53 protein-coding genes (1 of these 53 running past the window's edge) are annotated in these 57,671 nt (G+C 52.1%); 36 read left to right on the top strand and 17 right to left on the bottom strand.

What is annotated here, in order from left to right:
• The 5 genes from mrcB to fhuB all read left to right on the top strand — a co-directional run.
• Window positions 1–2,031, top strand: the 3' portion of a protein-coding gene (gene mrcB, locus BGE37_RS12545) for a bifunctional glycosyl transferase/transpeptidase (protein ID WP_046081933.1). Its footprint begins 504 nt before the window's first position; only the last 2,031 of its 2,535 coding nucleotides appear in the window; the start codon falls outside the window, past its left edge; its stop codon occupies window positions 2,029–2,031.
• A 218-nt stretch (window positions 2,032–2,249) separates the two neighbouring features.
• Window positions 2,250–4,493 (top strand): ferrichrome porin FhuA, encoded by a 2,244-nt coding sequence (gene fhuA, locus BGE37_RS12540; RefSeq protein WP_000124407.1) that lies wholly within the window; start codon window positions 2,250–2,252, stop codon window positions 4,491–4,493.
• Window positions 4,494–4,543: 50 nt separating this feature from the next.
• A complete protein-coding gene (gene fhuC, locus BGE37_RS12535; protein WP_001158929.1) occupies window positions 4,544–5,341 on the top strand; it encodes a Fe3+-hydroxamate ABC transporter ATP-binding protein FhuC in 798 nt (265 codons plus the stop codon).
• A complete protein-coding gene (gene fhuD / locus BGE37_RS12530; protein WP_105288063.1) occupies window positions 5,341–6,231 on the top strand; it encodes a Fe(3+)-hydroxamate ABC transporter substrate-binding protein FhuD in 891 nt (296 codons plus the stop codon). Before fhuC ends, fhuD begins: the two co-directional genes overlap by 1 nt.
• Window positions 6,228–8,210, top strand: coding sequence for a Fe(3+)-hydroxamate ABC transporter permease FhuB (gene fhuB, locus BGE37_RS12525; RefSeq protein WP_105277303.1), 1,983 nt, complete (start codon window positions 6,228–6,230; stop codon window positions 8,208–8,210). Before fhuD ends, fhuB begins: the two co-directional genes overlap by 4 nt.
• Window positions 8,211–8,367: 157 nt before the next feature.
• On the opposite strand, the gene hemL is transcribed toward fhuB, so the two are convergent.
• Window positions 8,368–9,648: a glutamate-1-semialdehyde 2,1-aminomutase gene (hemL, locus tag BGE37_RS12520; protein WP_000045287.1), complete on the bottom strand. Its 1,281-nt coding sequence runs from the start codon at window positions 9,646–9,648 to the stop codon at window positions 8,368–8,370.
• Window positions 9,649–9,813: 165 nt separating this feature from the next.
• Here hemL and yadX point away from each other — a divergent pair, with 165 nt between their 5' ends.
• From yadX to erpA, 4 genes are read left to right on the top strand one after another with little or no spacing between them, the layout of a single operon-like run.
• A complete protein-coding gene (gene yadX, locus BGE37_RS25620) occupies window positions 9,814–9,861 on the top strand; it encodes a protein YadX (protein WP_211180485.1) in 48 nt (15 codons plus the stop codon).
• Between the two features lie 11 nt (window positions 9,862–9,872).
• Window positions 9,873–11,294, top strand: coding sequence for a H(+)/Cl(-) exchange transporter ClcA (gene clcA / locus BGE37_RS12515; RefSeq protein WP_088541428.1), 1,422 nt, complete (start codon window positions 9,873–9,875; stop codon window positions 11,292–11,294).
• Between the two features lie 23 nt (window positions 11,295–11,317).
• A complete protein-coding gene (yadW, locus tag BGE37_RS25170; RefSeq protein ID WP_120795373.1) occupies window positions 11,318–11,383 on the top strand; it encodes a small protein YadW in 66 nt (21 codons plus the stop codon).
• Window positions 11,376–11,720: an iron-sulfur cluster insertion protein ErpA gene (gene erpA / locus BGE37_RS12510; RefSeq protein ID WP_001295564.1), complete on the top strand. Its 345-nt coding sequence runs from the start codon at window positions 11,376–11,378 to the stop codon at window positions 11,718–11,720. Before yadW ends, erpA begins: the two co-directional genes overlap by 8 nt.
• A gap of 46 nt (window positions 11,721–11,766) precedes the next feature.
• On the opposite strand, the gene BGE37_RS12505 is transcribed toward erpA, so the two are convergent.
• Genes BGE37_RS12505 through mtnN form a run of 3 tightly spaced genes read right to left on the bottom strand, consistent with a single transcriptional unit; the run spans window position 11,767 to window position 13,919 of the window.
• Window positions 11,767–12,390 carry a TRIC cation channel family protein gene (locus tag BGE37_RS12505; protein WP_000964221.1) on the bottom strand — a complete coding sequence of 208 codons (624 nt, stop codon included), beginning with the start codon at window positions 12,388–12,390 and terminating at the stop codon, window positions 11,767–11,769.
• Between the two features lie 37 nt (window positions 12,391–12,427).
• Window positions 12,428–13,228: a vitamin B12 ABC transporter substrate-binding protein BtuF gene (gene btuF / locus BGE37_RS12500; protein ID WP_105288062.1), complete on the bottom strand. Its 801-nt coding sequence runs from the start codon at window positions 13,226–13,228 to the stop codon at window positions 12,428–12,430.
• Window positions 13,221–13,919 carry a 5'-methylthioadenosine/S-adenosylhomocysteine nucleosidase gene (mtnN, locus tag BGE37_RS12495; RefSeq protein ID WP_000689844.1) on the bottom strand — a complete coding sequence of 233 codons (699 nt, stop codon included), beginning with the start codon at window positions 13,917–13,919 and terminating at the stop codon, window positions 13,221–13,223. Before mtnN ends, btuF begins: the two co-directional genes overlap by 8 nt.
• 83 nt (window positions 13,920–14,002) lie before the next feature.
• On the opposite strand from mtnN, the gene dgt reads away from it, so the two are divergent.
• The 3 genes from dgt to cdaR all read left to right on the top strand — a co-directional run bounded on the left by dgt (window position 14,003) and on the right by cdaR (window position 18,386).
• Window positions 14,003–15,520: a dGTPase gene (gene dgt / locus BGE37_RS12490; protein WP_105288061.1), complete on the top strand. Its 1,518-nt coding sequence runs from the start codon at window positions 14,003–14,005 to the stop codon at window positions 15,518–15,520.
• A 129-nt stretch (window positions 15,521–15,649) separates the two neighbouring features.
• Window positions 15,650–17,074: a serine endoprotease DegP gene (gene degP, locus BGE37_RS12480; protein WP_000753942.1), complete on the top strand. Its 1,425-nt coding sequence runs from the start codon at window positions 15,650–15,652 to the stop codon at window positions 17,072–17,074.
• Window positions 17,075–17,228: 154 nt separating this feature from the next.
• Window positions 17,229–18,386, top strand: coding sequence for a DNA-binding transcriptional regulator CdaR (gene cdaR, locus BGE37_RS12475; protein WP_000929430.1), 1,158 nt, complete (start codon window positions 17,229–17,231; stop codon window positions 18,384–18,386).
• A gap of 53 nt (window positions 18,387–18,439) precedes the next feature.
• On the opposite strand, the gene BGE37_RS12470 is transcribed toward cdaR, so the two are convergent.
• From BGE37_RS12470 to map, 4 genes are all read right to left on the bottom strand, one after another.
• Window positions 18,440–18,826, bottom strand: coding sequence for a DUF3461 family protein (locus tag BGE37_RS12470; RefSeq protein WP_000272188.1), 387 nt, complete (start codon window positions 18,824–18,826; stop codon window positions 18,440–18,442).
• Window positions 18,827–19,138: 312 nt separating this feature from the next.
• Window positions 19,139–19,963: a 2,3,4,5-tetrahydropyridine-2,6-dicarboxylate N-succinyltransferase gene (gene dapD / locus BGE37_RS12465; RefSeq protein WP_001186656.1), complete on the bottom strand. Its 825-nt coding sequence runs from the start codon at window positions 19,961–19,963 to the stop codon at window positions 19,139–19,141.
• A 30-nt stretch (window positions 19,964–19,993) separates the two neighbouring features.
• Window positions 19,994–22,666, bottom strand: coding sequence for a bifunctional uridylyltransferase/uridylyl-removing protein GlnD (gene glnD, locus BGE37_RS12460; protein ID WP_105288060.1), 2,673 nt, complete (start codon window positions 22,664–22,666; stop codon window positions 19,994–19,996).
• 61 nt (window positions 22,667–22,727) lie between these two features.
• On the bottom strand, window positions 22,728–23,522 hold the full coding sequence (map, locus tag BGE37_RS12455; protein ID WP_001018200.1) for a type I methionyl aminopeptidase: 795 nt from the start codon (window positions 23,520–23,522) through the stop codon (window positions 22,728–22,730).
• 367 nt (window positions 23,523–23,889) lie between these two features.
• On the opposite strand from map, the gene rpsB reads away from it, so the two are divergent.
• The 20 genes from rpsB to tilS all read left to right on the top strand — a co-directional run bounded on the left by rpsB (window position 23,890) and on the right by tilS (window position 47,645).
• Window positions 23,890–24,615 (top strand): 30S ribosomal protein S2, encoded by a 726-nt coding sequence (gene rpsB, locus BGE37_RS12445; RefSeq protein WP_000246882.1) that lies wholly within the window; start codon window positions 23,890–23,892, stop codon window positions 24,613–24,615.
• A 258-nt stretch (window positions 24,616–24,873) separates the two neighbouring features.
• Complete coding sequence (gene tsf, locus BGE37_RS12435) at window positions 24,874–25,725, top strand: translation elongation factor Ts (protein ID WP_000818114.1); 852 nt, start codon at window positions 24,874–24,876, stop codon at window positions 25,723–25,725.
• Window positions 25,726–25,871: 146 nt separating this feature from the next.
• Window positions 25,872–26,597 (top strand): UMP kinase, encoded by a 726-nt coding sequence (gene pyrH, locus BGE37_RS12430; protein ID WP_000224573.1) that lies wholly within the window; start codon window positions 25,872–25,874, stop codon window positions 26,595–26,597.
• 291 nt (window positions 26,598–26,888) lie between these two features.
• Entirely contained in the window at window positions 26,889–27,446 is a 558-nt protein-coding gene (gene frr, locus BGE37_RS12425) for a ribosome recycling factor (RefSeq protein WP_000622418.1), read from the top strand.
• A gap of 91 nt (window positions 27,447–27,537) precedes the next feature.
• Window positions 27,538–28,734: a 1-deoxy-D-xylulose-5-phosphate reductoisomerase gene (gene ispC / locus BGE37_RS12420; protein WP_032183242.1), complete on the top strand. Its 1,197-nt coding sequence runs from the start codon at window positions 27,538–27,540 to the stop codon at window positions 28,732–28,734.
• Window positions 28,735–28,922: 188 nt separating this feature from the next.
• Entirely contained in the window at window positions 28,923–29,681 is a 759-nt protein-coding gene (gene ispU / locus BGE37_RS12415; protein WP_001517776.1) for a (2E,6E)-farnesyl-diphosphate-specific ditrans,polycis-undecaprenyl-diphosphate synthase, read from the top strand.
• Window positions 29,682–29,693: 12 nt separating this feature from the next.
• A complete protein-coding gene (gene cdsA, locus BGE37_RS12410; RefSeq protein WP_000922437.1) occupies window positions 29,694–30,551 on the top strand; it encodes a phosphatidate cytidylyltransferase in 858 nt (285 codons plus the stop codon).
• Between the two features lie 11 nt (window positions 30,552–30,562).
• Window positions 30,563–31,915 (top strand): sigma E protease regulator RseP, encoded by a 1,353-nt coding sequence (rseP, locus tag BGE37_RS12405; RefSeq protein ID WP_001295561.1) that lies wholly within the window; start codon window positions 30,563–30,565, stop codon window positions 31,913–31,915.
• 29 nt (window positions 31,916–31,944) lie between these two features.
• Window positions 31,945–34,377: an outer membrane protein assembly factor BamA gene (gene bamA / locus BGE37_RS12400; RefSeq protein WP_001240896.1), complete on the top strand. Its 2,433-nt coding sequence runs from the start codon at window positions 31,945–31,947 to the stop codon at window positions 34,375–34,377.
• 121 nt (window positions 34,378–34,498) lie between these two features.
• Window positions 34,499–34,984 (top strand): molecular chaperone Skp, encoded by a 486-nt coding sequence (skp, locus tag BGE37_RS12395; RefSeq protein WP_000758956.1) that lies wholly within the window; start codon window positions 34,499–34,501, stop codon window positions 34,982–34,984.
• Window positions 34,985–34,987: 3 nt separating this feature from the next.
• A complete protein-coding gene (gene lpxD / locus BGE37_RS12390; protein WP_001139282.1) occupies window positions 34,988–36,013 on the top strand; it encodes a UDP-3-O-(3-hydroxymyristoyl)glucosamine N-acyltransferase in 1,026 nt (341 codons plus the stop codon).
• 104 nt (window positions 36,014–36,117) lie between these two features.
• On the top strand, window positions 36,118–36,573 hold the full coding sequence (gene fabZ, locus BGE37_RS12385; protein WP_000210739.1) for a 3-hydroxyacyl-ACP dehydratase FabZ: 456 nt from the start codon (window positions 36,118–36,120) through the stop codon (window positions 36,571–36,573).
• Between the two features lie 3 nt (window positions 36,574–36,576).
• Window positions 36,577–37,365 carry an acyl-ACP--UDP-N-acetylglucosamine O-acyltransferase gene (gene lpxA / locus BGE37_RS12380; RefSeq protein WP_000565958.1) on the top strand — a complete coding sequence of 263 codons (789 nt, stop codon included), beginning with the start codon at window positions 36,577–36,579 and terminating at the stop codon, window positions 37,363–37,365.
• Complete coding sequence (gene lpxB, locus BGE37_RS12375) at window positions 37,365–38,513, top strand: lipid-A-disaccharide synthase (protein ID WP_032183243.1); 1,149 nt, start codon at window positions 37,365–37,367, stop codon at window positions 38,511–38,513. Before lpxA ends, lpxB begins: the two co-directional genes overlap by 1 nt.
• Entirely contained in the window at window positions 38,510–39,106 is a 597-nt protein-coding gene (rnhB, locus tag BGE37_RS12370; protein WP_000569424.1) for a ribonuclease HII, read from the top strand. Before lpxB ends, rnhB begins: the two co-directional genes overlap by 4 nt.
• A gap of 36 nt (window positions 39,107–39,142) precedes the next feature.
• The gene (dnaE, locus tag BGE37_RS12365; protein ID WP_001294736.1) at window positions 39,143–42,625 is read left to right on the top strand and encodes a DNA polymerase III subunit alpha; all 3,483 of its coding nucleotides are present in this window, start codon (window positions 39,143–39,145) and stop codon (window positions 42,623–42,625) included.
• Window positions 42,626–42,637: 12 nt separating this feature from the next.
• Entirely contained in the window at window positions 42,638–43,597 is a 960-nt protein-coding gene (accA, locus tag BGE37_RS12360) for an acetyl-CoA carboxylase carboxyl transferase subunit alpha (RefSeq protein WP_000055746.1), read from the top strand.
• Between the two features lie 97 nt (window positions 43,598–43,694).
• Entirely contained in the window at window positions 43,695–45,836 is a 2,142-nt protein-coding gene (gene ldcC, locus BGE37_RS12355) for a lysine decarboxylase LdcC (protein WP_105288059.1), read from the top strand.
• A gap of 56 nt (window positions 45,837–45,892) precedes the next feature.
• The gene (locus tag BGE37_RS12350) at window positions 45,893–46,282 is read left to right on the top strand and encodes a VOC family protein (protein WP_000901098.1); all 390 of its coding nucleotides are present in this window, start codon (window positions 45,893–45,895) and stop codon (window positions 46,280–46,282) included.
• Between the two features lie 64 nt (window positions 46,283–46,346).
• Window positions 46,347–47,645: a tRNA lysidine(34) synthetase TilS gene (gene tilS, locus BGE37_RS12345; RefSeq protein ID WP_105272016.1), complete on the top strand. Its 1,299-nt coding sequence runs from the start codon at window positions 46,347–46,349 to the stop codon at window positions 47,643–47,645.
• A 48-nt stretch (window positions 47,646–47,693) separates the two neighbouring features.
• Here the strand turns inward: tilS and rof are convergent, their stop codons facing one another.
• Both rof and BGE37_RS12335 read right to left on the bottom strand, forming a co-directional pair.
• Window positions 47,694–47,954, bottom strand: coding sequence for a Rho-binding antiterminator (gene rof / locus BGE37_RS12340; RefSeq protein ID WP_000062318.1), 261 nt, complete (start codon window positions 47,952–47,954; stop codon window positions 47,694–47,696).
• On the bottom strand, window positions 47,941–48,141 hold the full coding sequence (locus BGE37_RS12335; protein WP_000417058.1) for a YaeP family protein: 201 nt from the start codon (window positions 48,139–48,141) through the stop codon (window positions 47,941–47,943). Before BGE37_RS12335 ends, rof begins: the two co-directional genes overlap by 14 nt.
• Before the next feature lie 165 nt (window positions 48,142–48,306).
• Between BGE37_RS12335 and BGE37_RS12330 the strand changes: the two genes are divergently transcribed.
• From BGE37_RS12330 to nlpE, 3 genes are read left to right on the top strand one after another with little or no spacing between them, the layout of a single operon-like run.
• Window positions 48,307–48,852 (top strand): YaeQ family protein, encoded by a 546-nt coding sequence (locus tag BGE37_RS12330; RefSeq protein WP_001185281.1) that lies wholly within the window; start codon window positions 48,307–48,309, stop codon window positions 48,850–48,852.
• Complete coding sequence (arfB, locus tag BGE37_RS12325; protein WP_105288058.1) at window positions 48,849–49,271, top strand: alternative ribosome rescue aminoacyl-tRNA hydrolase ArfB; 423 nt, start codon at window positions 48,849–48,851, stop codon at window positions 49,269–49,271. The genes BGE37_RS12330 and arfB overlap by 4 nt, the downstream gene beginning before the upstream one ends.
• A 13-nt stretch (window positions 49,272–49,284) precedes the next feature.
• A complete protein-coding gene (gene nlpE, locus BGE37_RS12320; protein WP_000239168.1) occupies window positions 49,285–49,995 on the top strand; it encodes an envelope stress response activation lipoprotein NlpE in 711 nt (236 codons plus the stop codon).
• Between the two features lie 155 nt (window positions 49,996–50,150).
• On the opposite strand, the gene BGE37_RS12315 is transcribed toward nlpE, so the two are convergent.
• The 7 genes from BGE37_RS12315 to metN all read right to left on the bottom strand — a co-directional run bounded on the left by BGE37_RS12315 (window position 50,151) and on the right by metN (window position 56,615).
• A complete protein-coding gene (locus BGE37_RS12315) occupies window positions 50,151–50,975 on the bottom strand; it encodes a YaeF family permuted papain-like enzyme (RefSeq protein WP_032183250.1) in 825 nt (274 codons plus the stop codon).
• Between the two features lie 52 nt (window positions 50,976–51,027).
• A complete protein-coding gene (gene proS, locus BGE37_RS12310; protein WP_001260696.1) occupies window positions 51,028–52,746 on the bottom strand; it encodes a proline--tRNA ligase in 1,719 nt (572 codons plus the stop codon).
• A 110-nt stretch (window positions 52,747–52,856) separates the two neighbouring features.
• A complete protein-coding gene (gene tsaA, locus BGE37_RS12305) occupies window positions 52,857–53,564 on the bottom strand; it encodes a tRNA (N6-threonylcarbamoyladenosine(37)-N6)-methyltransferase TrmO (protein WP_024224770.1) in 708 nt (235 codons plus the stop codon).
• Window positions 53,561–53,965: an Rcs stress response system protein RcsF gene (gene rcsF, locus BGE37_RS12300; RefSeq protein WP_001202321.1), complete on the bottom strand. Its 405-nt coding sequence runs from the start codon at window positions 53,963–53,965 to the stop codon at window positions 53,561–53,563. Before rcsF ends, tsaA begins: the two co-directional genes overlap by 4 nt.
• Before the next feature lie 117 nt (window positions 53,966–54,082).
• Window positions 54,083–54,898, bottom strand: coding sequence for a methionine ABC transporter substrate-binding lipoprotein MetQ (metQ, locus tag BGE37_RS12295; RefSeq protein WP_000874226.1), 816 nt, complete (start codon window positions 54,896–54,898; stop codon window positions 54,083–54,085).
• Window positions 54,899–54,937: 39 nt separating this feature from the next.
• On the bottom strand, window positions 54,938–55,591 hold the full coding sequence (locus BGE37_RS12290) for a methionine ABC transporter permease MetI (RefSeq protein WP_001294600.1): 654 nt from the start codon (window positions 55,589–55,591) through the stop codon (window positions 54,938–54,940).
• Entirely contained in the window at window positions 55,584–56,615 is a 1,032-nt protein-coding gene (gene metN / locus BGE37_RS12285) for a methionine ABC transporter ATP-binding protein MetN (protein WP_000593994.1), read from the bottom strand. Before metN ends, BGE37_RS12290 begins: the two co-directional genes overlap by 8 nt.
• A gap of 187 nt (window positions 56,616–56,802) precedes the next feature.
• On the opposite strand from metN, the gene gmhB reads away from it, so the two are divergent.
• Window positions 56,803–57,375 carry a D-glycero-beta-D-manno-heptose 1,7-bisphosphate 7-phosphatase gene (gene gmhB / locus BGE37_RS12280; RefSeq protein ID WP_001140174.1) on the top strand — a complete coding sequence of 191 codons (573 nt, stop codon included), beginning with the start codon at window positions 56,803–56,805 and terminating at the stop codon, window positions 57,373–57,375.
• Window positions 57,376–57,671: the final 296 nt, after the last annotated feature.

Raw genomic sequence — 57,671 nt, 5'->3', positions numbered from 1 at the left:
GTGCGTGCACGTCTGACCTTTGATGGCGATCATCTGGCGACCATCGTCAATATGGAGAACAACCGTCAGTTCGGTTTCTTCCGTCTTGATCCGCGCCTGATCACCATGATCTCCTCACCAAACGGCGAGCAGCGTCTGTTTGTGCCGCGCAGTGGGTTCCCGGATTTGCTGGTGGATACGTTGTTGGCGACTGAAGACCGTCATTTCTACGAGCATGATGGGATCAGTCTCTACTCCATCGGACGAGCGGTGCTGGCAAACCTGACCGCCGGACGCACGGTGCAGGGAGCGAGTACGCTGACGCAACAGTTGGTGAAAAACCTGTTCCTCTCCAGCGAACGTTCTTACTGGCGTAAAGCTAACGAAGCCTACATGGCGCTGATTATGGATGCGCGTTACAGCAAAGACCGCATTCTTGAGCTGTATATGAACGAGGTGTATCTCGGTCAGAGCGGCGACAACGAAATCCGCGGTTTCCCGCTGGCGAGCCTGTACTACTTTGGTCGCCCGGTAGAAGAGCTGAGTCTCGACCAGCAGGCGCTGTTGGTTGGTATGGTGAAAGGGGCGTCGATCTATAACCCGTGGCGTAACCCGAAACTGGCGCTGGAGCGACGTAATCTGGTACTGCGTCTGCTGCAACAACAGCAGATTATTGATCAAGAGCTCTATGACATGTTGAGTGCACGTCCGCTGGGCGTTCAGCCGCGCGGTGGGGTAATCTCTCCACAGCCAGCCTTTATGCAGCTGGTGCGTCAGGAGTTGCAGGCAAAACTGGGCGATAAGGTAAAAGATCTCTCCGGCGTGAAGATCTTCACAACCTTTGACTCGGTGGCCCAGGACGCGGCAGAAAAAGCCGCCGTGGAAGGCATTCCGGCACTGAAGAAACAGCGTAAGTTGAGCGATCTTGAAACCGCGATTGTGGTCGTCGACCGCTTTAGTGGTGAAGTTCGTGCGATGGTCGGTGGTTCTGAGCCGCAGTTTGCGGGTTACAACCGTGCGATGCAGGCGCGTCGTTCGATTGGTTCTCTTGCAAAACCAGCGACTTATCTGACGGCCTTAAGCCAGCCGAAAATCTATCGCCTGAACACGTGGATTGCCGATGCGCCAATCGCGCTGCGTCAGCCGAATGGCCAGGTCTGGTCACCGCAGAACGATGACCGTCGTTATAGCGAAAGTGGCAGAGTGATGCTGGTGGATGCGTTGACACGTTCGATGAACGTGCCGACGGTGAATCTGGGGATGGCGCTGGGTCTGCCTGCGGTTACGGATACCTGGATTAAACTGGGCGTACCGAAAGATCAGCTGCATCCGGTTCCGGCAATGCTGCTGGGGGCGTTGAACTTAACGCCAATTGAAGTGGCGCAGGCGTTCCAGACCATCGCTAGTGGTGGTAACCGAGCACCGCTTTCTGCGCTGCGTTCGGTAATCGCGGAAGATGGCAAGGTACTGTATCAGAGCTTCCCGCAGGCGGAACGCGCTGTTCCGGCTCAGGCGGCGTATCTGACACTATGGACCATGCAGCAGGTAGTACAACGCGGTACGGGACGTCAGCTTGGGGCGAAATATCCAAATCTGCATCTGGCAGGGAAAACGGGTACTACCAACAACAACGTAGATACCTGGTTTGCGGGCATTGACGGCAGCACGGTGACCATCACCTGGGTAGGCCGTGATAACAACCAGCCGACCAAACTGTATGGAGCCAGCGGGGCAATGTCGATTTATCAGCGTTATCTGGCTAACCAGACGCCAACACCGCTGAATCTTGTTCCACCAGAAGATATTGCAGATATGGGCGTGGACTACGACGGCAACTTTGTTTGCAGCGGTGGCATGCGTGTCTTGCCGGTCTGGACCAGCGATCCGCAATCGCTGTGCCAGCAGAGTGAGATTCAGCAGCAACCGTCAGGCAATCCGTTTGATCAGTCTTCTCAGCCGCAGCAACAGCCGCAACAGCAACCTGCTCAGCAAGAGCAGAAAGACAGTGACGGCGTAGCAGGTTGGATCAAGGATATGTTTGGTAGTAATTAACGTCTAAGCTGACATACCGGATGGCGAGTCGCCATCCGGTAAAATAACATCCTACCCAAAGTATTAACCCTTTCTTTTCATCTGATTGTTTATTAACCCCTCAGGAATGCTCAGATTGCGTACCGCTTGCGAACCCGCCAGCGTTTCGAATATTATCTCATCTTTATAATAATCATTCTCGTTTACGTTATCATTCACTTTACATCAGAGATATACCAATGGCGCGTTCCAAAACTGCTCAGCCAAAACACTCACTGCGTAAAATCGCAGTTGTAGTAGCCACAGCGGTTAGCGGCATGTCTGTTTATGCACAGGCAGCGGTTGAACCGAAAGAAGACACTATCACCGTTACCGCTGCACCAGCGCCGCAAGAAAGCGCATGGGGGCCAGCTGCAACTATTGCGGCGCGACAGTCCGCTACCGGCACCAAAACCGATACACCGATTCAAAAAGTGCCGCAGTCAATTTCTGTTGTCACTGCCGAAGAAATGGCGCTGCATCAGCCTAAGTCAGTAAAAGAAGCGCTTAGCTATACGCCAGGCGTTTCGGTCGGTACGCGTGGTGCATCAAACACTTATGATCATTTGATTATTCGTGGTTTTGCAGCAGAAGGCCAAAGCCAGAATAACTATCTGAATGGTCTGAAGTTGCAAGGCAACTTCTATAACGATGCAGTTATTGACCCGTATATGCTGGAACGCGCTGAAATTATGCGTGGCCCTGTTTCTGTTCTTTACGGTAAAAGTAGCCCTGGCGGCCTGTTAAATATGGTCAGCAAGCGCCCAACCACCGAACCGCTGAAAGAAATCCAATTTAAAGCGGGCACAGACAGCCTGTTCCAGACCGGTTTCGACTTTAGCGATGCGCTGGATGATGACGGCGTTTACTCTTATCGTCTGACCGGACTGGCGCGCTCTGCCAATGCCCAGCAAAAGGGCGCGGAAGAGCAGCGTTATGCCATTGCGCCAGCGTTTACCTGGCGTCCGGATGATAAAACCAATTTCACCTTCCTTTCTTACTTCCAGAACGAGCCGGAAACCGGTTATTACGGCTGGCTGCCGAAAGAGGGAACCGTTGAGCCGCTGCCGAACGGTAAGCGTCTGCCGACAGATTTTAACGAAGGGGCGAAGAACAACACCTATTCTCGTAATGAGAAGATGGTGGGCTACAGCTTCGATCACGAATTTAACGACACCTTTACTGTGCGTCAGAACCTGCGCTTTGCTGAAAACAAAACCTCGCAAAACAGCGTTTATGGTTACGGCGTCTGCTCCGATCCGGCGAATGCTTACAGCAAACAGTGTGCCGCTTTAGCGCCAGCCGATAAAGGTCACTACCTGGCACGTAAATACGTCGTTGATGATGAGAAGCTGCAAAACTTCTCCGTTGATACCCAGTTGCAGAGCAAGTTTGCCACTGGCGATATCGACCACACTCTGCTGACCGGTGTCGACTTTATGCGTATGCGTAATGACATCAACGCCTGGTTTGGTTACGACGACTCCGTACCGCTGCTCGATCTGTACAATCCGGTGAATACCGATTTCGACTTCAATGCGAAAGATCCGGCAAACTCCGGCCCTTACCGCATTCTGAATAAGCAGAAACAAACGGGTGTTTATGTTCAGGATCAGGCGCAGTGGGATAAAGTGCTGGTCACCCTGGGCGGTCGTTATGACTGGGCGGATCAAGAGTCTCATAACCGCGTTGAAGGGACGACCGATAAACGTGATGACAAACAGTTTACCTGGCGTGGTGGTGTTAACTACCTGTTTGATAATGGTGTAACACCTTACTTCAGCTATAGCGAATCGTTTGAACCTTCTTCACAAGTTGGGAAGGATGGTAATATTTTTGCGCCGTCTAAAGGTAAGCAGTATGAGGTCGGCGTGAAATATGTACCGGAAGATCGCCCAATTGTGGTTACTGGTGCTGTGTATAATCTCACTAAAACCAACAACCTGATGGCGGACCCTGAGGGTTCCTTCTTCTCGGTTGAAGGTGGTGAAATCCGCGCGCGTGGCGTAGAAATCGAAGCGAAAGCGGCGCTGTCGGCGAGTGTTAACGTAGTTGGTTCTTATACTTACACCGATGCAGAATACACCACCGACACTACCTATAAAGGCAATACGCCTGCGCAGGTGCCAAAACATATGGCTTCGCTGTGGGCTGACTACACCTTCTTTGATGGTCCGCTTTCTGGCCTGACGCTGGGTACTGGTGGTCGTTATACTGGCTCCAGCTATGGTGATCCGGCTAACTCCTTTAAAGTGGGAAGTTATACGGTCGTGGATGCGTTAGTGCGTTATGATCTGGCGCGGGTCGGCATGGCTGGCTCCAACGTGGCGCTGCATGTCAACAACCTGTTCGATCGTGAATACGTCGCCAGCTGCTTTAATACCTATGGCTGCTTCTGGGGCGCAGAACGTCAGGTCGTTGCAACCGCAACCTTCCGTTTCTAATTTCTCTTTTGGGGCACGGATTTCCGTGCCCGTTTCACAAGTTGGCTGTTATGCAGGAATACACGAATCATTCCGATACCACTTTTGCACTGCGTAATATCTCCTTTCGTGTGCCCGGGCGCACGCTTTTGCATCCGCTGTCGTTAACCTTTCCTGCCGGGAAAGTGACCGGTCTGATTGGTCACAACGGCTCTGGTAAATCCACGCTGTTAAAAATGTTGGGCCGCCATCAGCCACCGTCAGAAGGGGAGATTCTTCTTGATGCCCAGCCGCTGGAAAGCTGGAGCAGCAAAGCGTTTGCTCGCAAAGTGGCTTATTTGCCGCAGCAGCTTCCTCCGGCAGAAGGGATGACGGTGCGTGAACTGGTGGCGATTGGTCGTTACCCGTGGCATGGCGCGCTGGGGCGCTTTGGCGCGGCAGATCGCGAAAAGGTCGAAGAGGCTATCTCGCTGGTTGGCTTAAAACCGCTGGCGCATCGGCTGGTCGATAGCCTCTCTGGCGGCGAACGTCAACGGGCGTGGATCGCCATGCTGGTGGCGCAGGATAGCCGTTGTCTGTTGCTCGACGAACCGACCTCGGCGCTGGATATCGCCCACCAGGTTGATGTGCTGGCGCTGGTGCATCGTTTAAGTCAGGAGCGTGGCCTGACGGTCATTGCCGTGCTGCACGATATCAATATGGCTGCGCGTTACTGTGATTATCTGGTCGCCCTGCGCGGCGGTGAAATGATTGCTCAGGGAACGCCTGCGGAAATTATGCGCGGCGAAACCCTCGAAATGATTTATGGCATCCCGATGGGTATTTTGCCGCATCCGGCGGGTGCTGCACCTGTGAGTTTTGTTTATTGATGAGCAGCTTACCTCTAATTACGCGCCGTCGACTGTTAACAGCGATGGCGCTTTCTCCGTTGTTATGGCAGATGAATACCGCCCGCGCGGCGGCTATTGATCCCAATCGTATTGTGGCGCTGGAGTGGTTGCCGGTGGAATTACTGCTGGCGCTCGGCATCGTACCTTACGGCGTGGCGGATACCATCAACTATCGCCTGTGGGTCAGCGAGCCACCATTGCCGGATTCAGTGATTGACGTTGGTTTGCGGACAGAACCTAACCTTGAACTGCTGACCGAAATGAAACCGTCGTTTATGGTCTGGTCGGCAGGGTATGGCCCTTCACCAGAAATGCTGGCACGCATTGCGCCTGGGCGCGGATTTAACTTCAGCGACGGCAAACAGCCGCTGGCGATGGCGCGTAAGTCACTGACGGAAATGGCAGATTTACTTAACCTGCAAAGCGCAGCGGAAACGCATTTAGCGCACTATGAAGACTTTATCCGCAGCATGAAACCCCGCTTTGTGAAGCGTGGTGCGCGCCCGTTATTGCTGACGACACTTATCGATCCGCGCCATATGCTGGTCTTCGGCCCGAACAGCCTGTTCCAGGAAATTCTCGATGAGTACGGCATCCCAAATGCCTGGCAAGGAGAAACCAACTTCTGGGGCAGTACTGCCGTCAGTATCGATCGTCTGGCAGCGTATAAGGACGTTGATGTGCTCTGTTTTGATCACGACAACAGCAGAGACATGGACGCACTAATGGCAACCCCGCTGTGGCAGGCCATGCCGTTTGTCCGTGCCGGACGCTTTCAGCGCGTCCCCGCAGTCTGGTTTTATGGTGCGACGCTCTCGGCAATGCATTTTGTGCGTATTCTGGATAATGCTATTGGAGGTAAAGCGTGAGTAAACGTATTGCGCTTTTCCCGGCGTTATTGCTGGCGCTGCTGGTGATTGCCGCAGCGATGCTAACCTGGATGAACTTCTCGCAGGCGCTGCCGCGTAGCCAGTGGGTGCAGGCCACCTGGTCGCCGGATATCGATGTCATCGAGCAGATGATTTTTCACTACAGCTTGCTGCCGCGTCTGGCGATTTCGCTGCTGGTGGGCGCGGGTCTGGGGCTGGTGGGCGTGCTATTTCAGCAAGTGCTGCGTAACCCGCTGGCGGAGCCGACGACGTTGGGCGTTGCTACAGGCGCGCAACTGGGGATTACCGTCACCACGCTCTGGGCGATCCCTGGTGCTATGGCGAGCCAGTTTGCTGCATTGGCGGGGGCTTGCGTTGTTGGCTTAATTGTCTTTGGCGTCGCGTGGGGGAAACGGCTTTCGCCGGTAACACTGATCCTCGCGGGGCTGGTGGTGAGCCTTTATTGTGGGGCAATTAATCAGCTACTGGTTATCTTCCATCACGACCAGCTGCAAAGCATGTTCCTGTGGAGTACCGGAACGCTGACGCAAACCGACTGGGGCGGCGTTGAGCGTTTATGGCCACAGCTGCTGGGCGGCGTGATGCTGACGTTACTGCTACTTCGTCCATTAACCCTGATGGGGCTTGATGATGGCGTGGCGCGTAATCTCGGGCTGGCCTTATCGCTCGCGCGTCTGGCGGCGCTGTCGCTGGCGATAGTCATCAGTGCTCTGTTGGTGAACGCGGTGGGGATTATCGGCTTTATCGGGTTGTTCGCGCCACTGCTGGCAAAAATGCTGGGGGCGCGGCGTCTGCTGCCAAGACTGCTGCTGGCGTCACTGATTGGTGCGCTGATCCTCTGGCTTTCCGATCAAATCATCCTCTGGCTGACTCGCGTGTGGATGGAAGTTTCTACCGGTTCGGTGACGGCGTTGATAGGTGCGCCGCTGTTACTGTGGCTGCTGCCGCGTTTACGCAGCATCAGTGCGCCGGATATGAAGGCCAACGATCGTGTCGCGACTGAACGCCAACATGTGCTGGCGTTTGCCCTTGCTGGCGGTGTGCTGCTGATAATTGCTGTGGTGGTGGCGCTGTCGTTTGGTCGTGATGCGCACGGCTGGACGTGGGCGAGCGGGGCGCTGCTCGATGATTTAATGCCCTGGCGCTGGCCGCGAATTATGGCGGCACTGTTTGCGGGCATCATGCTGGCAGTGGCGGGCTGTATTATTCAGCGGCTGACCGGAAACCCGATGGCAAGCCCCGAAGTGCTGGGGATTAGTTCAGGCGCGGCGTTTGGTGTGGTGTTGATGCTGTTTCTGGTGCCGGGTAATGCCTTTGGCTGGCTGTTACCCGCGGGCAGTCTCGGCGCGGCGGTGACGCTGTTGATCATTATGATCGCTGCCGGGCGCGGTGGATTTTCCCCACACCGCATGTTACTGGCGGGGATGGCCTTAAGTACTGCGTTCACCATGCTTTTGATGATGTTGCAGGCAAGTGGTGACCCGCGAATGGCGCAAGTGCTGACCTGGATTTCCGGTTCGACCTACAACGCGACCGAGGCGCAGGTCTGGCGCACCGGAATTGTGATGGTGATTTTGCTGGCGATTACCCCGCTGTGCCGCCGCTGGCTGACCATTTTACCGCTGGGAGGTGATACCGCACGAGCCGTGGGAATGGCGCTGACGCCGACGCGAATTGCGCTACTGCTGCTGGCGGCTTGCCTGACGGCGACCGCGACAATGACCATCGGGCCGTTGAGTTTTGTTGGCCTGATGGCACCGCATATCGCACGGATGATGGGCTTTCGACGGACGATGCCGCACATCGTGATTTCGGCGCTGGTAGGGGGATTGTTGCTGGTGTTCGCTGACTGGTGTGGGCGGATGGTGCTGTTTCCATTCCAGATCCCAGCGGGGCTGCTGTCGACCTTTATCGGCGCGCCGTATTTTATCTATTTGTTGAGAAAGCAGAGCCGTTAATTTTTCCATATAACGGCCCTTAACTCCTGGATGGATAAAGCTTTTACGCGGCAACGGATGCCCGATGCGACGCTGTGGCGTCTTATCGGGCCTACAAACGGTCCTGATCTGTAGGTCGGATAAGGCGTTTACGCCGCATCCGACAAACCATGCTGGATCACAACTTCGCAAACACCCGACGTGCAGCATCGATGGTGTTATTGATATCTTCCATGCTGTGCGCCACAGACATAAAGCCCGCTTCAAACGCTGACGGTGCCAGGTAAACACCTTCATCCAGCATCATATGGAAGAAACGCTTAAAGCGCTCGACGTCGCAGGCCATCACATCCTGATAGCACGTCACGGACTCGGCGTCGGTAAAGAAAATACCGAACATGCCGCCAACGTGGTTAACGACCAATGGAATTCCCGCTTCTTCTGCCGCTTCCAGCAGACCTTCTGCCAGACGTGTTGTCAGCTCATCCAGCGTCTCGTGAACGCCCGGCTGCGCGACTTCATTCAGACAGGCGAAACCGGCTGCCATCGCAATCGGGTTACCGGAAAGCGTACCCGCCTGATAGACCGGACCGGTTGGGGCCAGCGCATCCATCACATCACGACGACCCCCGAATGCGCCTACCGGCATTCCACCGCCGATGATTTTGCCCAGGCAGGTGAGGTCTGGCACCACGTCGTAATAATCCTGCGCGCCAGCCAGCGCCACGCGGAAACCGGTCATCACTTCATCGATGATCAGCAATGCGCCAAATTCGTCGCACAGTGCGCGCAGACCCGGTAGGAACTCTGGCAGCGGCGGAACACAGTTCATGTTGCCTGCTACTGGCTCGACAATAATACAGGCAATCTCTTGCGGGTATTGCTCAAACGCGGCGCGTACAGAGGCCAGATCGTTATAAGTACAGGTTAATGTATGTTTGGCGAAATCTGCCGGAACGCCCGGCGAGTTTGGCTGGCCTAAAGTGAGTGCGCCAGAACCGGCTTTTACCAGCAGACAGTCAGCGTGACCGTGGTAGCAACCTTCGAATTTAATGATTTTGTCGCGACCGGTAAAACCACGGGCCAGGCGGATGGCGCTCATCGTCGCTTCGGTGCCGGAGTTCACCATGCGCACCATATCCATCGTCGGCACCAGTTCGGTCACCAGTTGCGCCATTTTCACTTCCATTTCGGTCGGTGCGCCAAAGCTCAGACCACGTTCGGCGGCTTCAATCACGGCATTGCGGATCGCCGGATGGTTATGGCCCAGCACCATCGGCCCCCAGGAACCGACATAATCGATATAGGCTTTGCCATCAACATCGTACAGATAAGCGCCGTCCGCTTTTTCGATAAACAGTGGAGTGCCGCCCACGCCGGTAAAGGCGCGAACAGGGGAGTTCACACCGCCAGGGATCAGCTCGCGCGCTGCGCTGTATAGATTTTCAGACTTACTCATGGAGGGTTCCTGATTCGTAGAAAAAGTGAATGGCTGCTATTCTATTTTATTCATAACAAGTTAAATACTCGTCAAACGTCAGGTTGCTTCTGCTGGTGCAATCCTGATTTCGTAGAGTATAAAAGTTTTGTACATTTGAAACATTACGCTTTGCAAAGGATTTTCATGGAACGTGCGAGTAAAATGCCGTCATCTTATTTGTATGACCAATAAGTGATCATTGGATGAAAACTGATACTCCCTCTTTAGAAACACCACAGGCTGCGCGCCTGCGACGCAGACAACTGATTCGCCAACTTCTTGAGCGCGATAAAACCCCGTTAGCTATTTTGTTTATGGCTGCCGTCGTCGGCACGCTTGTCGGGCTGGCAGCGGTTGCTTTTGACAAAGGCGTCGCCTGGTTACAGAACCAACGCATGGGGGCGCTGGTCCATACGGCCGATAATTATCCGCTACTGTTAACCGTCGCTTTTCTCTGTTCGGCAGTGCTGGCGATGTTCGGCTACTTTTTGGTGCGCAAATACGCGCCGGAAGCCGGTGGCTCGGGGATCCCGGAAATTGAAGGGGCGTTGGAAGATCAACGTCCCGTTCGCTGGTGGCGTGTATTGCCGGTGAAATTCTTTGGCGGGCTTGGGACACTCGGCGGCGGCATGGTGTTGGGGCGTGAAGGGCCAACCGTGCAGATCGGCGGTAATATCGGTCGGATGGTGCTTGATATATTCCGCCTGAAAGGTGATGAAGCGCGCCATACGCTGCTGGCAACCGGTGCAGCAGCGGGTCTGGCTGCGGCCTTTAATGCGCCGCTGGCGGGTATTTTGTTTATTATCGAAGAGATGCGTCCGCAGTTTCGCTATACATTAATTTCGATTAAAGCGGTATTTATTGGCGTCATTATGTCGACCATTATGTACCGGATTTTTAATCATGAAGTTGCGCTGATTGACGTCGGTAAACTTTCTGACGCGCCGCTTAATACGCTATGGCTTTATCTGATCCTCGGTATTATTTTTGGCATTTTCGGCCCCATTTTTAATAAATGGGTGTTGGGGATGCAGGATTTACTGCACCGTGTGCACGGCGGCAATATTACTAAATGGGTGATAATGGGCGGTGCGATTGGCGGTCTGTGTGGATTGCTGGGGTTTGTGGCACCAGCAACTTCGGGCGGCGGTTTTAACCTGATTCCTATCGCCACGGCGGGGAACTTCAGCATGGGAATGCTGGTGTTTATCTTCGTCGCGCGAGTCATTACTACCTTACTTTGCTTCTCTTCCGGTGCGCCGGGCGGTATTTTTGCCCCTATGCTGGCGCTGGGTACTGTGCTGGGTACCGCTTTCGGAATGGTTGCCGTTGAGCTGTTTCCGCAATATCACCTTGAGGCGGGGACGTTTGCTATTGCCGGAATGGGGGCGTTACTGGCGGCTTCTATTCGCGCGCCGTTAACGGGGATCATTCTGGTTCTGGAGATGACCGATAACTATCAGCTCATTTTGCCAATGATTATTACCGGTCTTGGCGCAACACTATTAGCACAATTTACCGGTGGGAAACCGCTATACTCGGCGATTCTTGCACGCACGCTGGCGAAACAGGAAGCTGAGCAACTGGCGCGAAGCAAGGCCGCATCAGCCAGCGAGAATACTTGAACGAAATACCAGGGTATTAGATAATGGCGATTATTATTGGGTTAGAATTTGCCCAATTGCCGATGTCGTTTGGAGCAAAATATGAGTGATGACGTAGCACTGCCGCTGGAGTTTACCGACGCAGCAGCCAACAAAGTTAAAAGCCTGATCGCTGACGAAGATAACCCGAATCTGAAATTACGCGTGTATATCACCGGTGGCGGTTGCAGCGGCTTCCAGTATGGTTTCACCTTTGATGATCAGGTGAACGAAGGCGATATGACCATCGAAAAACAGGGCGTTGGCCTGGTGGTTGACCCGATGAGCCTGCAATATCTGGTCGGCGGTTCCGTTGACTATACCGAAGGTCTGGAAGGTTCTCGTTTCATCGTGACCAACCCGAACGCGAAAAGCACCTGCGGTTGCGGTTCTTCCTTCAGCATCTAATCTGTTGTTCATGTGCCGGATAAACTATCCGGCACATCTTCTCTCTTCAACGCCCATTCTCATCCAGCGCAAACGTCGGTAGCTTAAGATGCCAACGAATAGCCGCCAGCCGAATCAATAGCGTCACGACCATGCCCATCATACTGGCTGTTTCCAGTGGTACGGAAAATGTGTAATAAGCCGTAGCGTGGACAATACCGCCGATAATACAGGCCGTTGCGTAGATTTCTGTGCGTAAAATCATGGGGATTTCGCGGGCCAGTACATCACGAATGATCCCGCCGCCAACGCCAGTAATGACGCCCATACAAACCGCGATTAACGGACCGGCTTCCGCATTAAAGGCTTTATTCACGCCAATGCCGACAAACACCGCCAGACCAACGGCATCCAGCACCGGCAACATCCATTTCGGTAAGCGTCTTGGCTGGCGCACCAGCACGATCGTCAGCATGCTGGTCACCATTGCAACAACCAGATCGGTGGGATCTTTCACCCAAAAGACCGGGCCGTGATCCAGCGCCATGTCGCGAATTGTCCCGCCGCCTACTGCGGTAACCACGCCCAGTACCAGAACACCAAAAGGGTCCATACGCAATTTTCCGGCTAACAAAACGCCGGAGATGGCAAATACCGCTGTGCCGACTATATCCAGCCAATAGACGAGCATTGTTCAATCCCCACTGAGCACCTGAAAAGATCAGGCGCTAATCTACCTGTGAAAGCGCATTACAGAGCTGTTGTGCAGCGAGGATAATACGTGGGCTTGCACGTTCAAACCAGTCACTCGTGAGAGGAATAACGGGAATTTTGAGCTGTTCACCCCAGTATTGTTTGATTTTAGGAATTTGGTCCGGTCCGCCTGTAATGACAATCGCCTGTGGCGCGCGTGCTAACACCTGTTCGCGGCTAACTTGCGGCCAGGGAACCCGGCTGTCTTTAAAGATGTTTTCTCCGCCACAAACTTCGAGTACCTGGTTTTGAATCGACTCTTTTCCACTGGTAAATGGCGGATTAATGCCGAATTGCAGAAAAACACGTTTTTTAGGTTTATCAGCATATTGCGCTTTCAATTGTGCGTACTGGTCCAGCAGGGATTGTGCGGCTTGTTCGGCCTTGTCTGGTTGTGGACTCCAGGGGGCCAGTTGACGTAACGCATTGGCAATTTGTTCAATGCTTGTCGCATCGACCCACATCACTTTTATTCCCAGCGAAGCTAACTGGCCAACCTGCCGCTCGGCATTACCTCCACGCCAGGCAATCACCAGATCGGGTTTAAGGGCCACAATGCGTTCGAGATTCATCCCCTGCCAGGTTGAAACCTGCTCAATCTTTTGCGCTTGTGGAGGGTAGTCGGAATAACTGCTGACCCCAACCGGCGTGATCCCGGCGGCAAAAGCAAGTTCAGTGTTGGCGGGTGAAAGCGTGATGACGCGCGGTGCGGCGTTGAGCCACAGAGGGGCGAGAAAAGACAGGGCGACCAGCGCCCTGAACAGTGACTTAGCCATGTGCCAGTTTCTGCACCAGTGACTCAACCATCAGGCTGGACTGTTTAGCAGCAACAGCCAGGAACTCATCGAAGCTAAGATGAGACTGTTGATCGGCCACGTCGGAGATGGCGCGTACGACAACAAACGGGACGTTAAAATTGTGGCAGACATGAGCGATTGCCGTCGCTTCCATCTCTACAGCAATGGCCTGCGGGAAGTTGTGGCGGATTTTCGCCAGGCCAACAGAACCGTTGATGAAAGCGTCGCCGCTGACAATCAGGCCACGTACAGCGTTAAGATTCAGTTCGGCAATGCAGGCCTCAGCGGCAGCGATCAGTTTATCGTCAGCTTTGAAGCCAGCCGGGCAGCCAGGTAACTGACCGTATTCGTAACCAAATGCCGTGACATCCGCGTCGTGATAACGTGCTTCGTCCGAGACAACGATATCGCCCACTTTCAGCGTTGGCGCCAGGCCACCGGCAGAACCGGTGTTAATAATCACATCTGGCTTGCAGTGTTCCAACAGCAGAGTTGCACCCAGTGCCGCAGCGACTTTACCGATGCCCGATTTCAGAAGCGCAACTTCGGTTCCATTCAGTTGGCCGGTATAGATTTCGCAACCGCCCAGACTGATAGTTTGGCGGTTTTCGATTTTGTCACGCAGCAGCGTAACTTCTTCTTCCATTGCACCAATGATGCCGATTTTCATAGATTTACTCGCGATAAGCCCGATTTGAAGGCATAGTTTACCATGCGCTTACGGGGAAGCGTATTTCTCACGCGGGAGAGGACATGGCACAGATTGATTTCCGAAAAAAAATAAACTGGCATCGTCGTTACCGTTCACCACAGGGCGTTAAAACCGAACATGAGATCCTGCGAATCTTTGAGAGCGATCGCGGGCGTATTATCAACTCTCCGGCAATTCGTCGTCTGCAACAAAAGACCCAGGTTTTTCCGCTGGAGCGAAATGCCGCCGTGCGCACGCGTCTTACCCATTCAATGGAAGTCCAGCAGGTGGGGCGCTACATCGCCAAAGAAATTTTAAGCCGTCTGAAAGAGCTTAAATTACTGGAAGAGTATGGTCTGGATGAACTGACCGGCCCTTTTGAAAGTATTGTTGAGATGTCATGCCTGATGCACGATATCGGCAATCCGCCGTTTGGCCATTTTGGCGAAGCGGCGATAAATGACTGGTTTCGCCAGCGTTTGTATCCGGCTGATGCCGAAAGCCAGCCTCTGACTGACGATCGCTGCAGCGTGGCAGCACTACGTTTACGGGACGGGGAAGAACCGCTTAACGAGCTGCGGCGCAAAATACGTCAGGACTTATGTCATTTTGAGGGGAATGCACAAGGCATTCGTCTGGTGCATACATTGATGCGGATGAATCTCACCTGGGCACAGGTTGGCGGTATTTTAAAATATACTCGTCCGGCGTGGTGGCGTGGTGAAACGCCTGAGACACATCACTATTTAATGAAAAAGCCGGGTTATTATCTTTCTGAAGAAGCCTATATTGCCCGGTTGCGTAAAGAACTTAATTTGGCGCTTTACAGTCGTTTTCCATTAACGTGGATTATGGAAGCTGCCGACGACATCTCCTATTGTGTGGCAGATCTTGAAGATGCGGTAGAGAAAAGAATATTCAGCGTTGAGCAGCTTTATCATCATTTGCACGAAGCGTGGGGCCAGCATGAGAAAGGTTCGCTCTTTTCGCTGGTGGTTGAAAATGCCTGGGAAAAATCACGCTCAAATAGTTTAAGCCGCAGTACGGAAGATCAGTTTTTTATGTATTTACGGGTAAACACCCTAAATAAACTGGTACCCTACGCGGCACAACGATTTATTGATAATCTGCCTGCGATTTTCGCCGGAACGTTTAATCATGCATTATTGGAAGATGCCAGCGAATGCAGCGATCTTCTAAAGCTATATAAAAATGTCGCTGTAAAACATGTGTTTAGCCATCCAGATGTCGAGCAGCTTGAATTGCAGGGCTATCGGGTCATTAGCGGATTATTAGAGATTTATCGCCCTTTATTAAGCCTGTCGTTATCAGACTTTACTGAACTGGTAGAAAAAGAACGGGTGAAACGTTTCCCTATTGAATCGCGCTTATTCCACAAACTCTCGACGCGCCATCGGCTGGCCTATGTCGAGGCTGTCAGTAAATTACCGTCAGATTCTCCTGAGTTTCCGCTATGGGAATATTATTACCGTTGCCGCCTGCTGCAGGATTATATCAGCGGTATGACCGACCTCTATGCCTGGGATGAATACCGACGTCTGATGGCCGTAGAACAATAACCAGGCTTTTGTAAAGACGAACAATAAATTTTTACCTTTTGCAGAAACTTTAGTTCGGAACTTCGCGCTATAAAACGAATCTGAAGAACACAGCAATTTTGCGTTATCTGTTAATCGAGACTGAAATACATGAAAAAAACCACATTAGCACTGAGTGCACTGGCTCTGAGTTTAGGTTTGGCGTTATCTCCGCTCTCTGCAACGGCGGCTGAGACTTCTTCAGCAACGACAGCCCAGCAGATGCCAAGCCTTGCACCGATGCTCGAAAAGGTGATGCCTTCAGTGGTCAGCATTAACGTAGAAGGTAGCACAACCGTTAATACGCCGCGTATGCCGCGTAATTTCCAGCAGTTCTTCGGTGATGATTCTCCGTTCTGCCAGGAAGGTTCTCCGTTCCAGAGCTCTCCGTTCTGCCAGGGGGGCCAGGGCGGTAATGGCGGCGGCCAGCAACAGAAATTCATGGCGCTGGGTTCCGGCGTCATCATTGATGCCGATAAAGGCTATGTCGTCACCAACAACCACGTTGTTGATAACGCGACGGTGATTAAAGTCCAGCTGAGCGATGGTCGTAAGTTCGACGCGAAGATGGTTGGCAAAGATCCGCGCTCTGATATCGCGCTGATCCAGATCCAGAACCCGAAAAATCTGACCGCAATTAAGATGGCGGATTCTGATGCACTGCGCGTGGGTGATTACACCGTAGCAATTGGTAACCCGTTTGGTCTGGGTGAGACGGTAACTTCCGGGATTGTCTCTGCGCTGGGGCGTAGCGGTCTGAATGCCGAAAACTATGAAAACTTCATCCAGACCGATGCTGCGATCAACCGTGGTAACTCCGGTGGTGCGCTGGTTAACCTGAACGGCGAACTGATCGGTATCAACACCGCGATCCTCGCACCGGACGGCGGCAACATCGGTATCGGTTTTGCTATCCCGAGTAACATGGTGAAAAACCTGACCTCGCAGATGGTGGAATACGGCCAGGTGAAACGCGGTGAGCTGGGTATTATGGGGACTGAGCTGAACTCCGATCTGGCGAAAGCGATGAAAGTTGACGCCCAGCGCGGTGCTTTCGTAAGCCAGGTTCTGCCGAATTCTTCCGCCGCGAAAGCGGGCATTAAAGCGGGTGATGTGATCACCTCACTGAACGGTAAGCCAATCAGCAGCTTTGCCGCACTGCGTGCTCAGGTGGGCACTATGCCGGTAGGCAGCAAACTGACCCTGGGCTTACTGCGCGACGGGAAGCAGGTTAACGTGAACCTGGAACTGCAGCAGAGCAGCCAGAATCAGGTTGATTCCAGCACCATCTTCAACGGCATTGAAGGCGCTGAGATGAGCAACAAAGGCAAAGATCAGGGCGTGGTGGTGAACAACGTGAAAACGGGCACTCCAGCTGCGCAGATCGGCCTGAAGAAAGGTGATGTGATTATTGGTGCGAACCAGCAGGCAGTGAAAAACATCGCTGAACTGCGTAAAGTTCTCGACAGCAAACCGTCTGTGCTGGCACTGAATATTCAGCGCGGCGACAGCACCATCTATCTGTTAATGCAGTAATCTTCCTCAACCCCTTCCTGAAAACGGGAAGGGGTTCTCCTTACAATCTGTGAACTTCACCACAACTCCATACATCTTCCTCATCCTTTGGGCATTTGCACAATGCCGTACGTTACGTACTTCCTTATGCTAAGCCGTGCATAACGGAGGACTTATGGCTGGCTGGCATCTTGATACCAAAATGGCGCAGGATATCGTGGCGCGCACCATGCGCATCATTGATACCAATATTAACGTAATGGATGCCCGCGGGCGTATTATCGGCAGCGGCGATCGTGAGCGTATTGGTGAATTGCACGAAGGTGCATTGCTGGTACTTTCACAGGGACGAGTCGTCGATATCGATGACGCGGTGGCACGTCATCTGCACGGTGTGCGGCAGGGGATTAATCTACCATTACGGCTGGAAGGTGAAATTGTCGGCGTAATCGGCCTGACTGGTGAACCAGAGAATCTGCGTAAATATGGCGAACTGGTCTGCATGACGGCTGAAATGATGCTGGAACAGTCGCGGTTGATGCATCTGTTGGCGCAGGATAGCCGTTTGCGGGAAGAGTTGGTGATGAACCTGATTCAGGCGGAGGAGAATACTCCCGCACTCACTGAATGGGCGCAACGGTTGGGGATCGATCTCAATCAACCGCGAGTGGTGGCTATTGTTGAGGTCGATAGCGGTCAACTTGGCGTGGATAGCGCAATGGCGGAGTTACAGCAACTGCAAAACGCGCTGACTACGCCCGAGCGTAATAATCTGGTGGCGATTGTTTCACTGACCGAAATGGTGGTGTTGAAACCGGCGTTGAATTCGTTTGGGCGCTGGGATGCAGAAGATCATCGTAAGCGAGTTGAACAACTGATTGCCCGCATGAAAGAGTATGGTCAGCTACGTTTTCGCGTTTCGCTGGGTAACTATTTTACCGGACCAGGCAGTATTGCCCGCTCTTATCGTACGGCGAAAACGACGATGGTGGTGGGTAAACAGCGGATGCCCGAAAGTCGCTGCTATTTTTATCAGGATTTGATGTTGCCTGTGTTGCTAGACAGTTTGCGTGGCGACTGGCAGGCCAACGAACTGGCGCGACCGCTGGCGCGGCTGAAAGCGATGGACAATAACGGCTTGCTGCGGCGAACGCTGGCGGCGTGGTTTCGCCACAATGTGCAACCGCTGGCAACGTCAAAGGCGTTGTTTATTCATCGTAATACTCTTGAGTATCGGCTTAATCGTATATCGGAACTGACCGGGCTTGATTTGGGCAATTTTGATGACAGGTTGCTGCTGTATGTGGCGCTGCAACTAGATGAAGAGCGGTAGGTCGATTACAAAATTACAGCCGGGTGAGACTTTACCCGGCCCACAGAATGACATTATTTACGCGTCAGTTTTTCCAGATCGGCTTCAATCTCGCTGATTTTGTTAGTGACGACTGATTCCAGGTGACGTAAATCGTCGAGGATCTTACGCTTAAGATCGACCTCGCTGCGGTCACGCTGGCAGATTTGATCAAGTTCATCAATGATATACCGCAGGTTCGGGCTGATTTCCTGTACTTCTTTATAACCTTGACCCACACCATCAGCGACGACCGTTTTGCGCTGACGTGGATATTTAAATTTCACGCTCTTGGCGAAAAACTCGCCTTTGTCTTTCTGGAAATAGATTTTCAGAATATCGTTGTTGGCTTCCTGCCGGAGGCTGTAACGATCAATTTCTTCAGGATTGGTAATACCCAGACTTTTCAGATTGTCGTACATAGCGTTACCTCAAAATGAGTCAGTAAATTGTGCTTATTTTAGCATTTGGCCTGGCCCGCCCGGCTCGACTGTGATCGCAGAAAGCCTTTTTCTTCCAGACTTCTATCATGGCGTAAAAATCAAAAAATTACCTGCTTTATTCTGGCGATATTCCATGGGATGGATTAGCACATTTATCTTTGTTTTGCGAATTACATGACAGTCCGAAACAAGATGAAAAAGTATTTAAAAAAGGGGAAGAAGAATGAGTAGGACGAATTATTCTGAACCAGAAAGCAATCGGGCAGCGTCGTGCTGCCCGTGTACATACTTTTAGTCAATGGTACGCAGCAGTTCGTTAATACCAACTTTGCCGCGAGTTTTCGCGTCAACTTTCTTAACGATAACCGCACAGTAGAGGCTGTATTTGCCATCTTTCGACGGCAGATTACCTGACACAACCACAGACCCCGCCGGAACGCGACCGTAGTGGATTTCGCCGGTTTCACGGTCGTAAATACGGGTGCTCTGACCAATGTATACGCCCATAGAGATGACGGAACCTTCTTCGACAATCACCCCTTCAACCACTTCAGAGCGTGCGCCGATGAAGCAGTTATCTTCAATAATGGTCGGGTTAGCCTGCAGCGGCTCCAGCACGCCGCCGATACCCACGCCACCGGAAAGGTGGACGTTTTTACCAATCTGCGCACAGGAACCGACGGTCGCCCAGGTATCAACCATGGTGCCTTCATCAACATATGCGCCGATGTTGACGTAAGACGGCATCAGCACGGTGTTACGGGCAATGAACGCGCCCTGACGCACTGCCGCTGGTGGCACGACGCGGAAGCCTTCTTTCTGGAAACGTGCTTCATCGTAGTTAGCGAATTTCATCGGCACTTTGTCGAAGTAGCGGCTTTCTGCCCCTTCGATCACCTGATTATCATTAATACGGAAAGAGAGCAGCACCGCTTTTTTCAACCACTGATGCGTCACCCACTGACCGTCAATTTTTTCCGCTACACGCAGTGCGCCGGAATCCAGCAGGGCGATCACCTGATTTACCGCTTCGCGGGTAACGGTGTCTGCATTGGCTGGCGTGATCTCGGCACGGCGTTCAAAAGCGGTTTCAATAATGTTCTGTAACTGCTGCATTGTTAAACTCTTTTCATATCAGTAAACACATCACCCTTTATCGTTTGGATTGAGGGCCTCTGTCAACCGCTGATGCACTTCCTGCTGCAACTCGTTATTAAGCGCACGCCGGTCAGCGGTGGCAATTATGAATAAATCTTCTACTCGCTCGCCAATGGTTGTAATTCGGGCGCCATGAAGCGAAATTCCCAGATCGGCAAAAATTTTCCCGACTCGCGCCAGCAAGCCAGGTTGGTCGAGGGCAATCAATTCGAGGAATGATTTTCGGTCGGTATGGGTCGGCAAAAACGTCACTTCGGTTTCAACAGTAAAATGGCGCAATTTGGCGGGTTGGCGACGTGGCTGCGGTGGCTGCCAGCTCCTTTGTGTCAGCACCTGTTCCAGACCAAACCGAATAACCTCATGGCGATCTGCGGACAGCGGGCTGCCATCGGGTTCCAGCACGATGAAGGTATCCATTGCCATACCGTCACGAGTGGTGAAAATTTGTGCGTCGTGAACGCTTAAATTGCGGCGGTCTAACTCGGCACACACGGCGGCAAACAGATATGGGCGGTCCGGGCTCCAGATAAAAATCTCCGTGCCACCACGCGTAGCCTGCGGGCTAAGCAAGACCAGCGGTTTGCTTAAATCATGCTGTAATAAATGGCGCGCATGCCAGGCCAGTTGATTTGGGCTATGGCGGACAAAATAGTTAGCGCGACAGCGTGACCAGATATGGTGCAGTGCCTCTTCGTCAATATTGTCCATACGCAGTAGCGCCAGCGCCTGTAGCTGGTGATGGCGAACGCGTTCGCGCATATCCGGCGTGTTTTGCATTCCGCGCCGTAGCTGCTTTTCGGTGGCAAAGTAGAGCTCACGCAACAGACTTTGCTTCCAGCTGTTCCACAGTGTTTCGTTGGTGGCGCAAATGTCTGCCACTGTCAGGCATACCAGATAACGCAGACGATTTTCTGTTTGCACTTCTTCGGCAAACTGCTTGATGACTTCCGGGTCCTGAATATCGCGGCGCTGAGCTGTCACCGACATCAGCAAGTGCTGACGAACCAGCCAGGCCACCAGCTGTGTTTCGCGTGAGTTCAGCCCGTGGAGTTCGGCAAAATGCACTACATCCTGAGCACCGAGAATGGAGTGGTCGCCGCCGCGTCCTTTGGCGATATCGTGAAACAGCGCGGCGATGAAAATCAGCTCAGTTGACGGCAGGCGCGGCCAGACGTCCACACACAACGGATGGCGCTGTCGCGTTTCTTCACTGGCAAAACTCTCCAGTTTCAACATCACGCGGATAGTATGTTCATCCACCGTGTAGGCGTGGAACAGGTCAAACTGCATCTGCCCGACGATATGCGACCATTGCGGCATATACGCGCCGAGCACGCTATGGCGATGCATTGGCAATAGTCCGCGTCGCACTGCTCCGGGGTGGCGTAGAATGCTCAAAAACAGTTTTCGCGCTTCCGGAATATTGCACAGTGGTTGTTGCAGATGGCGACGGGCGTGGCGCAACTGGCGCAGCGTGGTGGAGTAAATGCCGGTGATCGCACTGTTGCGCACCATGGTGTAGAACATACGCAAGATGGCTTCCGGCTGGCGCATAAACAGTGTTTCATCGCGCAGGTCGATTAGCGTACCGCGTAGCTGAAACTCATCGTCGATTGGACGTGGTTTTTCGTCGGCGGGCAGGGCGAGGATGGCTTCATCGAACAGTTGCAGCAACATCTGGTTGAGTTCGCTGACACGGCGCGTAACGCGGAAGTAATCCTTCATCATCTGCTCGACGGGTTCGTTACCTTCGCCACTGTAATTCAGACGCTGGGCGACGCTAAGTTGGCGATCGAATAACAGGCGATTATCGTAACGACTGACGACCAGATGCAGGGCAAAGCGAATGCGCCACAATATATGCAGGCATTCGTTTAATTCCGCTCGCTCCGCAGAGGTTAAGAAGCCAAACCCTACCATTTCATCCAGCGATGTTGCGCCAAAATGACGGCGGGCCACCCATTGCAGAGTGTGGATATCGCGCAAGCCGCCGGGGCTACTTTTGATGTCTGGTTCAAGGTTGTAGCTGGTGCCGTGGTAACGCTGATGGCGCTGGTTCTGTTCTTCAACTTTCGCCGCGTAGAACTTGTCGGAAGGCCAGAATCCTTCGCTAAAAATATGTTTTTGCAGTTCGAGGAACAGCGCAACATCGCCAATTAATAAGCGGGATTCGATTAAATTGGTGGCGACGGTTAAATCCGATAACCCTTCCAGCATGCACTCTTCAAGCGTGCGCACGCTATGACCCACTTCCAGCTTTACATCCCAGAGCAGCGTTAACAGCTCGCCCACTTTTTGCGCCTGATCGTCCGGGAGCTTTTTACGGCTTAAAATCAGTAAATCGACGTCAGAAAGTGGATGCAGCTCGCCACGACCGTAGCCACCGACGGCGACCAATGCCAGGTCGGCAATCTGGCTGAATCCCGCTTCAATCCATAACCGTTGCAGGAGCTGGTCGATAAACTCGGTACGCGCCTCAATCAACTGTTCTGCAGAGATCCCATTGTCAAAGGCATCACCCAGCCAACGCTGGAAAGTATCAATATGGGCTTTTATCCCACAAACGGTTAATTCATCACGGGGCCAGGCGCATGGATTTTGCGGTTGACCAGGCAGGGTGGGGAGAGCGGTGTTTGCATACTGTTCTGGAAGGGTATTCATTGTGCGCCACCCATAAGATTAAATTATCGTATTAAAAAAGCCGGCATTCGCCGGCTTCATCTTATTCTTCGTGCGAGATTATCGCCGGGATGGTGTCATCCTTGCGTAGCGTCAGAATTTCGCAGCCGTTATCGGTCACCACAATAGTATGCTCATATTGTGCAGACAAGCTGCGATCTTTGGTTTTTACCGTCCAGCCATCTTTCATGGTGCGGATCTCTTTTTTGCCCGCGTTGACCATTGGCTCGATGGTGAAGGTCATCCCCGGTTTCAGCACGACGTTGGTTTCACGGGAGTCATAGTGCAGCACCTGCGGTTCTTCGTGGAAGCCGCGACCAATACCGTGTCCGCAATATTCACGAACGACGGAGAAGCCTTCTGCTTCGACAAATTTCTGAATCGCCGCACCGATTTCGCGCAGATTAATGCCCGGTTTTACCATGCGCAGCGCCAGGTAAAGACTCTCTTGCGTTACGCGGCACAGACGTTCGCCCATGATGGTTGGCTTACCGACGATAAACATTTTTGAGGTATCGCCGTGGAAACCATCTTTGATTACAGTGACGTCGATGTTAACGATATCGCCATCTTTCAGCAGCTTGGCGTCGTCAGGGATACCGTGGCATACCACTTCATTAATAGAGATACACACGGATTTCGGATAGCCGTGATAGCCGAGGCAGGCAGAAACCGCGTGTTGTTCATTAACAATGTAATCATTACAGATGCGATCCAGCTCGCCGGTGCTGACGCCCGGTTTAACATACGGTTCGATCATTTCCAGCACTTCGGCAGCCAGTCGGCCAGCGACGCGCATTTTTTCGATATCTTCTGGGGTCTTGATTGAGATAGCCATTAATTCTGTCCATCAGCGTCGGTGATACCGACAATATATATGTAAGTGTCGTCAATGGTATCACACCCGGGCAAATTGAGAATCATTCTGAATTTCGCCAAACGTGCCACTGAACGTTTTCTATAATAGAAAATTCATCGTCTGATGCTGTACACAGCGCCAACAATTATTGGTGTCCACGACGTATTTGTGGTATAAAGCGCGCCGGACTTCCGATCCATTTCGTATACACAGACTGGACGGAAGCGACAATCTCACTTTGTGTAACAACACACACGTATCGGCACATATTCCGGGGTGCCCTTTAGGGTCGGTAATATGGGATACGTGGAGGCATAACCCCAACTTTTATATAGAGGTTTTAATCATGGCAACTGTTTCCATGCGCGACATGCTCAAGGCTGGTGTTCACTTCGGTCACCAGACCCGTTACTGGAACCCGAAAATGAAGCCGTTCATCTTCGGTGCGCGTAACAAAGTTCACATCATCAACCTTGAGAAAACTGTACCGATGTTCAACGAAGCTCTGGCTGAACTGAACAAGATTGCTTCTCGCAAAGGTAAAATCCTTTTCGTTGGTACTAAACGCGCTGCAAGCGAAGCGGTGAAAGACGCTGCTCTGAGCTGCGACCAGTTCTTCGTGAACCATCGCTGGCTGGGCGGTATGCTGACTAACTGGAAAACCGTTCGTCAGTCCATCAAACGTCTGAAAGACCTGGAAACTCAGTCTCAGGACGGTACTTTCGACAAGCTGACCAAGAAAGAAGCGCTGATGCGCACTCGTGAGCTGGAGAAACTGGAAAACAGCCTGGGCGGTATCAAAGACATGGGCGGTCTGCCGGACGCTCTGTTTGTAATCGATGCTGACCACGAACACATTGCTATCAAAGAAGCAAACAACCTGGGTATTCCGGTATTTGCTATCGTTGATACCAACTCTGATCCGGACGGTGTTGACTTCGTTATCCCGGGTAACGACGACGCAATCCGTGCTGTGACCCTGTACCTGGGCGCTGTTGCTGCAACCGTACGTGAAGGCCGTTCTCAGGATCTGGCTTCCCAGGCGGAAGAAAGCTTCGTAGAAGCTGAGTAATAAGGCTTGATAACTCCCCCAAAATAGTTCGAGTTGCAGAAAGGCGGCAAGCTCGAGAATTCCCGGGAGCTTACATCAGTAAGTGACCGGGATGAGCGAGCGAAGACAACGCATCTGCGGCGCGAAATATGAAGGGGGGAGAGCCCTTATAGACCAGGTAGTACACGTTTGGTTAGGGGGCCTGCATATGGCCCCCTTTTTCACTTTTATATCTGTGCGGTTTAACGCCGGGCAGATCACATCTCCGAGGATTTTAGAATGGCTGAAATTACCGCATCCCTGGTAAAAGAGCTGCGTGAGCGTACTGGCGCAGGCATGATGGATTGCAAAAAAGCACTGACTGAAGCTAACGGCGACATCGAGCTGGCAATCGAAAACATGCGTAAGTCCGGTGCTATCAAAGCAGCGAAAAAAGCAGGCAACGTTGCTGCTGACGGCGTGATCAAAACCAAAATCGACGGCAACTACGGCATCATTCTGGAAGTTAACTGCCAGACTGACTTCGTTGCAAAAGACGCTGGTTTCCAGGCGTTCGCAGACAAAGTTCTGGACGCAGCTGTTGCTGGCAAAATCACTGACGTTGAAGTTCTGAAAGCACAGTTCGAAGAAGAACGTGTTGCGCTGGTAGCGAAAATCGGTGAAAACATCAACATTCGCCGCGTTGCTGCGCTGGAAGGCGACGTTCTGGGTTCTTATCAGCACGGTGCGCGTATCGGCGTTCTGGTTGCTGCTAAAGGCGCTGACGAAGAGCTGGTTAAACACATCGCTATGCACGTTGCTGCAAGCAAACCAGAATTCATCAAACCGGAAGACGTTTCCGCTGAAGTGGTAGAGAAAGAATACCAGGTTCAGCTGGATATCGCGATGCAGTCTGGTAAGCCGAAAGAAATCGCAGAGAAAATGGTTGAAGGCCGCATGAAGAAATTCACCGGCGAAGTTTCTCTGACCGGTCAGCCGTTCGTTATGGAACCAAGCAAAACTGTTGGTCAGCTGCTGAAAGAGCATAACGCTGAAGTGACTGGCTTCATCCGCTTCGAAGTAGGTGAAGGCATCGAGAAAGTTGAGACTGACTTTGCAGCAGAAGTTGCTGCGATGTCCAAGCAGTCTTAATTATCGAAAAGGAGCCGCCTGAGGGCGGCTTCTTTTTGCGCCCATCTTGTAAATTCAGCTAACCCTTATGGGGCTGCGCTGAAAAGCGACGTACAATGTCGCCGGTATTAATTCATTTCAATCGTTGACAGTCTCAGGAAAGAAACATGGCTACCAATGCAAAACCCGTCTATAAACGCATTCTGCTTAAGTTGAGTGGCGAAGCTCTGCAGGGCACGGAAGGCTTCGGTATTGATGCAAGCATACTGGATCGCATGGCTCAGGAAATCAAAGAACTGGTTGAACTGGGTATTCAGGTTGGTGTGGTGATTGGTGGGGGTAACCTGTTCCGTGGCGCTGGTCTGGCGAAAGCGGGTATGAACCGCGTTGTGGGCGACCACATGGGGATGCTGGCGACCGTAATGAACGGCCTGGCAATGCGTGATGCACTGCACCGCGCCTATGTGAACGCTCGTCTGATGTCCGCTATTCCATTGAATGGCGTGTGCGACAGCTACAGCTGGGCAGAAGCGATTAGCCTGTTGCGCAACAATCGTGTGGTGATCCTCTCCGCCGGTACAGGTAACCCGTTCTTTACCACCGACTCTGCAGCTTGCCTGCGTGGTATCGAAATTGAAGCCGATGTGGTGCTGAAAGCAACCAAAGTTGACGGCGTGTTTACTGCTGATCCGGCGAAAGATCCAACCGCAACGATGTACGAGCAACTGACTTACAGCGAAGTGCTGGAAAAAGAGCTGAAAGTCATGGACCTGGCGGCCTTCACGCTGGCTCGTGACCATAAATTACCGATTCGTGTTTTCAATATGAACAAACCGGGTGCGCTGCGCCGTGTGGTAATGGGTGAAAAAGAAGGGACTTTAATCACGGAATAATTCCCGTGATGGATAAATAAGGGTAAGATTCCGCGTAAGTATCGCGGGGGCGTAAGTCTGGTTATAAGGCGTTATTGTTGCAGGCAGTTTGGTCACGGCCAGCGCGCAGCAACCGGAGCGTACACAAGTACGTGAGGATGGCGAGCACTGCCCGGGGCCAAAATGGCAAATAAAATAGCCTAATAATCCAGACGATTACCCGTAATATGTTTAATCAGGGCTATACTTAGCACACTTCCACTGTGTGTGACTGTCTGGTCTGACTGAGACAAGTTTTCAAGGATTCGTAACGTGATTAGCGATATCAGAAAAGATGCTGAAGTACGCATGGATAAATGCGTAGAAGCGTTCAAAACCCAAATCAGCAAAATACGCACGGGTCGTGCTTCTCCCAGCCTGCTGGATGGCATTGTCGTGGAATATTACGGCACGCCGACGCCGCTGCGTCAGCTGGCAAGCGTAACGGTAGAAGATTCCCGTACTCTGAAAATCAACGTGTTTGATCGTTCAATGTCTCCGGCCGTTGAAAAAGCGATTATGGCGTCCGATCTTGGCCTGAACCCGAACTCTGCGGGTAGCGACATCCGTGTTCCGCTGCCGCCGCTGACGGAAGAACGTCGTAAAGATCTGACCAAAATCGTTCGTGGTGAAGCAGAACAAGCGCGTGTTGCAGTACGTAACGTGCGTCGTGACGCGAACGACAAAGTGAAAGCACTGTTGAAAGATAAAGAGATCAGCGAAGACGACGATCGCCGTTCTCAGGACGATGTACAGAAACTGACTGATGCTGCAATCAAGAAAATTGAAGCGGCGCTGGCAGACAAAGAAGCAGAACTGATGCAGTTCTGATTTCTTGAACGACAAAAACGCCGCTCAGTAGATCCTTGCGGATCGGCTGGCGGCGTTTTGCTTTTTATTCTGTCTCAACTCTGGATGTTTCATGAAGCAACTCACCATTCTGGGCTCGACCGGCTCGATTGGTTGCAGCACGCTGGACGTGGTGCGCCATAATCCCGAACACTTCCGCGTAGTTGCGCTGGTGGCAGGCAAAAATGTCACTCGCATGGTAGAGCAGTGCCTGGAATTCTCTCCCCGCTATGCCGTAATGGACGATGAAGCGAGTGCGAAACTTCTTAAAACGATGCTACAGCAACAGGGTAGCCGCACCGAAGTCTTAAGTGGGCAACAAGCCGCTTGCGATATGGCAGCGCTTGAGGATGTTGATCAGGTGATGGCAGCCATTGTTGGCGCAGCTGGCCTGTTACCTACGCTTGCTGCGATCCGCGCGGGTAAAACCATTTTGCTGGCCAATAAAGAATCACTGGTCACTTGCGGACGTCTGTTTATGGACGCCGTAAAGCAGAGCAAAGCGCAATTGTTACCAGTCGATAGCGAACATAACGCCATTTTTCAGAGTTTACCGCAACCTATCCAGCATAATCTGGGATACGCTGACCTTGAGCAAAATGGCGTGGTGTCCATTTTGCTTACCGGGTCTGGTGGCCCTTTCCGTGAGACGCCATTGCGCGATTTGGCAACAATGACGCCGGATCAAGCCTGCCGTCATCCGAACTGGTCGATGGGGCGTAAAATTTCTGTCGATTCGGCTACCATGATGAACAAAGGTCTGGAATACATTGAAGCGCGTTGGTTGTTTAACGCCAGTGCCAGCCAGATGGAAGTGCTGATTCATCCGCAGTCAGTGATTCACTCAATGGTGCGTTATCAGGACGGCAGTGTTCTGGCGCAGTTGGGTGAACCGGATATGCGTACGCCAATTGCCCACACCATGGCCTGGCCGAATCGCGTGAACTCTGGTGTGAAGCCGCTCGATTTTTGCAAACTCAGTGCGTTGACATTTGCCGCACCGGATTATGATCGCTATCCATGCCTTAAACTGGCAATGGACGCGTTCGAACAAGGCCAGGCTGCGACGACTGCATTGAATGCCGCAAACGAAATCACCGTTGCAGCCTTTCTTGCGCAACAAATCCGCTTTACGGATATCGCCGCGTTGAATTTATCCGTACTGGAAAAAATGGATATGCGCGAACCACAATGCGTGGACGATGTGTTATCTGTTGATACGAACGCGCGTGAAGTCGCCAGAAAAGAGGTGACGCGTCTCGCAAGCTGAGGATAATCCGGCTACAGAGAGTCGTGCTATTTGTTAGCGTAGGGCTTCAGTGATATAGTCTGCGCCATCTGACCATAAGTAGTTGGCTTTATAAGGTCAGGTATGCCGTGGTTTTACACGGCTTTTTTTTGTATAGGCTTCAGTATTCCTGAGTACCGTAAACCCTGTCAGGGAATAAGAAACGCGTGATGTTGTCTGCTACTCAACCACTTAGCGAAAAATTGCCAGTACATGGCTGTCGTCATGTTGCGATCATTATGGACGGCAATGGTCGCTGGGCAAAAAAGCAAGGGAAGATTCGTGCCTTTGGGCATAAAGCCGGGGCAAAATCCGTCCGCCGGGCTGTCTCTTTTGCGGCCAACAACGGTATTGAGGCGTTAACGCTGTATGCCTTTAGTAGTGAAAACTGGAACCGACCAGCGCAGGAAGTCAGTGCGTTAATGGAACTGTTTGTGTGGGCGCTTGATAGCGAAGTAAAGAGTCTGCACCGACATAACGTGCGTCTGCGTATTATTGGCGATACCAGTCGCTTTAACTCGCGTTTGCAAGAACGTATTCGTAAATCGGAAGCGCTAACAGCCGGAAATACCGGTCTAACGCTGAATATTGCGGCGAACTACGGTGGACGTTGGGATATAGTCCAGGGAGTCAGGCAACTGGCTGAAAAGGTGCAGCAAGGAAACCTGCAACCAGATCAGATAGATGAAGAGATGCTAAACCAGCATGTCTGTATGCATGAACTGGCCCCTGTAGATTTAGTAATTAGGACTGGGGGGGAGCATCGCATTAGTAACTTTTTGCTTTGGCAAATTGCCTATGCCGAACTTTACTTTACAGATGTTCTCTGGCCCGATTTCGATGAACAAGACTTTGAAGGGGCGTTAAATGCCTTTGCTAATCGAGAGCGTCGTTTCGGCGGCACCGAGCCCGGTGATGAAACAGCCTGATGGGGGTCGCTTTTGCTGAAGTATCGCCTGATATCTGCTTTTGTGTTAATACCCGTCGTCATCGCGGCGTTGTTTCTGTTGCCGCCGGTGGGGTTCGCCATTGTAACGCTGGTGGTCTGCATGCTGGCAGCGTGGGAATGGGGACAGCTTAGCGGTTTTACCACTCGCTCGCAGCGAGTATGGTTGGCGGTGTTATGTGGGTTATTGTTGGCGCTGATGCTTTTTCTGTTGCCGGAATATCACCGAAATATTCATCAACCGCTGGTTGAAATCTCACTTTGGGCTTCGCTGGGTTGGTGGATTGTCGCGCTATTGCTGGTGCTGTTTTACCCAGGTTCCGCAGCAATCTGGCGTAACTCTAAAACATTGCGCATTATTTTTGGCGTGCTAACCATTGTTCCCTTCTTCTGGGGCATGCTGGCGTTACGGGCCTGGCACTACGACGAGAATCATTACAGTGGCGCAATATGGCTGCTCTATGTCATGATCCTGGTATGGGGCGCTGACTCTGGCGCATATATGTTTGGCAAATTGTTTGGTAAACATAAGCTGGCACCGAAGGTTTCTCCGGGTAAAACCTGGCAAGGCTTTATCGGTGGACTCGCAACTGCAGCGGTAATCTCATGGGGTTATGGCATGTGGGCGAATCTCGACGTCGCTCCCGTCACCTTACTCATTTGCTCTATTGTCGCAGCGTTAGCCTCAGTGCTCGGCGATCTGACCGAGAGTATGTTTAAGCGTGAAGCAGGAATTAAGGACAGCGGTCATTTAATTCCAGGACACGGTGGTATTTTAGATCGTATTGATAGTCTGACGGCTGCGGTACCGGTCTTTGCTTGCTTGTTGTTACTGGTATTCAGGACGCTTTAACGGAAGGTAATATGCTGAGTTTTCTCTGGGATTTGGCTTCGTTCATCGTTGCACTGGGTGTACTTATCACCGTGCATGAATTTGGTCATTTCTGGGTTGCCCGGCGTTGTGGTGTTCGCGTTGAGCGTTTCTCAATAGGTTTTGGCAAGGCGCTCTGGCGCCGAACTGATAAGCTAGGCACCGAATATGTCATCGCCCTGATCCCGTTGGGCGGTTATGTCAAAATGCTGGATGAGCGCGCAGAACCGGTTGTTCCGGAACTCCGCCACCATGCCTTCAATAATAAATCTGTCGGCCAACGTGCGGCGATTATTGCCGCAGGTCCGGTTGCAAACTTCATTTTTGCTATCTTTGCCTACTGGCTGGTTTTTATTATTGGTGTACCTGGCGTACGTCCGGTGGTTGGCGAAATAGCAGCCAATTCGATAGCTGCGGAAGCACAAATTGCACCAGGTACGGAACTAAAAGCCGTAGATGGTATCGAAACGCCTGATTGGGATGCCGTGCGTTTGCAGTTGGTCGATAAAATTGGCGATGAAAGCACCACCATTACGGTGGCGCCATTTGGCAGCGACCAACGACGGGATGTAAAGCTCGATTTACGTCATTGGGCGTTTGAGCCTGATAAAGAAGATCCGGTATCTTCGCTGGGGATTCGTCCTCGTGGCCCGCAAATTGAACCTGTACTGGAAAATGTGCAGCCAAACTCGGCCGCAAGCAAGGCAGGTTTGCAAGCAGGCGACAGGATCGTTAAAGTCGATGGTCAGCCCTTAACGCAGTGGGTGACCTTTGTGATGCTTGTCCGGGATAACCCGGGTAAATCCTTAGCGTTAGAAATCGAAAGACAGGGGAGTCCCTTGTCTTTGACATTAATCCCGGAGAGTAAACCGGGTAATGGTAAGGCGATTGGTTTTGTCGGTATTGAGCCGAAAGTCATTCCTTTGCCAGATGAGTATAAAGTTGTACGCCAGTATGGGCCGTTCAACGCCATCGTCGAAGCCACGGACAAAACGTGGCAGCTGATGAAGCTGACGGTCAGTATGCTGGGAAAATTGATCACCGGTGATGTGAAACTGAACAACCTCAGTGGGCCGATCTCTATCGCCAAGGGGGCTGGGATGACAGCGGAACTCGGGGTTGTTTATTACCTGCCGTTTCTTGCGCTTATTAGCGTGAACTTAGGGATAATTAACCTGTTTCCGTTGCCCGTACTTGACGGGGGGCATCTGCTGTTCCTTGCGATCGAAAAGATCAAGGGCGGACCGGTATCCGAGCGGGTTCAAGACTTTTGTTATCGCATTGGCTCGATTCTGCTGGTGCTGTTAATGGGGCTTGCACTTTTCAATGATTTCTCTCGGTTATGAGAGTTAGTTAGGAAGAACGCATAATAACGATGGCGATGAAAAAGTTGCTCATAGCGTCGCTGCTGTTTAGCAGCGCCACCGTATACGGTGCTGAAGGGTTCGTAGTGAAAGATATTCATTTCGAAGGCCTTCAGCGTGTCGCCGTTGGTGCGGCCCTCCTCAGTATGCCGGTGCGCACAGGCGACACGGTTAATGATGAAGATATCAGTAATACCATTCGCGCTCTGTTTGCTACCGGCAACTTTGAGGATGTTCGCGTCCTTCGTGATGGTGATACCCTTCTGGTTCAGGTAAAAGAACGTCCGACCATTGCCAGCATTACTTTCTCCGGTAACAAATCGGTGAAAGATGACATGCTGAAGCAAAACCTCGAGGCTTCTGGCGTGCGTGTGGGCGAATCCCTCGATCGCACCACCATTGCCGATATCGAGAAAGGTCTGGAAGACTTCTACTACAGCGTCGGTAAATATAGCGCCAGCGTTAAAGCTGTCGTGACCCCGCTGCCGCGCAACCGTGTTGACCTCAAACTGGTGTTCCAGGAAGGTGTATCAGCTGAAATCCAGCAAATTAACATTGTTGGTAACCATGCTTTCACCACCGACGAACTGATCTCTCATTTCCAACTGCGTGACGAAGTGCCGTGGTGGAACGTGGTAGGCGATCGTAAATACCAGAAACAGAAACTGGCAGGCGACCTTGAAACCCTGCGCAGCTACTATCTGGATCGCGGTTATGCTCGTTTCAACATTGACTCTACCCAGGTCAGTCTGACGCCAGATAAAAAAGGTATTTACGTCACGGTGAACATCACCGAAGGCGATCAATACAAGCTTTCTGGCGTTGAAGTGAGCGGTAACCTTGCCGGGCACTCCGCTGAAATTGAGCAGTTGACTAAGATCGAGCCGGGTGAGCTGTATAACGGCACCAAAGTGACCAAAATGGAAGATGACATTAAAAAGCTTCTCGGTCGCTACGGTTATGCCTATCCGCGCGTACAGTCGATGCCTGAAATTAACGATGCTGACAAAACCGTTAAATTACGCGTGAACGTTGATGCGGGTAACCGTTTCTACGTGCGTAAGATCCGTTTTGAAGGTAACGATACCTCGAAAGATGCCGTCCTGCGTCGCGAAATGCGTCAGATGGAAGGTGCATGGCTGGGGAGCGATCTGGTCGATCAGGGTAAGGAGCGTCTGAATCGTCTGGGCTTCTTTGAAACTGTCGATACCGATACCCAACGTGTTCCGGGTAGCCCGGACCAGGTTGATGTAGTCTACAAGGTGAAAGAACGTAACACCGGTAGCTTCAACTTCGGGATTGGTTACGGTACTGAAAGTGGCGTGAGCTTCCAGGCTGGTGTGCAACAGGATAACTGGTTAGGTACGGGTTATGCTGTTGGTATCAACGGGACCAAAAACGATTACCAGACCTATGCTGAACTGTCGGTAACCAACCCGTACTTCACCGTAGATGGCGTAAGCCTCGGTGGTCGTCTCTTCTATAATGACTTCCAGGCAGATGACGCCGACCTGTCCGACTATACCAACAAGAGTTATGGTACAGACGTGACGTTGGGCTTCCCGATCAACGAATATAACTCGCTGCGTGCAGGTCTGGGTTATGTACATAACTCCCTGTCCAACATGCAGCCTCAGGTTGCGATGTGGCGTTATCTGTACTCTATGGGTGAACATCCGAGTACCTCTGATCAGGATAACAGCTTCAAAACGGACGACTTCACGTTCAACTATGGTTGGACCTATAACAAGCTTGATCGTGGTTACTTCCCGACAGATGGTTCACGTGTCAACCTGACCGGTAAAGTGACCATTCCGGGATCGGATAACGAATACTACAAAGTGACGTTAGACACGGCGACTTATGTGCCGATCGATGACGATCACAAATGGGTTGTTCTGGGTCGTACCCGCTGGGGTTATGGTGATGGTTTAGGCGGCAAAGAGATGCCGTTCTACGAGAACTTCTATGCCGGTGGTTCCAGCACCGTGCGTGGCTTCCAGTCCAATACCATTGGTCCGAAAGCAGTTTACTTCCCGCATCAGGCCAGTAATTATGATCCGGACTATGATTACGAATGTGCGACTCAGGACGGCGCGAAAGACCTGTGTAAATCGGATGATGCTGTAGGCGGTAACGCTATGGCGGTTGCCAGCCTCGAGTTCATCACCCCGACGCCGTTCATTAGCGACAAGTATGCTAACTCGGTTCGTACTTCCTTCTTCTGGGATATGGGTACCGTTTGGGATACAAACTGGGATTCCAGCCAATATTCTGGATATCCGGACTATAGTGATCCAAGCAATATCCGTATGTCTGCGGGTATCGCATTACAATGGATGTCCCCATTGGGGCCGTTGGTGTTCTCCTACGCCCAGCCGTTCAAAAAGTACGATGGAGACAAGGCAGAACAGTTCCAGTTTAACATCGGTAAAACCTGGTAAGTGTTCTCCACAAAGGAATGTAGTGGTAGTGTAGCGATGACTTTAGGCGATCAATATAAGATCGCCGGGCCACGCAAAGAACTGCACCCTCCGGTGCAAATGGGATGGTAAGGAGTTTATTGTGAAAAAGTGGTTATTAGCTGCAGGTCTCGGTTTAGCACTGGCAACTTCTGCTCAGGCGGCTGACAAAATTGCAATCGTCAATATGGGCAGCCTGTTCCAGCAGGTAGCGCAGAAAACCGGTGTTTCTAACACGCTGGAAAATGAGTTCAAAGGCCGTGCCAGCGAACTGCAGCGTATGGAAACCGATCTGCAGGCTAAAATGAAAAAGCTGCAGTCCATGAAAGCGGGCAGCGATCGTACCAAACTGGAAAAAGACGTGATGGCTCAGCGCCAGACTTTTGCTCAGAAAGCGCAGGCTTTTGAGCAGGATCGCGCTCGTCGTTCCAACGAAGAACGCGGCAAACTGGTTACTCGTATCCAGACTGCTGTGAAATCCGTTGCCAACAGCCAGGATATCGATCTGGTTGTTGATGCAAACGCCGTTGCTTACAACAGCAGCGATGTAAAAGACATCACTGCTGACGTACTGAAACAGGTTAAATAAGTAATGCCTTCAATTCGACTGGCTGATTTAGCGCAGCAGTTGGATGCAGAACTACACGGTGATGGCGATATCGTCATCACCGGCGTTGCGTCCATGCAATCTGCACAAACAGGTCACATCACGTTCATGGTTAACCCAAAATACCGTGAGCATTTAGGCTTGTGCCAGGCGTCCGCGGTTGTCATGACCCAGGACGATCTTCCTTTCGCGAAAAGTGCCGCGCTGGTAGTGAAGAACCCCTACCTGACTTACGCGCGCATGGCGCAAATTTTAGATACCACGCCGCAGCCCGCGCAGAACATTGCACCCAGTGCGGTGATCGACGCGACGGCGAAGCTGGGTAACAACGTATCGATTGGCGCTAACGCGGTGATTGAGTCCGGCGTTGAACTGGGCGATAACGTGATTATCGGTGCCGGTTGCTTCGTAGGTAAAAACAGCAAAATAGGTGCAGGTTCGCGTCTCTGGGCGAACGTAACCATTTACCATGAGATCCAGATCGGTCAGAATTGCCTGATCCAGTCCGGAACAGTGGTAGGCGCAGACGGCTTTGGTTATGCCAACGATCGGGGTAACTGGGTGAAGATCCCGCAGATTGGTCGCGTAATTATTGGCGATCGCGTGGAGATCGGCGCATGTACTACCATCGATCGCGGCGCGCTGGATGACACTGTTATTGGCAATGGTGTGATCATTGATAACCAGTGCCAGATTGCACATAACGTCGTGATTGGCGACAATACGGCGGTTGCCGGTGGCGTCATTATGGCGGGAAGCCTGAAAATTGGTCGTTACTGCATGATCGGCGGAGCCAGCGTAATCAACGGGCATATGGAAATATGCGACAAAGTGACGGTTACGGGCATGGGTATGGTGATGCGTCCCATCACTGAACCAGGCGTCTATTCCTCAGGCATTCCGCTGCAACCCAACAAAGTCTGGCGCAAAACCGCTGCACTGGTGATGAACATTGATGACATGAGCAAGCGTTTGAAATCGCTTGAGCGCAAGGTTAATCAACAAGACTAACGTTCCATCTTTTGTTCGCCAAACTTTACGGCCTGTCTCATTCTTACGATTGCGGCAGGCCGTGTTATTATTGTCGTTTCTTATATTTTGACAGGAAGAGTATCTTGACTACTAACACTCATACTCTGCAGATTGAAGAGATTTTAGAACTTCTGCCGCACCGTTTCCCGTTCTTACTGGTGGATCGCGTGCTGGATTTTGAAGAAGGTCGTTTTCTGCGCGCAGTAAAAAATGTCTCTGTCAATGAGCCATTCTTCCAGGGCCATTTTCCTGGAAAACCGATTTTCCCGGGTGTGCTTATTCTGGAAGCAATGGCACAGGCAACAGGTATTCTGGCGTTTAAGAGCGTAGGAAAACTGGAACCGGGCGAGCTGTACTACTTCGCCGGTATTGACGAAGCGCGCTTCAAGCGCCCGGTCGTGCCAGGCGATCAAATGATCATGGAAGTCACTTTCGAAAAAACGCGCCGCGGCCTGACCCGTTTTAAAGGGGTTGCTCTGGTCGACGGTAAAGTAGTTTGCGAAGCAACGATGATGTGTGCTCGTAGCCGGGAGGCCTGATACGTGATTGATAAATCCGCCTTTGTGCATCCAACCGCCATTGTGGAAGAGGGCGCATCGATTGCCGCCAATGCTCACATTGGTCCTTTTTGTATCGTTGGACCCCATGTCGAAATTGGTGAGGGTACCGTACTGAAATCTCACGTTGTCGTGAATGGTCATACTAAAATTGGCCGCGACAATGAGATTTATCAGTTCGCCTCCATCGGCGAAGTCAACCAGGATCTTAAATATGCTGGCGAACCGACCCGTGTGGAAATCGGCGATCGTAACCGCATTCGCGAAAGCGTCACCATTCATCGTGGCACAGTCCAGGGCGGTGGATTGACGAAGGTGGGCAGCGACAACTTACTGATGATCAACGCGCACATTGCGCACGATTGTACGGTAGGTAACCGCTGCATCCTCGCCAACAACGCAACGCTGGCGGGTCATGTATCGGTAGACGACTTCGCGATCATCGGCGGCATGACCGCAGTCCATCAGTTCTGCATCATTGGTGCGCACGTGATGGTTGGCGGCTGTTCCGGTGTGGCGCAGGACGTCCCTCCTTATGTCATTGCGCAGGGTAACCACGCAACGCCGTTCGGTGTCAACATCGAAGGGCTGAAGCGCCGCGGATTCAGCCGTGAGGCGATTACCGCTATCCGCAATGCGTATAAGCTGATTTATCGCAGCGGTAAAACGCTCGATGAAGTGAAACCGGAAATTGCCGAACTGGCGGAAACATATCCGGAAGTAAAAGCCTTTACCGATTTCTTTGCACGCTCAACGCGCGGTCTGATTCGTTAATGACTGAACAGCGTCCATTAACGATTGCCCTGGTCGCCGGAGAAACCTCCGGCGATATCCTGGGGGCCGGTTTAATCCGTGCTCTGAAAGAACGTGTGCCCAACGCTCGCTTTGTTGGCGTTGCCGGGCCACGAATGCAGGCCGAAGGCTGCGAAGCCTGGTACGAAATGGAAGAGTTGGCGGTGATGGGCATTGTTGAAGTGCTCGGTCGTCTGCGTCGCTTACTGCATATTCGTGCCGATCTGACAAAGCGTTTTGGCGAACTGAAGCCAGATGTTTTTGTCGGCATTGATGCACCTGACTTCAATATTACCCTCGAAGGTAATCTTAAAAAGCAGGGTATCAAAACCATTCATTACGTCAGTCCGTCCGTCTGGGCGTGGCGACAGAAACGCGTTTTCAAAATAGGCAGAGCCACCGATCTGGTGCTCGCATTTCTGCCTTTCGAAAAAGCGTTTTATGACAAATACAACGTGCCGTGCCGTTTTATCGGTCACACCATGGCTGATGCCATGCCGTTAGATCCAGATAAAAACGCCGCGCGTGATGTGCTGGGGATCCCTCACGATGCTCACTGTCTTGCGTTGCTGCCGGGAAGCCGTGGTGCGGAAGTGGAGATGCTGAGTGCCGATTTCCTGAAAACGGCCCAGCTTTTGCGTCAGACATATCCCGATCTCGAGATCGTGGTGCCGCTGGTGAATGCCAAACGCCGCGAGCAGTTTGAGCGTATCAAAGCTGAAGTCGCACCGGACCTTGCTGTTCATCTGCTGGATGGAATGGGCCGTGAGGCGATGGTCGCCAGTGATGCGGCGCTACTGGCGTCGGGTACGGCAGCCCTGGAGTGCATGCTGGCGAAATGCCCGATGGTGGTGGGATATCGCATGAAGCCTTTTACCTTCTGGCTGGCGAAGAGGCTGGTGAAAACCGAGTATGTCTCGCTACCAAATTTGCTGGCGGGCAGAGAGTTAGTCAAAGAGTTATTGCAGGAAGAGTGTGAGCCGCAAAAACTGGCTGCGGCGCTGTTACCGCTGTTGGCGAATGGGAAAACCAGTCACGCGATGCACGATACCTTCCGTGAACTGCATCAGCAGATCCGCTGCAATGCCGATGAGCAGGCGGCACAAGCCGTTCTGGAGTTAGCACAATGATCGAATTTGTTTATCCGCACACGCAGCTGGTTGCGGGTGTGGATGAAGTCGGACGCGGGCCGTTGGTTGGCGCGGTGGTTACCGCTGCTGTAATCCTTGACCCGGCGCGCCCGATTGCCGGGCTGAATGATTCCAAAAAGCTGAGCGAAAAACGCCGTCTGGCGCTCTGTGAAGAGATCAAAGAGAAAGCGTTAAGCTGGAGTCTGGGCCGCGCGGAACCCCACGAAATCGACGAACTGAACATTCTTCATGCGACCATGCTGGCGATGCAGCGCGCCGTCGCGGGGCTGCATATTGCGCCAGAATATGTGTTGATTGATGGTAACCGCTGCCCAAAATTACCGATGCCTTCGATGGCAGTGGTGAAAGGCGATAGCCGCGTACCGGAAATCAGTGCTGCGTCTATCCTGGCGAAAGTGACGCGCGACGCTGAAATGGCGGCGCTGGATATTGTTTTCCCGCAATATGGTTTTGCCCAGCACAAAGGGTATCCAACCGCTTTTCATCTGGAAAAACTGGCTGAATATGGCGCGACTGAACATCATCGTCGCAGCTTTGGGCCTGTCAAACGCGCACTGGGACTTGCGTCCTGATTCTTGTGTCGAGATTAAGTAAACCGGAATCTGAAGATGTCTGAACCACGTTTCGTACACCTGCGGGTGCACAGCGACTACTCGATGATCGATGGCCTGGCCAAAACCGCGCCGCTGGTAAAAAAGGCGGCGGCGTTGGGTATGCCAGCACTGGCGATCACCGATTTCACCAACCTTTGCGGTCTGGTGAAGTTCTACGGAGCGGGACATGGCGCAGGGATTAAGCCCATCGTCGGGGCAGATTTTAATGTCCAGTGCGACCTGCTGGGTGATGAGTTAACCCACCTGACGGTGCTGGCGGCGAACAATATCGGCTATCAGAATCTGACGTTGCTGATCTCAAAAGCGTATCAGCGCGGGTACGGTGCCGCCGGGCCGATCATCGATCGCGACTGGCTTATCGAATTAAACGAAGGGCTGATCCTCCTTTCCGGCGGGCGCATGGGCGACGTCGGGCGCAGTCTTTTGCGTGGTAACAGCGCGCTGGTAGATGAGTGCGTTGCGTTTTATGAAGAGCACTTCCCGGATCGCTATTTTCTCGAGCTGATCCGAACCGGCAGGCCGGACGAAGAAAGTTATCTGCACGCGGCAGTGGAACTGGCGGAAGCGCGCGGTTTGCCCGTCGTGGCGACCAATGACGTGCGCTTTATCGACAGCAGTGACTTTGACGCGCACGAAATCCGCGTCGCGATCCATGACGGCTTTACTCTCGACGATCCCAAACGCCCGCGTAATTATTCGCCGCAGCAATATATGCGCAGCGAAGAGGAGATGTGCGAGCTGTTTGCCGACATCCCCGAAGCCCTTGCCAACACTGTTGAGATCGCCAAACGCTGTAACGTGACAGTGCGTCTCGGTGAATACTTCCTGCCGCAGTTCCCGACCGGGGACATGAGCACCGAAGATTATCTGGTCAAGCGTGCAAAAGAAGGCCTGGAAGAGCGTCTGGCGTTTTTATTCCCTGACGAGGAAGAACGTCTTAAGCGTCGCCCGGAGTATGACGAGCGTCTGGATACTGAACTTCAGGTTATCAACCAGATGGGTTTCCCGGGTTACTTCCTCATCGTTATGGAATTTATCCAGTGGTCGAAGGATAACGGCGTACCGGTAGGGCCTGGCCGTGGTTCTGGTGCAGGGTCACTGGTGGCTTACGCGTTAAAAATCACCGACCTCGATCCGTTGGAATTTGACCTGCTGTTCGAACGTTTCCTTAACCCGGAACGTGTCTCCATGCCTGACTTCGACGTTGACTTCTGTATGGAAAAACGCGACCAGGTTATCGAACACGTGGCAGATATGTACGGCCGTGATGCGGTATCGCAGATCATCACCTTCGGTACAATGGCGGCAAAAGCGGTGATCCGCGACGTAGGCCGCGTGCTGGGGCATCCGTACGGCTTTGTCGATCGTATCTCGAAACTGATCCCGCCCGATCCGGGGATGACGCTGGCGAAAGCGTTTGAAGCCGAGCCGCAACTGCCGGAAATCTACGAAGCGGACGAAGAAGTTAAGGCGCTGATCGACATGGCGCGCAAACTGGAAGGGGTCACCCGTAACGCTGGTAAGCACGCCGGTGGGGTGGTTATCGCGCCGACCAAAATTACCGATTTTGCGCCGCTTTATTGCGATGAAGAGGGCAAACATCCGGTTACCCAGTTTGATAAAAGCGACGTTGAATACGCCGGGCTGGTGAAGTTCGACTTCCTTGGTTTGCGTACGCTCACCATCATCAACTGGGCGCTGGAGATGATCAACAAGCGGCGGGCGAAGAATGGCGAGCCGCCGCTGGATATCGCCGCGATCCCGCTGGATGACAAGAAAAGTTTCGACATGCTGCAACGCTCGGAAACCACGGCGGTATTCCAGCTTGAATCGCGCGGCATGAAGGACCTGATCAAACGTCTGCAACCTGACTGCTTCGAAGATATGATCGCACTGGTGGCACTGTTCCGCCCCGGCCCGTTGCAATCAGGGATGGTGGATAACTTTATCGACCGTAAACATGGTCGCGAAGAGATCTCCTATCCGGATGTGCAGTGGCAGCATGAAAGCCTGAAACCGGTACTGGAGCCAACCTACGGCATCATCCTGTATCAGGAACAGGTCATGCAGATTGCCCAGGTGCTTTCTGGTTATACCCTCGGTGGCGCGGATATGCTGCGTCGTGCGATGGGTAAGAAGAAGCCGGAAGAGATGGCCAAGCAGCGTTCTGTATTTGCTGAAGGCGCAGAAAAGAACGGGATCAACGCCGAACTGGCGATGAAAATCTTCGACCTGGTGGAGAAATTCGCTGGTTACGGATTTAACAAATCGCACTCTGCGGCCTATGCTTTGGTTTCATATCAAACGTTATGGCTGAAAGCGCACTATCCAGCGGAGTTTATGGCGGCAGTAATGACCGCCGATATGGACAACACCGAGAAGGTGGTAGGCCTGGTGGATGAGTGCTGGCGGATGGGGCTGAAAATCCTACCACCAGATATAAACTCCGGTCTTTACCATTTCCACGTCAACGACGACGGCGAAATCGTGTATGGTATTGGCGCGATCAAAGGGGTAGGTGAAGGTCCGATTGAGGCGATCATTGAAGCCCGTAATAAAGGCGGCTATTTCCGTGAATTGTTTGATCTCTGCGCCCGTACAGACACCAAAAAGTTAAACCGGCGAGTGCTGGAAAAACTGATCATGTCCGGGGCGTTTGACCGTCTTGGGCCACACCGCGCGGCGCTGATGAACTCGCTGGGCGATGCGTTAAAGGCGGCTGATCAACACGCGAAAGCAGAAGCCATCGGTCAGGCCGATATGTTCGGCGTGCTGGCAGAAGAGCCGGAACAAATTGAACAATCCTACGCCAGTTGCCAACCGTGGCCGGAGCAGGTGGTGTTAGATGGGGAACGTGAAACGTTAGGTCTGTACCTGACGGGACACCCTATCAACCAGTATTTAAAAGAGATTGAGCGTTATGTCGGAGGCGTAAGGCTGAAAGACATGCACCCGACAGAACGTGGTAAAGTCACCACGGCTGCGGGGCTCGTTGTTGCTGCGCGGGTTATGGTCACCAAGCGCGGCAATCGTATCGGTATCTGCACGCTGGATGACCGTTCCGGGCGGCTGGAAGTGATGTTGTTTACTGACGCCCTGGATAAATACCAGCAATTGCTGGAAAAAGACCGCATACTTATCGTCAGCGGACAGGTCAGCTTTGATGACTTCAGCGGTGGGCTTAAAATGACCGCTCGCGAAGTGATGGATATTGACGAAGCCCGGGAAAAATATGCTCGCGGGCTTGCTATCTCGCTGACGGACAGGCAAATTGATGACCAGCTTTTAAACCGACTCCGTCAGTCTCTGGAACCCCACCGCTCTGGGACAATTCCAGTACATCTCTACTATCAGAGGGCGGATGCACGCGCGCGGTTGCGTTTTGGCGCGACGTGGCGTGTCTCTCCGAGCGATCGTTTATTAAACGATCTCCGTGGCCTCATTGGTTCGGAGCAGGTGGAACTGGAGTTTGACTAATACAGGAATACTATGAGTCTGAATTTCCTTGATTTTGAACAGCCGATTGCAGAGCTGGAAGCGAAAATCGATTCTCTGACTGCGGTTAGCCGCCAGGATGAGAAACTGGATATTAATATCGATGAAGAAGTGCATCGTCTGCGTGAAAAAAGCGTAGAACTGACGCGTAAAATCTTCGCCGATCTCGGTGCATGGCAGATTGCGCAACTGGCACGCCATCCACAGCGTCCTTATACCCTGGATTACGTTCGCCTGGCCTTTGATGAATTTGACGAACTGGCTGGCGACCGCGCGTATGCAGACGATAAAGCTATCGTCGGTGGTATCGCCCGTCTCGATGGTCGTCCGGTGATGATCATTGGTCATCAAAAAGGTCGTGAAACCAAAGAAAAAATTCGCCGTAACTTTGGTATGCCAGCGCCAGAAGGTTACCGCAAAGCACTGCGTCTGATGCAAATGGCTGAACGCTTTAAGATGCCAATCATCACCTTTATCGACACCCCGGGGGCTTATCCGGGCGTGGGCGCAGAAGAACGCGGTCAGTCTGAAGCCATTGCACGCAACCTGCGTGAAATGTCTCGCCTTAGCGTACCGACTATCTGCACCGTTATCGGTGAAGGTGGTTCTGGCGGCGCGCTGGCGATTGGCGTGGGCGATAAAGTGAATATGCTGCAATACAGCACCTATTCTGTTATCTCGCCGGAAGGTTGTGCGTCCATTCTGTGGAAGAGCGCCGACAAAGCGCCGCTGGCGGCTGAAGCGATGGGGATCATCGCTCCGCGTTTGAAAGAACTGAAACTGATCGACTCCATCATCCCGGAACCGCTGGGTGGTGCTCACCGTAACCCGGAAGCGATGGCGGCGTCTCTGAAAGCGCAGCTGCTGGCGGATCTGGCCGATCTCGACGTGTTAAGCACTGAAGATTTAAAAAATCGTCGTTATCAGCGCCTGATGAGCTACGGCTACGCGTAATCAGCAAATGTTCTGAAAAGGGTCACTTCGGTGGCCCTTTTTTATCGCCATGGTTTGAGCGGGCTATGATTAAGGAAGGATTTTCCAGGAGGAACACATGAATATCATTGCCATTATGGGACCGCATGGCGTCTTTTATAAAGATGAGCCCATCAAAGAACTGGAGTCGGCGCTGGTGGCGCAAGGTTTTCAGATTATCTGGCCACAAAACAGCGTTGATTTGCTGAAATTTATCGAACACAACTCACGAATATGCGGCGTGATTTTTGACTGGGATGAATACAGTCTCGATTTATGTAGCGATATCAATCAACTTAATGAATATCTCCCGCTTTATGCCTTCATCAATACTCACTCGACGATGGATGTCAGCGTGCAGGATATGCGGATGGCGCTCTGGTTCTTTGAATATGCGTTGGGGCAGGCAGAAGATATCGCCATTCGTATTCGTCAGTACACCAACGAATATCTCGATAACATTACCCCGCCGTTCACGAAAGCCTTGTTTACCTATGTTAAAGAGCGGAAGTACACCTTTTGTACGCCGGGGCATATGGGTGGCACCGCGTATCAGAAAAGCCCGGTAGGCTGTCTGTTTTATGATTTTTTCGGCGGGAATACCCTCAAGGCGGACGTCTCTATTTCGGTAACCGAGCTAGGTTCGTTGCTCGACCACACCGGGCCACATCTGGAAGCGGAAGAGTACATCGCACGGACTTTCGGCGCGGAACAGAGTTATATCGTCACCAACGGAACATCGACGTCGAACAAAATTGTGGGTATGTACGCCGCGCCATCCGGCAGTACGCTGTTAATTGACCGCAATTGTCATAAATCGCTGGCGCATCTGTTGATGATGAACGATGTAGTGCCGGTCTGGCTAAAACCAACACGTAATGCGTTGGGGATTCTGGGCGGGATCCCGCGACGAGAATTTACCCGCGACAGTATCGAAGAGAAAGTCGCTGCTACCACGCAGGCACAATGGCCGGTTCATGCGGTGATCACCAACTCAACCTATGATGGCTTGCTCTACAACACCGACTGGATCAAACAGACGCTGGATGTCCCCTCGATCCACTTCGATTCCGCCTGGGTCCCGTATACTCATTTTCATCCGATCTATCAGGGCAAAAGTGGTATGAGTGGCGATCGGATGGCAGGAAAAGTTTTCTTCGAAACGCAATCAACCCACAAAATGCTGGCGGCGTTGTCGCAGGCATCACTGATCCACATTAAAGGTGAGTACGACGAAGAGGCGTTTAATGAAGCCTTTATGATGCATACCACCACCTCGCCCAGTTATCCCATTGTTGCTTCGGTTGAGACAGCGGCGGCGATGCTGCGTGGTAATCCGGGCAAACGGCTGATTAACCGTTCAGTAGAACGAGCGCTGCATTTTCGCAAAGAGGTCCAGCGGCTGCGGGAAGAGTCTGACGGCTGGTTTTTCGATATCTGGCAACCGCCGCAGGTGGATGAAGCCGAATGCTGGCCCGTTGCGCCTGGCGAACAGTGGCACGGCTTTAACGATGCGGATGCCGATCATATGTTTCTCGATCCGGTTAAAGTCACTATTTTGACACCGGGGATGGACGAGCAGGGCAATATGAGCGATGAGGGGATCCCGGCGGCGCTGGTGGCAAAATTCCTCGACGAACGTGGGATCGTAGTAGAGAAAACCGGCCCTTATAACCTGCTGTTTCTCTTTAGTATTGGCATCGATAAAACCAAAGCAATGGGATTATTGCGTGGGTTGACGGAATTTAAGCGCTCTTACGATCTCAACCTGCGGATCAAAAATATGCTGCCCGATCTCTATGCAGAAGATCCCGATTTTTATCGCAATATGCGTATTCAGGATCTCGCGCAAGGGATCCATGAGCTGATTCGTAAACACGATCTTCCCGGTTTGATGTTGCGGGCATTTGATACTTTGCCGGAGATGATCATGACGCCACATCAGGCCTGGCAACGACAGATTAAAGGTGAAGTAGAAACCATTGCGCTGGAACAACTGGTCGGTAGAGTATCGGCAAATATGATCCTGCCTTATCCGCCTGGCGTACCGCTACTGATGCCAGGAGAAATGCTGACCGAGGAGAGCCGCACGGTACTCGATTTTCTGCTGATGCTCTGTTCGGTGGGTCAGCGCTACCCCGGCTTTGAAACGGATATTCACGGCGCGAAACAGGACGAAGATGGCGTTTACCGCGTACGAGTCCTAAAAATGGCGGGATAACTTGCCAGAGCGGCTTCCGGGCGAGTAACGTGCTGTTAACAAATAAAGGAGACGTTATGCTGGGTTTAAAACAAGTTCATCATATTGCGATTATTGCGACGGATTATGCGGTGAGCAAAGCTTTCTACTGCGATATTCTCGGTTTCACGCTGCAAAGCGAAGTCTATCGCGAAGCGCGCGATTCGTGGAAAGGGGATTTGGCGCTTAATGGGCAATATGTGATTGAGCTTTTCTCATTTCCGTTCCCGCCGGAGCGCCCCAGCCGACCGGAAGCTTGCGGCCTGCGTCATCTGGCTTTTAGCGTTGATGATATCGATGCGGCAGTGGCGCATCTTGAAAGCCATAACGTGAAATGTGAAGCCATACGTGTCGACCCGTATACGCAAAAACGCTTCACGTTCTTTAACGATCCTGACGGGCTGCCGCTGGAACTGTATGAGCAGTAAGGCTTGTCATCGCCACATTTGCCCGGTAACGTGCCGGGCATTGCTACTGTAAAATCGCACCATCATGACACTCACGCTCAATAGACAACTTCTCATCTCACGCCAGATTCTGGTGGCCTTTAGCGGCGGGCTTGACTCCACCGTTCTGCTGCATCAGTTGGTGCAGTGGCGGACGGAAAATCCGGGCGTCACCCTGCGCGCTATTCATGTGCATCACGGTTTAAGTGCCAACGCTGATGCTTGGGTGAAACATTGTGAAAATATCTGCCAGCAGTGGCAGGTGCCGCTGGTGGTTGAGCGTGTGCAACTTGCGCAAGAGGGGCTAGGTATTGAGGCGCAGGCGCGGCAGGCACGTTATCAGGCATTTGCTCGTACCCTGTTACCTGGTGAAGTGCTGGTTACAGCGCAACATCTCGACGATCAATGTGAAACGTTTCTGCTGGCGTTAAAACGTGGTAGCGGCCCTGCAGGGCTTTCGGCTATGGCGGAAGTCTCGGAGTTTGCCGGAACGCGGCTGATCCGCCCGTTGCTCGCCCGCACACGGGGAGAACTGGAGCAGTGGGCGTTGGCGCATGGTTTACGTTGGATTGAAGACGAAAGTAATCAGGACGACTCATACGATCGTAACTTCCTGCGCCTGCGCGTAGTGCCGTTATTGCAGCAGCGTTGGCCGCATTTTGCCGAAGCAACGGCCCGCAGCGCTGCACTTTGTGCTGAGCAAGAGAGCCTGCTGGATGAACTGCTGGCAGATGATTTAGCACACTGTCAAACGCCGCAGGGGACGCTGCAGATTGCGCCAATGCTGGCGATGAGTGATGCCCGTCGCGCGGCGATTATCCGCCGCTGGCTGGCAGGGCAGAATGCACCGATGCCTTCCCGCGACGCGTTGGTGAGGATCTGGCAGGAAGTGGCGCTGGCGCGAGAAGATGCTTCCCCCTGTTTACGTTTGGGTGCGTTTGAAATCCGCCGCTATCAGTCGCAACTGTGGTGGATTAAATCCGTCACTGGGCAAAGCGAAACCATTGTGCCGTGGCAGACGTGGCTACAACCGCTGGAATTACCGGCGGCGCTGGGAAGTGTACAACTTACTGCGGGAGGCGATATTCGCCCTCCGCGTGCAGACGAAGCGGTCAGCGTGCGTTTCAAAGCGCCAGGATTGCTGCATATTGTCGGCCGCAACGGCGGACGTAAGCTAAAGAAAATCTGGCAGGAACTGGGCGTACCGCCGTGGCTGCGTGACACCACGCCACTGCTGTTTTATGGCGAAACGCTGATTGCAGCGGCAGAGGTATTTGTGACGCAAGAAGGTGTGGCCGAAGGTGAGAATGGCGTAAGTTTTGTCTGGAAGAAAACGCTTAGTTAAGTGAAAGCCGGATAAGACGCTTCAAACGTCGCATCCGGCGAAAGTCAATCAGGACTCGCTCACCACCACCGTACCAATTTCCGGGTGGCTAAAGCTGGTAATTTTATCCAGGCGTAGCTCGCGGGTTTCGCCAGCAGCTTCAACGACCAGATATTCCACATTTTTGCGGGAGACTAAATCGCTGGCCTTCCCCTGCAGTTTTTCGCCATCTTTCAGCTCAAGTGTCAGCATTAAATGATGCTGGCAGGCGAGCTCAAGATTATCGTAATCATCACAATTGATTGGTTGATACGTATCATTCATTGACATAATCGCTCACCAGTAAGTTTGCCGCAGCGTATGCTGCTTTTTCCCTGACAGCCTCAGAAAGGGCATCGTCGGCAGCCATTTCATTCAGCACTTTCAAAACGCAGCCCAGCGCGTCCGGAACGTATCCTAAGTCTCCGCTGGCGATTTCCGCGTACCGCTTGCGTATTAACTCACAATATTTTTCCACATGCCCTCCTGTCAGCACTCTGACTTAACCGTGGATGCAAGTCTAAGCCTACGAAGATAAACTCTGTTTCGCAAGGTGACTATACCACACTCATTTCTGCAATATCAGCGCCGCAACTGCATGTATTCCGTTACAATGGCCTCCTGATTCGAAAGGAGTTTTCTTATGGCGCTTAAAGCGACAATTTATAAAGCGACGGTTAATGTGGCCGATCTCGACCGCAACCAGTTTCTCGATGCCTCTCTGACGCTGGCGCGCCATCCTTCAGAAACCCAGGAGCGCATGATGCTGCGCCTGCTGGCGTGGCTGAAATATGCTGATGAACGTCTGCAATTTACCCGAGGTTTGTGTGCCGATGATGAGCCGGAAGCGTGGCTGCGTAATGATCATCTGGGCATTGATTTGTGGATTGAACTGGGGCTGCCGGATGAGCGGCGGATTAAGAAAGCCTGCACCCAGGCCGCAGAAGTGGCGCTGTTTGCCTATAATAGTCGGGCGGCGCAAATCTGGTGGCAGCAAAATCAGAGCAAATGTGCGCAGTTTGCCAATCTTTCTGTCTGGTATCTGGACGACGAGCAACTGGCAAAAGTGAGCGCCTTTGCCGATCGTACCATGACGCTGCAGGCAACGATTCAGGATGGGGTGATTTGGTTATCGGATGATAAGAATAATCTGGAAGTAAATTTAATCGCCTGGCAACAACCTTCATGATTATGATTTCCCGACATGTTGCTATCCCCGATGGCGAGTTTGAGATCACTGCTATTCGTGCACAGGGCGCGGGCGGACAGCATGTTAATAAGACCTCAACGGCTATTCATCTGCGTTTTGACATTCGAGCGTCCAGCCTGCCAGAGTATTACAAAGAGCGCCTGCTCGCTGCCAGCCATCATCTGATTAGCAGCGATGGAGTGATAGTCATCAAGGCACAGGAATACCGCAGCCAGGAACTGAACCGCGAAGCGGCGCTGGCTCGGCTGGTGGCAGTGATTAAAGAATTAACAACAGAACAAAAAAACCGGCGACCGACACGACCTACCCGCGCATCAAAAGAGCGCAGGCTGGTATCGAAAGCACAAAAATCAAGCGTGAAGGCGTTGCGCGGCAAAGTGCGCGGCGGTCGGGAATAAAAAGAAGGAATGGATGGTGAAAAAAGCGATAGTGACAGCGATGGCTGTAATCAGCCTCTTTACTCTGATGGGATGTAATAATCGAGCCGAAGTCGATACGCTTTCTCCGGCGCAGGCCGCTGAACTGAAGCCGATGCCGCAAAGCTGGCGCGGCGTGCTGCCGTGTGCTGATTGCGAAGGTATCGAAACCTCTCTGTTCCTCGAAAAAGATGGAACCTGGGTGATGAATGAGCGTTATCTGGGCGCGCGTGAAGAGCCTTCCTCTTTCGCCTCCTACGGTACATGGGCGCGAACCGCTGACAAACTGGTATTAACCGACAGTAAAGGTGAAAAGTCATATTATCGGGCGAAAGGAGATGCGTTGGAGATGCTCGATCGTGAAGGCAATCCGATCGAATCGCAGTTCAACTATACACTGGAACCGGCAAAATCCAGCCTGCCAGTGACGCCGATGACTCTACGCGGCATGTATTTTTATATGGCTGATGCGGCAACCTTTACTGATTGTGCGACCGGAAAACGTTTCATGGTAGCGAATAACGCTGAGCTGGAACGGGGCTATTTGGCTGCCCGCGGCAACAGCGAGAAACCAGTGTTACTGTCAGTAGAAGGTCACTTTACGCTTGAGGCTAATCCGGATACTGGTGCGCCGACCAAAGTATTTGCGCCCGATACGGCAGGTAAATTTTACCCGCACCAGGATTGCAGTAGTTTGGGGCAGTAAGCCATCGTGAGACAGAAACAAACGAAAAATTGCCTGATGCGCAGCGCTTATCAGGCCTACAGCCAATAATGCAACATTTTGTATTAGCACGATTTTGTAGGCCGGGTAAGGCGCTCACGCCTCATCCGGTATTTTGTGGACGAGGCTGGCTTTTATCACTGAGTCAACCCAACGAAGCGACCCGCTTTGATATAAATCCCTGGCTTCAAGTGCCCAATATACTCTAATTGCGTTTCTGGCTTAAACGCAGAGACATCGCCAGTACGCATATGCATCAGATCGGCAGGGCTAATCCAGCCAGACTGTGCCAGCGTAAGCGGATGTCCGGCTTTGGCAAATGCATCAGTGACAAATTCCGAACAAAACCACGACTTTTTGTCTCCTTCGCTCACACTGCTTAACTGCGCTTTCGCCAGGCCGCTGACGCACTGTTGGCGAAAATCCTCGGAGAACGGATTCAGTGAGCACATCTGGCGAGTCACCATAAATGGAATAAATTCGACAATGCCGCGATAGTTATAACCGCTATCTTTGATTTTATTGGCAAACGCGGTAATTTCTGTGGCTTGTTGCGGGGTAAGATCCGGGACTCGTAAGACGAAAAGCTTATCACTATGCTTCATCGCTTTTTTAAGGGAAACAATCTGGACGCCATCTCCTGTCGCTTCTGCAACGTTATTATCTCCCAAAAAGATTGCAACGTGGCTCACTGAGGAAGTGCTGAAGACGCGGATACCAAATGAGGTTACCCCGAGGCTTGAGGAGAACAGTAAATCGCCGGGTTTGAGATCAGGTTCTGTTATTTCTTTTATTGATTGTTCGGTGAAAGAGCTTTGATGCTGGAATTTGACTGCCCATGTTTTTGCCTCGGTATCTACCGCTGTGGCTGATGAGTCTGGCTGGCTGATATCAACGGTACAGGCCGAAAGTGAAAGAAAGCAGGGGAGAAGCAGGCGGCAATGCGCCTTTGGTTTATCCATTTTATACAATCCATGTAAAAAAGGGTCCTGAAATTCAGGACCCTTTCTGGCATCAGCCTTTAATCTGTTTCACCAGATAATCGACGATGTCACCGGTCTTAATTAACTGTTTCTCACCGTTACGACGGTATTTGTATTCGATATCGTCGTTGTCGAGGTTACGGTCACCCAACACGATAGTGTGCGGAATACCGATCAGTTCCATATCAGCAAACATCACGCCCGGACGTTCTTTGCGATCATCCAGCAGCACTTCGATACCCTGTGCGCGCAGTTCGCTATACAGTTTCTCAGCCAGCTCCTGTACGCGGAAGGATTTGTGCATATTCATCGGCAGAATCGCCACCTGGAAAGGTGCGATAGCGTCAGGCCATACGATGCCGCGTTCGTCGTAGTTCTGTTCAATTGCCGCCGCTACTACGCGCGTTACGCCAATACCGTAGCAACCCATAGTCAGGATCTGATTACGGCCATCTTCACCCTGAACGGAGGCTTTAAGTGCTTCGGAGTACTTAGTACCCAGCTGGAAGATGTGACCGACTTCGATACCACGTTTGATCAGCAGCGTACCCTGGCCATCCGGGCTTGGATCGCCAGCCACTACGTTACGGATATCCGCAACTTCCGGGGTTGCGACATCGCGATCCCAGTTGATACCGAAGTAGTGTTTGCCATCGATGTTAGCACCAGCAGCAAAATCACTCATCGCCGCAACAGTACGGTCAATTACTACCGGAATCGGCATGTTTACCGGACCCAGTGAACCCGGACCGGCTTTAACCACCGCACGAATTTCTTCTTCAGTCGCGAAAGTCAGCGGGCTTGCAACCTGCGGCAGTTTTTCTGCTTTAACTTCGTTCAGCTCGTGGTCACCACGCACCAGCAGCGCAACCAGCGGGAAGCTACTGCCTTCAACCGCTTTAACCAGCAGAGTCTTCACCGTTTTCTCAATCGGCAGATTGAACTGTTCAACCAGTTCCGCGATGGTTTTCGCGTTCGGCGTATCAACCAGCGTCATTTCCTGGGTAGCAGCAGCGCGCGGTTCTTTCGGCGCGATAGCTTCTGCCAGCTCAATGTTCGCTGCATAGTCAGAGGTGTCGGAGAAGACCACATCGTCTTCACCGCTCTGCGCCAGCACCTGGAATTCGTGAGAGGCGCTACCGCCGATAGAACCGGTGTCGGCCTGTACGGCGCGGAAATCCAGCCCCATGCGGCTGAAGATTTTGCTGTAGGCCGCATACATTGCATCGTAGGTTTCCTGCAGGGATTCCTGAGAGGTATGGAAAGAGTAAGCATCTTTCATCAGGAATTCGCGGGAACGCATGACGCCGAAACGCGGGCGCACTTCATCACGGAACTTGGTCTGGATCTGATAGAAGTTCAGCGGCAGCTGTTTGTAAGAGCTCAGCTCGTTACGAATCAGGTCGGTAATCACTTCTTCATGAGTTGGGCCAAGTACGAACGGACGGTCACCACGGTCAGCAATACGCAGCAATTCCGGGCCATACTGTTCCCAACGACCACTCTCTTGCCACAGTTCAGATGGCTGAACCACCGGCATTAACACCTCGATCGCACCGGCGTTGTTCATCTCTTCACGCACGATGTTTTCGACTTTTTTCAGAACGCGCACGCCGGTCGGCAGCCAGGTGTATAACCCGGAGGCCAGCTTGCGGATCATCCCGGCGCGCAACATCAGCTGATGGCTGATCACCTCGGCGTCGGCAGGTGTCTCCTTAAGAGTGGAGAGCAGGTATTGGCTAGTACGCATGTTGTTACGGTTCCAGTTGGAAGGTAGAGCAGGCTCAAGGCGAGCCTGGGACAAAAAAAGTGATTTAGTTTACCAGTGCAAAAGAAATGTCAAAAGAGAAGGGCGCGAATTTAACGCGGTTCCAGCGCAAAGACTTCAAAACCAGCGTCGGTGACGCGCCAGCGAACGTTAAAATTATGCAGCCAGACGGCATAGGTTTTGCCCGTTTCCTCACCTTTACGATAGGCTGGACGCGGGTCCTGCGCCAGTACTTCGCGGATAAACAGCGTTAACTGCGGATAGCGCTTCTCCAATGTCAAAAGCTGCTTTTCGACCTCTAAGGTAAAACTCACCGCCATCTCTGCCGCTGGTGCACTTTGCGCATAGCTGGCACTGGCATCAGGAAGCGATTCGGCAAAGGGAAGATACGGTTTGATATCTACCACCGGCGTACCATCGACCAGATCCAGACTGCCGAGCTTCAGAATCACGCTATCTTTATGACAAATAACTTCCTTCAGCTCTACCAGCGACATACCAATCGGGTTAGGGCGGAAAGTAGAGCGTGTGGCGAAAACGCCCATTCTGGCGTTACCGCCGAGGCGCGGTGGACGCACAGTCGGACGCCAGCCGCCTTCCATTGTTTGATGAAAGACAAAAAGGATCCATAAATGGCTAAACGCTTCCAGGCCGCGAACGGCGTCGGCCTGGTTGTAGGGAGCAATGAGATGCAGTTCACCGTTGGCGCTTTTTACCAGACCTGGCTGGCGCGGAACGGCGAATTTTTCTTTATAGGGCGAGCGAATAACGCCTATTTGCTCGAACTGGAAACTGCTCATTTCGCCGTAATGTTAAGCGCAGAACCGATACATACAGCCTGACGATAGCAGCCTGGCGTACCGCTGGTAACTTCGCAGCTATGCAGTAATACCGCATTGGCTTTCATTTTAGAGGCATTGATTTGCATCCGCTTACGCGCGGTTGGAATGCTCGGCGGAGAGTCCTGATTAGAGGCCTGGCAAGAATCGCCACTGACTTCACCGAGATCGCGGAATGGTTTGCCGACTAATTCTTCTGCATTGGTATAAATTCGGACCGGCGCGGCGCGCGGTGCTTTCGGTTTTGCAGGCTCCGCTTTCGGCTGGGGTGCAGTGCTTTGAACGGGTTCGACAGGGGATCTGCTTAACATGGAACAGCCGCTTAGCATGAGTGCTACTAAACAGATCGGTAAAGCACGCATAGTATTTCCTCAATGTATGATCAAAACGTCAATATTGAATCAGGAGCTTGTAAAAATGACAAGACGGGCAAGCGCCCGTCCTGAATGATATTACAAATTGTGGAAACAGCCTAAAAATTACCAGCCTTTAACAGCGCCACCGTTAAACACTTTGTTCGCTGCTTCGTAAACTTCGTCAGACTGATAAGCCTGGACGAATTTCTTCACATTCTCTGCGTCTTTGTTATCTTCACGCGTCACGATCAGGTTTACGTACGGAGACTCTTTATCTTCGACAAAGATACCGTCTTTCGCCGGAGTCAGGCCAATCTGGCTGGCATAGGTGGTGTTGATAACCGCCAGAGCGATTTGCGCATCGTCCAGAGAGCGCGGCAGCTGCGGTGCTTCCAGCTCAACAATTTTCAGGTTTTTTGGGTTCTCAACAACATCAAGAACTGTTGGCAACAGGCCAACGCCATCTTTCAGTTTGATCAAGCCCACTTTTTGCAGCAGCAGCAGTGAACGACCAAGGTTAGTCGGGTCGTTTGGCACGGCAACCTGCGAACCATCCTGCAGTTCATCCAGCGATTTGATTTTCTTGGAGTAACCGGCAATCGGATACACAAACGTGTTGCCTACTGCGACCAGTTTGTAGCCACGATCTTTCAGTTGCTGATCAAGGTACGGTTTATGCTGGAAGGCGTTGGCGTCGATATCGCCTTTGCTCAATGCTTCGTTTGGCAGAACATAGTCGTTGAAGGTGACCAGCTCAACGTCCAGGCCATATTTGTCTTTCGCGACTTTCTGCGCGACTTCTGCAACCTGCTGTTCGGCACCAACAATCACGCCGACTTTAATGTGGTTTGGATCTTTTTCATCCTGACCGCAGCCTACCAGTGCCAGTGATCCAATCAGGGCTCCCACTGCCGCAAAGGTTTTGAATTTGAACGCCATACCTTATTCCTTCTTCAATTATTTATGTTGTGTTGAACGTTATTTGCGAGTGACAGCCCGGACGATGCGGTCGCCTGCGAACTGAATTAAATAAACCAGAATGACCAGCAATACCAGTACCGTATTCATCACCGTCGCGTTGTAACCGATGTAGCCATACTGATAGCCAATCTGACCCAAACCACCGGCACCGACTGCGCCACCCATTGCGGAATAACCGACCAGAGTAATCAGGGTGATAGTTGCTGCATTCACCAGACCTGGCAACGCCTCCGGTAACAGCACTTTGCGCACGATCTGCATCGGCGTAGCACCCATTGCGCGGGAAGCTTCAATTAACCCGGTTGGGATCTCCAGCAGAGCGTTCTCGACCATACGGGCAATAAACGGTGCTGCACCAACGGTTAACGGAACAATCGCTGCCTGCAAACCAATCGATGTACCGACAATAACGCGAGTAAACGGAATCATCCATACCAGCAAGATAATGAACGGGATGGATCGGAAAATGTTCACAATCGCAGAAACGGTACGATACAGCTTCGCGTTAGCAATAATTTGCCCCGGACGCGTGACATAAAGCAGAACGCCAACCGGCAGACCAATCACAAAGCCAAAAAAACCGGATACGAAGGTCATTGCCAGCGTTTCCCATACGCCACGAACCAGCAGCCACATCATCGGCTCAGACATAACCCAGTACCTCTACTTTTACATGGTGTTCCTGCAGCCAGGCAATGGCGGCTTGCGTATCTTGTTGTGTGCCGTGCATTTCAGTCAGCATGATGCCGAACTTAACGCCACCGGCGTAATCCATCTGCGCGCTAATAATGTTGTTATTGACGTTGAAACGACGCGCGGTTTCAGAAAGCAGCGGGGCATCGACCGATTGACCGGTAAACTCCAGACGCAGCATCGGCACGCAGTCAGTGAATGGCTCCGCTTGCAGACGTTCCTGGTAATCTTCCGGGATATCCAGATGCAGGGTCGACTGAATAAACTTCTGCGCTAGCGGCGTTTTCGGATGCGAGAACACTTCACTTACCGTGTCCTGCTCGATCAACTCGCCATTACTGATCACCGCCACGCAATCACAAATGCGCTTCACAACGTCCATTTCGTGGGTGATCAACAGAATCGTCAAACCCAGACGACGATTGATGTCTTTCAGCAGTTCGAGAATAGAACGTGTTGTTGCCGGGTCCAGCGCGCTGGTGGCCTCATCACACAGCAATACTTTGGGATTGCTGGCTAACGCACGGGCAATCGCCACACGTTGTTTCTGCCCACCGGAAAGGTTAGACGGGTAACTATCATGCTTATCGCCAAGACCAACCAATGACAGTAATTCTGTCACGCGACGTTTAATCTCGTCTTTCGGCGTGTTGTCCAGCTCCAGCGGCAGTGCCACGTTGCCAAAAACAGTGCGCGAAGAGAGCAGGTTAAAATGCTGGAAAATCATACCAATCTGGCGGCGAGCTTTGGTCAACTCGGATTCTGACAGCGTGGTCAGTTCCTGACCATCGACCAGCACACTACCCTCGGTTGGGCGCTCCAGCAGGTTTACACAACGGATAAGCGTACTTTTACCCGCGCCTGAGGCACCGATAACGCCATAAATTTGTCCAGCTGGCACATGCAGGCTGACGTTGTTCAACGCCTGGATGGTGCGGGTGCCCTGGTGGAACACTTTGGTGATATTCGAAAGTTTTATCATTGATTATTTATTATCGTCATTAAGTTAGTCGTGGCATTTCGAATGCCTGAAACGGTCAAAGCCGTCAATGAAATGGATGTTAAGGCATCCAGACGTCTAAATCAATCAGGTTTATGCGAAGAGCACTTTCTTGCAGGTCGAAACATGCGATACTAGCGTCACATGCCTTATTAAGGAGCTATAAAAGGTGGCGAAGAGCGTACCCGCAATTTTTCTTGACCGTGATGGCACCATTAATGTCGATCACGGCTATGTCCATGAGATCGACAACTTTGAATTTATCGACGGTGTTATTGACGCCATGCGCGAGCTAAAAAAAATGGGCTTTGCGCTGGTGGTAGTAACCAACCAGTCTGGCATTGCTCGCGGTAAATTTACTGAAGCACAGTTTGAAACGCTGACCGAGTGGATGGACTGGTCGCTGGCGGACCGCGATGTCGATCTGGATGGTATCTATTATTGCCCGCATCATCCGCAGGGTAGTGTTGAAGAGTTTCGCCAGGTCTGCGACTGCCGCAAACCACATCCGGGGATGCTTTTGTCAGCACGCGATTATTTGCATATTGATATGGCCGCTTCTTATATGGTGGGCGATAAATTAGAAGATATGCAGGCAGCGGCTGCGGCGAACGTGGGAACAAAAGTGCTGGTGCGTACGGGAAAACCTATTACGCCTGAAGCAGAAAACGCGGCGGATTGGGTGTTAAATAGCCTGGCAGACCTGCCGCAAGCGATAAAAAAGCAGCAAAAACCGGCGTAATGATTAAAAGATGAGCGGTTGAAATAAAAATGCATTTTTCCGCTTGTCTTCCTGAAACGACTCCCTATAATGCGCCTCCATCGACACGGCGGATGTGAATCACTTCACACAAACAGCCGGTTCGGTTGAAGAGAAAAATCCTGAAATTCAGGGTTGACTCTGAAAGAGGAAAGCGTAATATACGCCACCTCGCGACAGTGAGCTGAAAGCCGCGTCGCAACTGCTCTTTAACAATTTATCAGACAATCTGTGTGGGCACTCGAAGATACGGATTCTTAACGTCGCAAGACGAAAAA

Source organism: Escherichia sp. MOD1-EC6300, from assembly GCF_002965045.1.
GTDB lineage: Bacteria > Pseudomonadota > Gammaproteobacteria > Enterobacterales > Enterobacteriaceae > Escherichia > Escherichia coli_F.
Note: the sequence above shows the minus strand (reverse complement) of the source record. Positions and strands in the feature narration are given on the sequence as shown.

Coding starts and splice junctions, on each gene's coding strand:
- BGE37_RS12350 (WP_000901098.1), top strand. CDS start 45,893: ATGCTGGGTTTAAAACAAGTTCATCATATTGCGATTATTGCGACGGAT.
- cdaR (WP_000929430.1), top strand. CDS start 17,229: ATGGCTGGCTGGCATCTTGATACCAAAATGGCGCAGGATATCGTGGCG.
- tsf (WP_000818114.1), top strand. CDS start 24,874: ATGGCTGAAATTACCGCATCCCTGGTAAAAGAGCTGCGTGAGCGTACT.
- tsaA (WP_024224770.1), bottom strand. CDS start 53,564: ATGAGCAGTTTCCAGTTCGAGCAAATAGGCGTTATTCGCTCGCCCTAT.
- dgt (WP_105288061.1), top strand. CDS start 14,003: ATGGCACAGATTGATTTCCGAAAAAAAATAAACTGGCATCGTCGTTAC.
- lpxB (WP_032183243.1), top strand. CDS start 37,365: ATGACTGAACAGCGTCCATTAACGATTGCCCTGGTCGCCGGAGAAACC.
- proS (WP_001260696.1), bottom strand. CDS start 52,746: ATGCGTACTAGCCAATACCTGCTCTCCACTCTTAAGGAGACACCTGCC.
- hemL (WP_000045287.1), bottom strand. CDS start 9,648: ATGAGTAAGTCTGAAAATCTATACAGCGCAGCGCGCGAGCTGATCCCT.
- arfB (WP_105288058.1), top strand. CDS start 48,849: ATGATTATGATTTCCCGACATGTTGCTATCCCCGATGGCGAGTTTGAG.
- rcsF (WP_001202321.1), bottom strand. CDS start 53,965: ATGCGTGCTTTACCGATCTGTTTAGTAGCACTCATGCTAAGCGGCTGT.
- tilS (WP_105272016.1), top strand. CDS start 46,347: ATGACACTCACGCTCAATAGACAACTTCTCATCTCACGCCAGATTCTG.
- ispU (WP_001517776.1), top strand. CDS start 28,923: ATGTTGTCTGCTACTCAACCACTTAGCGAAAAATTGCCAGTACATGGC.
- BGE37_RS12470 (WP_000272188.1), bottom strand. CDS start 18,826: ATGTACGACAATCTGAAAAGTCTGGGTATTACCAATCCTGAAGAAATT.
- fhuC (WP_001158929.1), top strand. CDS start 4,544: ATGCAGGAATACACGAATCATTCCGATACCACTTTTGCACTGCGTAAT.
- pyrH (WP_000224573.1), top strand. CDS start 25,872: ATGGCTACCAATGCAAAACCCGTCTATAAACGCATTCTGCTTAAGTTG.
- metQ (WP_000874226.1), bottom strand. CDS start 54,898: ATGGCGTTCAAATTCAAAACCTTTGCGGCAGTGGGAGCCCTGATTGGA.
- ldcC (WP_105288059.1), top strand. CDS start 43,695: ATGAATATCATTGCCATTATGGGACCGCATGGCGTCTTTTATAAAGAT.
- rnhB (WP_000569424.1), top strand. CDS start 38,510: ATGATCGAATTTGTTTATCCGCACACGCAGCTGGTTGCGGGTGTGGAT.
- clcA (WP_088541428.1), top strand. CDS start 9,873: ATGAAAACTGATACTCCCTCTTTAGAAACACCACAGGCTGCGCGCCTG.
- dnaE (WP_001294736.1), top strand. CDS start 39,143: ATGTCTGAACCACGTTTCGTACACCTGCGGGTGCACAGCGACTACTCG.
- map (WP_001018200.1), bottom strand. CDS start 23,522: ATGGCTATCTCAATCAAGACCCCAGAAGATATCGAAAAAATGCGCGTC.
- bamA (WP_001240896.1), top strand. CDS start 31,945: ATGGCGATGAAAAAGTTGCTCATAGCGTCGCTGCTGTTTAGCAGCGCC.
- fhuA (WP_000124407.1), top strand. CDS start 2,250: ATGGCGCGTTCCAAAACTGCTCAGCCAAAACACTCACTGCGTAAAATC.
- mtnN (WP_000689844.1), bottom strand. CDS start 13,919: ATGAAAATCGGCATCATTGGTGCAATGGAAGAAGAAGTTACGCTGCTG.
- lpxD (WP_001139282.1), top strand. CDS start 34,988: ATGCCTTCAATTCGACTGGCTGATTTAGCGCAGCAGTTGGATGCAGAA.
- rseP (WP_001295561.1), top strand. CDS start 30,563: ATGCTGAGTTTTCTCTGGGATTTGGCTTCGTTCATCGTTGCACTGGGT.
- BGE37_RS12505 (WP_000964221.1), bottom strand. CDS start 12,390: ATGCTCGTCTATTGGCTGGATATAGTCGGCACAGCGGTATTTGCCATC.
- dapD (WP_001186656.1), bottom strand. CDS start 19,963: ATGCAGCAGTTACAGAACATTATTGAAACCGCTTTTGAACGCCGTGCC.
- btuF (WP_105288062.1), bottom strand. CDS start 13,228: ATGGCTAAGTCACTGTTCAGGGCGCTGGTCGCCCTGTCTTTTCTCGCC.
- ispC (WP_032183242.1), top strand. CDS start 27,538: ATGAAGCAACTCACCATTCTGGGCTCGACCGGCTCGATTGGTTGCAGC.
- degP (WP_000753942.1), top strand. CDS start 15,650: ATGAAAAAAACCACATTAGCACTGAGTGCACTGGCTCTGAGTTTAGGT.
- metN (WP_000593994.1), bottom strand. CDS start 56,615: ATGATAAAACTTTCGAATATCACCAAAGTGTTCCACCAGGGCACCCGC.
- BGE37_RS12315 (WP_032183250.1), bottom strand. CDS start 50,975: ATGGATAAACCAAAGGCGCATTGCCGCCTGCTTCTCCCCTGCTTTCTT.
- erpA (WP_001295564.1), top strand. CDS start 11,376: ATGAGTGATGACGTAGCACTGCCGCTGGAGTTTACCGACGCAGCAGCC.
- rof (WP_000062318.1), bottom strand. CDS start 47,954: ATGTCAATGAATGATACGTATCAACCAATCAATTGTGATGATTACGAT.
- rpsB (WP_000246882.1), top strand. CDS start 23,890: ATGGCAACTGTTTCCATGCGCGACATGCTCAAGGCTGGTGTTCACTTC.
- nlpE (WP_000239168.1), top strand. CDS start 49,285: ATGGTGAAAAAAGCGATAGTGACAGCGATGGCTGTAATCAGCCTCTTT.
- BGE37_RS12330 (WP_001185281.1), top strand. CDS start 48,307: ATGGCGCTTAAAGCGACAATTTATAAAGCGACGGTTAATGTGGCCGAT.
- accA (WP_000055746.1), top strand. CDS start 42,638: ATGAGTCTGAATTTCCTTGATTTTGAACAGCCGATTGCAGAGCTGGAA.
- glnD (WP_105288060.1), bottom strand. CDS start 22,666: ATGAATACCCTTCCAGAACAGTATGCAAACACCGCTCTCCCCACCCTG.
- fhuD (WP_105288063.1), top strand. CDS start 5,341: ATGAGCAGCTTACCTCTAATTACGCGCCGTCGACTGTTAACAGCGATG.
- BGE37_RS12290 (WP_001294600.1), bottom strand. CDS start 55,591: ATGTCTGAGCCGATGATGTGGCTGCTGGTTCGTGGCGTATGGGAAACG.